At 73.9% G+C, this 57,671-nt stretch carries 44 protein-coding genes and 1 pseudogene (2 of these 45 running past the window's edge); 15 read left to right on the top strand and 30 right to left on the bottom strand.

The genetic code is table 11. The features are described 5' to 3' along the window. Nucleotides 1-318, top strand: the 3' end of a protein-coding gene (locus ACWDD9_RS18390; RefSeq protein ID WP_449812048.1) for a methyltransferase domain-containing protein. 525 nt of this gene lie to the left of the window's left edge; only the last 318 of its 843 coding nucleotides appear in the window; the start codon falls outside the window, past its left edge; its stop codon occupies nt 316-318. A 36-nt stretch (nt 319-354) separates the two neighbouring features. Here ACWDD9_RS18390 and ACWDD9_RS18385 read toward each other — a convergent pair whose 3' ends face one another. Then, nucleotides 355-621, bottom strand: a complete 267-nt coding sequence (locus ACWDD9_RS18385; RefSeq protein ID WP_053111985.1) for a hypothetical protein — start codon at nt 619-621, stop codon at nt 355-357. 213 nt (nt 622-834) lie between these two features. On the opposite strand from ACWDD9_RS18385, the gene ACWDD9_RS18380 reads away from it, so the two are divergent. Next, on the top strand, nt 835-1,797 hold the full coding sequence (locus tag ACWDD9_RS18380) for a phosphatidylinositol-specific phospholipase C (RefSeq protein WP_074004117.1): 963 nt from the start codon (nt 835-837) through the stop codon (nt 1,795-1,797). A gap of 240 nt (nt 1,798-2,037) precedes the next feature. Then, complete coding sequence (locus tag ACWDD9_RS18375) at nt 2,038-3,336, top strand: alpha/beta hydrolase family protein (protein ID WP_449812047.1); 1,299 nt, start codon at nt 2,038-2,040, stop codon at nt 3,334-3,336. Between the two features lie 58 nt (nt 3,337-3,394). Here ACWDD9_RS18375 and ACWDD9_RS18370 read toward each other — a convergent pair whose 3' ends face one another. The 6 genes from ACWDD9_RS18370 to ACWDD9_RS18345 form a co-directional block, all read right to left on the bottom strand. Beyond that, entirely contained in the window at nt 3,395-3,643 is a 249-nt protein-coding gene (locus ACWDD9_RS18370; protein ID WP_449812046.1) for a hypothetical protein, read from the bottom strand. 177 nt (nt 3,644-3,820) lie between these two features. Next, nucleotides 3,821-4,333: a hypothetical protein gene (locus ACWDD9_RS18365; protein ID WP_387966556.1), complete on the bottom strand. Its 513-nt coding sequence runs from the start codon at nt 4,331-4,333 to the stop codon at nt 3,821-3,823. 479 nt (nt 4,334-4,812) lie between these two features. Next, nucleotides 4,813-5,031: a hypothetical protein gene (locus tag ACWDD9_RS18360; protein WP_049650196.1), complete on the bottom strand. Its 219-nt coding sequence runs from the start codon at nt 5,029-5,031 to the stop codon at nt 4,813-4,815. Between the two features lie 91 nt (nt 5,032-5,122). Next, on the bottom strand, nt 5,123-5,803 hold the full coding sequence (locus tag ACWDD9_RS18355) for a hypothetical protein (RefSeq protein ID WP_387966555.1): 681 nt from the start codon (nt 5,801-5,803) through the stop codon (nt 5,123-5,125). A gap of 562 nt (nt 5,804-6,365) precedes the next feature. Then, entirely contained in the window at nt 6,366-6,797 is a 432-nt protein-coding gene (locus ACWDD9_RS18350) for a hypothetical protein (protein ID WP_049650194.1), read from the bottom strand. Between the two features lie 276 nt (nt 6,798-7,073). Beyond that, nucleotides 7,074-14,030 carry an RHS repeat-associated core domain-containing protein gene (locus ACWDD9_RS18345; protein ID WP_449812045.1) on the bottom strand — a complete coding sequence of 2,319 codons (6,957 nt, stop codon included), beginning with the start codon at nt 14,028-14,030 and terminating at the stop codon, nt 7,074-7,076. A 597-nt stretch (nt 14,031-14,627) separates the two neighbouring features. On the opposite strand from ACWDD9_RS18345, the gene ACWDD9_RS18340 reads away from it, so the two are divergent. Further along, complete coding sequence (locus tag ACWDD9_RS18340; RefSeq protein ID WP_449812044.1) at nt 14,628-18,914, top strand: LamG-like jellyroll fold domain-containing protein; 4,287 nt, start codon at nt 14,628-14,630, stop codon at nt 18,912-18,914. A gap of 97 nt (nt 18,915-19,011) precedes the next feature. On the opposite strand, the gene ACWDD9_RS18335 is transcribed toward ACWDD9_RS18340, so the two are convergent. The 4 genes from ACWDD9_RS18335 to ACWDD9_RS18320 form a co-directional block, all read right to left on the bottom strand. Then, nucleotides 19,012-19,773, bottom strand: coding sequence for a hypothetical protein (locus tag ACWDD9_RS18335; protein ID WP_449812043.1), 762 nt, complete (start codon nt 19,771-19,773; stop codon nt 19,012-19,014). Between the two features lie 91 nt (nt 19,774-19,864). After that, nucleotides 19,865-20,449 (bottom strand): PadR family transcriptional regulator, encoded by a 585-nt coding sequence (locus ACWDD9_RS18330; RefSeq protein WP_449812042.1) that lies wholly within the window; start codon nt 20,447-20,449, stop codon nt 19,865-19,867. Between the two features lie 76 nt (nt 20,450-20,525). Next, nucleotides 20,526-21,086, bottom strand: a complete 561-nt coding sequence (locus tag ACWDD9_RS18325) for a YcxB family protein (protein WP_449812041.1) — start codon at nt 21,084-21,086, stop codon at nt 20,526-20,528. Between the two features lie 181 nt (nt 21,087-21,267). Continuing rightward, the gene (locus ACWDD9_RS18320) at nt 21,268-23,310 is read right to left on the bottom strand and encodes an oxidoreductase (RefSeq protein ID WP_449812040.1); all 2,043 of its coding nucleotides are present in this window, start codon (nt 23,308-23,310) and stop codon (nt 21,268-21,270) included. A gap of 275 nt (nt 23,311-23,585) precedes the next feature. Here ACWDD9_RS18320 and ACWDD9_RS18315 point away from each other — a divergent pair, with 275 nt between their 5' ends. Next, nucleotides 23,586-24,896, top strand: coding sequence for an FAD-dependent monooxygenase (locus tag ACWDD9_RS18315; protein ID WP_449812039.1), 1,311 nt, complete (start codon nt 23,586-23,588; stop codon nt 24,894-24,896). A 77-nt stretch (nt 24,897-24,973) separates the two neighbouring features. Here ACWDD9_RS18315 and ACWDD9_RS18310 read toward each other — a convergent pair whose 3' ends face one another. Further along, nucleotides 24,974-25,549: a TerD family protein gene (locus tag ACWDD9_RS18310; protein ID WP_049650185.1), complete on the bottom strand. Its 576-nt coding sequence runs from the start codon at nt 25,547-25,549 to the stop codon at nt 24,974-24,976. 148 nt (nt 25,550-25,697) lie between these two features. Next, nucleotides 25,698-26,114: a hypothetical protein gene (locus ACWDD9_RS18305; RefSeq protein ID WP_449812038.1), complete on the bottom strand. Its 417-nt coding sequence runs from the start codon at nt 26,112-26,114 to the stop codon at nt 25,698-25,700. Nucleotides 26,115-26,242: 128 nt separating this feature from the next. Between ACWDD9_RS18305 and ACWDD9_RS18300 the strand changes: the two genes are divergently transcribed. Then, complete coding sequence (locus ACWDD9_RS18300) at nt 26,243-26,545, top strand: hypothetical protein (RefSeq protein ID WP_049650183.1); 303 nt, start codon at nt 26,243-26,245, stop codon at nt 26,543-26,545. A gap of 144 nt (nt 26,546-26,689) precedes the next feature. Here the strand turns inward: ACWDD9_RS18300 and ACWDD9_RS18295 are convergent, their stop codons facing one another. Both ACWDD9_RS18295 and ACWDD9_RS18290 read right to left on the bottom strand, forming a co-directional pair. Beyond that, nucleotides 26,690-28,336, bottom strand: a complete 1,647-nt coding sequence (locus tag ACWDD9_RS18295) for a glycerol-3-phosphate dehydrogenase/oxidase (RefSeq protein ID WP_449812037.1) — start codon at nt 28,334-28,336, stop codon at nt 26,690-26,692. Next, complete coding sequence (locus tag ACWDD9_RS18290) at nt 28,333-28,962, bottom strand: TetR/AcrR family transcriptional regulator (protein ID WP_449812036.1); 630 nt, start codon at nt 28,960-28,962, stop codon at nt 28,333-28,335. The genes ACWDD9_RS18295 and ACWDD9_RS18290 overlap by 4 nt, the downstream gene beginning before the upstream one ends. A 74-nt stretch (nt 28,963-29,036) precedes the next feature. Between ACWDD9_RS18290 and ACWDD9_RS18285 the strand changes: the two genes are divergently transcribed. Both ACWDD9_RS18285 and ACWDD9_RS18280 read left to right on the top strand, forming a co-directional pair. Beyond that, a complete protein-coding gene (locus ACWDD9_RS18285; protein WP_449812035.1) occupies nt 29,037-30,605 on the top strand; it encodes an FAD-binding oxidoreductase in 1,569 nt (522 codons plus the stop codon). Then, nucleotides 30,602-31,510, top strand: coding sequence for a diacylglycerol kinase (locus ACWDD9_RS18280; protein ID WP_380738162.1), 909 nt, complete (start codon nt 30,602-30,604; stop codon nt 31,508-31,510). Before ACWDD9_RS18285 ends, ACWDD9_RS18280 begins: the two co-directional genes overlap by 4 nt. A gap of 54 nt (nt 31,511-31,564) precedes the next feature. Here the strand turns inward: ACWDD9_RS18280 and ACWDD9_RS18275 are convergent, their stop codons facing one another. After that, on the bottom strand, nt 31,565-32,482 hold the full coding sequence (locus ACWDD9_RS18275; protein ID WP_375874523.1) for a DUF6891 domain-containing protein: 918 nt from the start codon (nt 32,480-32,482) through the stop codon (nt 31,565-31,567). Nucleotides 32,483-32,688: 206 nt separating this feature from the next. Further along, entirely contained in the window at nt 32,689-33,309 is a 621-nt protein-coding gene (locus ACWDD9_RS18270) for a hypothetical protein (protein WP_449812034.1), read from the bottom strand. A 235-nt stretch (nt 33,310-33,544) separates the two neighbouring features. On the opposite strand from ACWDD9_RS18270, the gene ACWDD9_RS18265 reads away from it, so the two are divergent. Both ACWDD9_RS18265 and ACWDD9_RS18260 read left to right on the top strand, forming a co-directional pair. Continuing rightward, on the top strand, nt 33,545-34,312 hold the full coding sequence (locus ACWDD9_RS18265; protein ID WP_449812033.1) for an alpha/beta hydrolase: 768 nt from the start codon (nt 33,545-33,547) through the stop codon (nt 34,310-34,312). Between the two features lie 322 nt (nt 34,313-34,634). Further along, a complete protein-coding gene (locus ACWDD9_RS18260; RefSeq protein ID WP_449812032.1) occupies nt 34,635-35,789 on the top strand; it encodes a Cmx/CmrA family chloramphenicol efflux MFS transporter in 1,155 nt (384 codons plus the stop codon). Nucleotides 35,790-36,126: 337 nt separating this feature from the next. On the opposite strand, the gene ACWDD9_RS18255 is transcribed toward ACWDD9_RS18260, so the two are convergent. Then, nucleotides 36,127-37,104: an NADP-dependent oxidoreductase gene (locus ACWDD9_RS18255; protein WP_449812031.1), complete on the bottom strand. Its 978-nt coding sequence runs from the start codon at nt 37,102-37,104 to the stop codon at nt 36,127-36,129. A gap of 105 nt (nt 37,105-37,209) precedes the next feature. Between ACWDD9_RS18255 and ACWDD9_RS18250 the strand changes: the two genes are divergently transcribed. Beyond that, entirely contained in the window at nt 37,210-37,779 is a 570-nt protein-coding gene (locus tag ACWDD9_RS18250) for a TetR/AcrR family transcriptional regulator (protein ID WP_117490621.1), read from the top strand. Nucleotides 37,780-37,829: 50 nt separating this feature from the next. Here the strand turns inward: ACWDD9_RS18250 and ACWDD9_RS18245 are convergent. The 7 genes and pseudogenes from ACWDD9_RS18245 to ACWDD9_RS18215 form a co-directional block, all read right to left on the bottom strand. Continuing rightward, nucleotides 37,830-39,189 (bottom strand): annotated as a pseudogene (locus ACWDD9_RS18245) (DUF2252 domain-containing protein). A 114-nt stretch (nt 39,190-39,303) separates the two neighbouring features. After that, nucleotides 39,304-40,899, bottom strand: coding sequence for a multicopper oxidase family protein (locus tag ACWDD9_RS18240; protein WP_449812030.1), 1,596 nt, complete (start codon nt 40,897-40,899; stop codon nt 39,304-39,306). Next, the gene (locus ACWDD9_RS18235; RefSeq protein WP_049658344.1) at nt 40,896-41,369 is read right to left on the bottom strand and encodes a hypothetical protein; all 474 of its coding nucleotides are present in this window, start codon (nt 41,367-41,369) and stop codon (nt 40,896-40,898) included. Before ACWDD9_RS18235 ends, ACWDD9_RS18240 begins: the two co-directional genes overlap by 4 nt. Before the next feature lie 205 nt (nt 41,370-41,574). Next, complete coding sequence (locus ACWDD9_RS18230; RefSeq protein ID WP_449812029.1) at nt 41,575-44,133, bottom strand: FtsX-like permease family protein; 2,559 nt, start codon at nt 44,131-44,133, stop codon at nt 41,575-41,577. Then, nucleotides 44,130-45,029: an ABC transporter ATP-binding protein gene (locus ACWDD9_RS18225; protein WP_079272403.1), complete on the bottom strand. Its 900-nt coding sequence runs from the start codon at nt 45,027-45,029 to the stop codon at nt 44,130-44,132. Before ACWDD9_RS18225 ends, ACWDD9_RS18230 begins: the two co-directional genes overlap by 4 nt. A 105-nt stretch (nt 45,030-45,134) precedes the next feature. Next, a complete protein-coding gene (locus tag ACWDD9_RS18220; RefSeq protein WP_117490597.1) occupies nt 45,135-45,929 on the bottom strand; it encodes an aminotransferase class IV in 795 nt (264 codons plus the stop codon). Continuing rightward, a complete protein-coding gene (locus ACWDD9_RS18215; RefSeq protein WP_159028664.1) occupies nt 45,922-46,953 on the bottom strand; it encodes a GNAT family N-acetyltransferase in 1,032 nt (343 codons plus the stop codon). Before ACWDD9_RS18215 ends, ACWDD9_RS18220 begins: the two co-directional genes overlap by 8 nt. 222 nt (nt 46,954-47,175) lie before the next feature. On the opposite strand from ACWDD9_RS18215, the gene ACWDD9_RS18210 reads away from it, so the two are divergent. Together ACWDD9_RS18210 and ACWDD9_RS18205 are read left to right on the top strand one after the other, a co-directional pair. Next, nucleotides 47,176-48,597 (top strand): glycosyltransferase 87 family protein, encoded by a 1,422-nt coding sequence (locus ACWDD9_RS18210; protein WP_449812028.1) that lies wholly within the window; start codon nt 47,176-47,178, stop codon nt 48,595-48,597. Continuing rightward, nucleotides 48,504-49,652, top strand: a complete 1,149-nt coding sequence (locus ACWDD9_RS18205; RefSeq protein WP_449812096.1) for a glycosyltransferase family 4 protein — start codon at nt 48,504-48,506, stop codon at nt 49,650-49,652. Before ACWDD9_RS18210 ends, ACWDD9_RS18205 begins: the two co-directional genes overlap by 94 nt. Here ACWDD9_RS18205 and ACWDD9_RS18200 read toward each other — a convergent pair. The 4 genes from ACWDD9_RS18200 to ACWDD9_RS18185 form a co-directional block, all read right to left on the bottom strand. Continuing rightward, the gene (locus tag ACWDD9_RS18200) at nt 49,624-49,986 is read right to left on the bottom strand and encodes a hypothetical protein (protein WP_049660617.1); all 363 of its coding nucleotides are present in this window, start codon (nt 49,984-49,986) and stop codon (nt 49,624-49,626) included. The two genes, ACWDD9_RS18205 and ACWDD9_RS18200, sit on opposite strands and share 29 nt — an antisense overlap. Nucleotides 49,987-50,057: 71 nt before the next feature. After that, nucleotides 50,058-50,714 (bottom strand): response regulator, encoded by a 657-nt coding sequence (locus tag ACWDD9_RS18195; protein ID WP_049660614.1) that lies wholly within the window; start codon nt 50,712-50,714, stop codon nt 50,058-50,060. Beyond that, nucleotides 50,699-52,012 carry a sensor histidine kinase gene (locus tag ACWDD9_RS18190; protein ID WP_375874534.1) on the bottom strand — a complete coding sequence of 438 codons (1,314 nt, stop codon included), beginning with the start codon at nt 52,010-52,012 and terminating at the stop codon, nt 50,699-50,701. Before ACWDD9_RS18190 ends, ACWDD9_RS18195 begins: the two co-directional genes overlap by 16 nt. Nucleotides 52,013-52,022: 10 nt before the next feature. Further along, nucleotides 52,023-52,934, bottom strand: a complete 912-nt coding sequence (locus tag ACWDD9_RS18185) for a DMT family transporter (RefSeq protein WP_449812027.1) — start codon at nt 52,932-52,934, stop codon at nt 52,023-52,025. 103 nt (nt 52,935-53,037) lie between these two features. Between ACWDD9_RS18185 and ACWDD9_RS18180 the strand changes: the two genes are divergently transcribed. Both ACWDD9_RS18180 and ACWDD9_RS18175 read left to right on the top strand, forming a co-directional pair. Beyond that, on the top strand, nt 53,038-53,943 hold the full coding sequence (locus tag ACWDD9_RS18180; protein ID WP_380738131.1) for a LysR family transcriptional regulator: 906 nt from the start codon (nt 53,038-53,040) through the stop codon (nt 53,941-53,943). A gap of 197 nt (nt 53,944-54,140) precedes the next feature. After that, nucleotides 54,141-55,478 (top strand): chitinase, encoded by a 1,338-nt coding sequence (locus tag ACWDD9_RS18175; protein ID WP_449812026.1) that lies wholly within the window; start codon nt 54,141-54,143, stop codon nt 55,476-55,478. A 59-nt stretch (nt 55,479-55,537) separates the two neighbouring features. Here ACWDD9_RS18175 and ACWDD9_RS18170 read toward each other — a convergent pair whose 3' ends face one another. After that, nucleotides 55,538-57,671, bottom strand: partial view of a hypothetical protein gene (locus ACWDD9_RS18170; protein WP_449812025.1) — the 3' portion only. It continues 818 nt past the right edge of the window; 2,134 of the gene's 2,952 nt are visible here — the last part of the coding sequence; its start codon lies beyond the right edge, outside the window; its stop codon occupies nt 55,538-55,540.

Here is a 57,671-nt window from a genome sequence, read left to right as displayed (position 1 = left end):
GCCCCGGACGTCCGTCCCGCGCTGGCCGCCGTCGTCCAGGGCGCCGCCGCCCAGCCGGAGGCCGGGCGCAGCCTCGCGGGCTGGCTGGTCGAGGCCGGGCTGACCGTCGACACCCTCGGCGCCGACGTCCTCCTGCACGACCCCCACACGGTCGGCGGACCGATCCTCCGCGGTCTCGGCGCGGCGGCCGTCGGCCGGGGCCTGCTCACCGAGGAGCAGTGCGAACGGCTCTACGCCGACCTCGACGCGGCCGCCGGGCACGGGGCGTTCCACCTGTCGGTGACGATGTTCGCCGCGATCGCCCACCGGCCCCGCTGACCGGCCGCTCGAATGTTCTCCTGATCCTCAGGGCCCTCAAAGCCGGTGCAGCGCCGCCTCGCAGAGCCGGCACCGCTGCTGCTCCAGCTCGGGCGGGTACCACGGCTCGCCCGGCCGGGCGGGGCGGTAGTGGGCGTGCTCCATCGGCGCGGTGTCCAGCCCACAGAGGGTGCGCGCCTGCGGGTCCTCCGGGACGTCCGGGTCCTGGCCGGCGGCGTGCACCGCGACCACGCCCGGCCCGACGCCCTCGGGGCCGAGGGCCTGGTCCGGGGCCAGTTCGAAGAGGACGACGATCGCAGCCACGGTCCCACCGTGGCGGGCGGCGGCCGTCCGCGCATTTCGATCTTCACCCCGCCGGGGCCGTCCGGCCCCGGATTGCCGGCGTCGTGAACCTGCCAAGGCAGTGGCCGCGTGCTCCAAGATGACAAGCGCACCACTCGCACGCCTCGCACGACTCGTACGACCGACCGGACCAACCGGACGACTCCGGACCGACTGGACCCAAGGAGCCGCACCATGGGCATCGCACGTCGTGAACTCCTCAGCTGGGGCGCGGGATTCGGCGCCGCCGCCCTCGGAGGCCTCGCCCTCCCGGGCAGCGCCTCGGCCTCCCCCTCCGCCGCCGCCTCGACCACCCCGCGCGGGCTGCCGACCGACAGCTGGATGAGCCGCCTGAACGGCAGCACCTCCCTCCTGGACCTCACCATCCCCGGCACCCACGACTCCTGCTGCGAGAACCCCGCCTACGGCACCGAGTGGTCGCACACCCAGAACTGGGGCCTGCCCCAGCAGTTGACCGAGGGCGTCCGCTTCCTCGACATCCGCTGCAACGGCCTCCAGGGCGCGCCCGACGAACTCGGGATCTACCACTCGGACAACTACCAGCACCTCCGGCTCCAGGACGTGCTCGACCAGTGCCGTTCCTTCCTCCGCTCGCACCCCGGCGAGACCGTCCTGATGCGCCTGCGCAACGAGCGCGCCGGCGGCCAGGCGCTCGACGACACCGAGTTCATGCGGCGGATCAACCACTACCTCGACGGGCTCGGCTACCGCGGCCTGTTCCACTTCTACGGCTGGCCGACCCTCGCCACCGCCCGGGGGAAGGTCGTCCTGATCGCCGACTTCACCAACCCGTGGGGCCTGATCGACTGGTCCAGCGGCGAGAACGGCTACTTCGACACCCAGGACCTCTGGCAGACCGGCGGCACCGACCCCCTGGGGACCAAGGGCCAGCGCATCGTCGCCCAGTTCGACAAGGCCTTCCTCAACCCGGGCTACTCGAAGATGTTCGTCAACTTCCTCTCGTACGCCGGTGGTTACTGGCCCAAGACCAGCTCTCAGACCTTGATGGACCGCAGCATCTACCCGTACCTGAACGCCCGCACCCAGCAGCGCGCCCGGTTCGGCATCGTGCCGATGGACTTCCCGGACTTCCACGTCAACGTGCTGCAGATGCTGATCGACAAGAACTTCGTCTAGGCACATCGGCAACGGCACCATCCCTCTCGGCACCATCCGCCTCGGCCCCCTCGGCCCCCTCCCGCACCCGAGGGGGCCGAGACGTCGACCGCACGCCCTCGGGGCCGCCCTTCGCGAGACCCCGCGCACGCCCGTTCCGCATCAGCCCGGGGATGTAAACCCGTGGGCCAATGCCGGGTGACAGATCATCAATCCGCAGGCCGATGCCGCCCCCGCGCCCCACGTGACAGCGTTCCGCGCATGGACACCACGCCGATGGACACGACGCCGACGGGCACCACGCCGATGGACAGCACGCCGACCGCCCGCCCCACCGGACCGAGCCGCCGCCGCATGCTCGGCGCCGCCCTCGCACTGGGCGCCGTCGCGCCGCTGGGCCTCGCCCACGCCGCCTCGGCCGCCCCCGCCTCCACCCCCACTTCCCCCACGGGCACCGGCACCGGCCCCGGCTCCCTCGGCCGCCTCACCCTGCCCGCGCCCACTGGCCCCTTCCCCGTGGGCATGGTGCCGCTACACCTGCGCGACGAGTCCCGGCTCGACCCGAACGCCCGGCCCGGAAAGTTCCGCGAGCTGATGGCCACCGTCTGGTACCCGGCCCGGGCCTCGGCCGCCGACGCGTACCCGCTCGCCCCCTGGATGACCGACGGCGCCCTGAAGGCCTTCCTCGACGACGCCGGCTTCCCCCTCCCCCTCTCACTCGCCCCGCTCACCGCCGGCCACCAGGGCGCCCCCGTCCACCGGGCCGGCCGGCCGCTGCCCGTCGTCGTCTACTCGCACGGCGCGGGCAGCCACCGCGCCGACCACACCATCGTGGTCCAGGAGTTGGCCAGCCACGGCTTCGCCGTCGTCACCGTCGACCACACCCACGACGGATTCACCGAGTTCCCCGACGGCACCGTCGTCACCCGGGACGGCGTGGCCCCGGGGCTGGCCCCCAAGGACTACGCCGCCGACCTGCTCTTCCTCCTCGACCGCGTCGTCGACCTCGCCAACGGCCGCAACCCCGACGTCGACGGCCGCACCCTGCCGACCGGCCTGCTCGGCAACCTGGACGCGCGGAACATGGGCGCCTTCGGCTGGTCCAAGGGCGGCACCGCCGTCGGCCTCGCCATGGTCGCCGACCAGCGCATCCGCGCCGGGCTCACCCTGGACGGGCGGATGGAGTCGAACCCCGCCATCACCACCGACATCGACCGGCCGTTCATGATGATGACCGCCCGCTACACCCGGGCCACCAGCCCGTTCATCGAGACCTTCTGGGGCCACCTGCGCGGCTGGCGCCTCGACGTCCAGGCCACCGGCGCCATCCACAGCTCCTACGGCGACAACATGACGCTGATCCCGCAGGCGGGCAAGCTGCTCGGCATGACCGAGCAGGAGATCCAGTCCCAGGTCGGCACCCTCGACCCCGACCGCGGCGTCCTCGTCCAGCAGGCCTACCCGCGCGCCTTCTTCGACCTCCACCTGCGGGGCCGGCACTGCGGCAACCTGCTCGACGGACCGTCGACGGCCTTCCCGGAGGTCGTCTACCACCCGTAGCCCCGGTACGGCGGGCGGCCGTCACGGGGGTACGGCCGCCCGCAAGGCCCGCAGACGCTCAACTCCCCTCCCTGATCTTCGGGTTGACCGCGCAGAAGTAGACCCGGCCAGTCTGCTTGTCGAAGGAGAAGCTCCCCGAGTACTGGGTCCGGGTGACCGACTCGTCGAAGGCCCTGCTGTGGAGCCACCTGGTCGGGTCACCCACCTCGACGGCGATCTCCTCCAGGACACCGCAACCGATGGAGACCTCCTCCCACGTCCCGTTCGCCGTGATCTCCGCCAGCGTCGCCGACTCGACCCGTGCCACCCCTTGCATACTCACGTCGGTCGGCCCGGGAACCCACGTCACGGAGTTCTGCGTCAGCACCCGACCGACCCACATCGCCGCCGACAGCGAACCCAGCTGCGGGAAACGGCGCTTCAGCAGTTCGGCGTCGGCCAGGCAGAATCCGCCCGTACAGCGGGCCCGAGGGCGGCCAGCCCCTCAGCACTGCACGACACGGCCCTTCTCGAAGCCGAGGTCGAGACGATCCTCGTCCGGCTTCCCGTCCCGCTGGACGGCCACCCGGTACTCCCCCTGGAGATTCCTCGGGATCGAGGCGGTGTAGACGGTGCGCCGGGCCCCGGCCAGGTCGACCGCGTACACCTGGCGGACCGGGAAATCCCGTCCCTGGCACGACAGACGGTCGATCGTCTCACCACTGGCCATCACCCGCACCACCCACGACGCCTCCCCGTCGCGTTCGCGCAGCCCCGGGTCCACGAAGACGCCGACGCCGGGAACCCGCCGCCCGGAGGTCTCCTCCACCGTCTCGCACCAACCCGCCATGACGCTCTCCGACGCGGCGCACAGACCCCCGGTCCGCTCCGCCTGCCAGATCAGCTCCGGCCCGTACCCGCCGTCGTACTCGACCAGCGTGAACCGATCACCCGCCGGCGCCGTCCCGTTCTCCTTCGCCGTCCGCAGGATCACCTGCTTCGAGCTCTCCGCAAACACCGGCCGGACCACGGGCGCCGACGTGACACCCTTGCCCGCCACCCCTCCGGCCCCACCCCCGCTGCACGCACTGGCAGCACACACCAGACCCACGAGAACAGCGCTCACCCTCATGGAACGTCCCACCACGTGACTCATCCCCCCATACGCATTGCTCAAGACTTCGCCATGGCACCGCCGACCGGACGGCCCCAGTCTTCTCGGCCTGCCGGATCAGCGCCGGGCGAACTACGCTCTGACGATCAGCAGGAGGCCCGCCAGCAGGACAACCCCCTCCCGCGACTTCGGGAAGCCCCTCACAGCACGGTCACCTGTTCCTCCCCCGGCGGCCCGGGCCGGGACCGGCACCGCTTCGCCTCCGGATGAACGCCGTGGGCGTCCCACCCGATCATCGGATGGGACGCTCACGGATGACCCACCGTTCCACGTCAGCGGCCCGGAACGCACCCGGGATCGCCTCCGCGGCGGAACTCAGCGGCTCACTTGTTGAAGAAGAGCGACACGAGTATGCGTATGACCATGACGCTCGAGAGGACGGTGAACCCCCACCCCACGACCAGGTGGATGCCGGCTGGCCCGTCCTTGGAGGACCTCCCGGAGGGCTGCGTGAACCACTTCGAGAAACCTCGGTAGTCCGTGACCATGGCCACTCCGAGGAACAGGGGGATCAGGAACGCCAGAGCAACGAGGATGCGCACAAGGATCTCCCGGACGGTCCAGGGCGGTAGCGGCGGCAGGAACCCGACCCGCGGACCCTACCAAGCCCAGTCCGCTGCCTCGCCCGCCCGGTCAGCACCGCGCCGGGCCGGCGACCCGATCCATGTTGAGCGTCACGCGGTCCTCGGCCGGCTGCCCGTCCCGTCGGACGGCCACCCGGTACTCGCCCTGGAGTCCGCGCGGTATCGACACCGTGTAGACGGTGTGGAGCACGCCGTCGACCGTGACCTCGTACGCCCTCCGTGCCGGAAAGCTCCGCCCCTGGCACATGACCCGATCGACCGTCTCACCGCTGGACAGCAGCATGACCGACCACTTCCCCTCGTGGAGGGCGGCGCCGATGAAGGTTCCGACCCCCGGGTTCGGCCTCGCGGCGATGTCCGCGAGCGGAATACAGGGACCCGAGCTACGCGACGATCCCGAACAGACCGCGCCGGTCCCCTTCGCCCGCCAGATCAGCTCCGGGCCGTACCCGCTGTCGTACCGAACCTCCGTGGCCTCGCCACCGGCCGGAGCCCAGCCGTTCTCCGCGGCCGATCGCAGGATCCGCCGCCTCTCGACCTCCGAGAGCGTCGCCCCTTCCTCACCGAGCGGCCACGCGACCTCGGCCGCCACCCCACCGGACACGGCGCCCGCCGACGCCCCGCCGTGCCCACCGGACGCCCCAGTGCACGCACTGGCGCCACACAACAGCCCCACCAGAACCACCCGGAACACCATCGAATGCCCTATCACGCGAATCGCCTCCCCCACCGAAGACCGGTCTCCCGCTCATCCCACCGCGCGCGTCAGGATCCCGCCACGCGAGCCACCTCCCCTCCAGAAGCCAGGTCCTCGTGCCCATCAATCGTCACCAACCCCCTTCCGCCCCTGAACAAGTACGCAGGGACGCCCCACGCGACGAACGGATGGGAAGATTCCCGGAGACCGGTTCGACGCAGCTTCGTGATCCTCGGGCTATTGCCGATAGGACGGCCCTTGGCGGGCACCCATATCGACCAGCCTTAGCACGTCCCGACAAGCCCCGTCGCGGAGACCATCACGAGGGCGCCCAAGGCGTAGGGGATCGGCCAGCCCATCCCTGGTCCCGGAGTGACCGTCGCGACCCCGGCCAGCCAGGCCGGAAGTCCCCCGTGACACCGTCGTACAAGACGCCGATATCGGTAGGGCTGCGACCCGAGTCCCAGCCATCGCTCCAATACAGGGTTCGAAGGTCCCTCACAGACTCCGCCAGCTCAAGGGCCTCACCAAACACCGGTGGCGGGACAGCCCCGAAGGCCGCCCCGCCACCGTCACACATACCGACTACGTCGGCTCAGCACTGAACGGCGTAGCCCTTCTCCAGACCGAGGTCGAGCCGTTCTTCTTCCGACTGCCCGTCTCGCTGGACGGCCACCCGGTACTCACCTTGAAGACTCCTTGGGATGATGGCGGTGTAGACGGTGCGCTGGGCGCCGGCCAGGCTGATCGAGTACACCTGACGCACCGGGAAGTTCCTTCCCTGGCAGGAGAGATGGTCGATCGTCTCACCGCTGGCCATCACCTGCACTGCCCACCATGGATCCTCCTCGCGGTTGAACAGCCCGGAGTCTCCGAAGATGCCGACTCCGGGAACCCGTTCCTCGGCAATCTGCTTCTCAGTCTTGCATCTCCCGGACGCGACGACCTCCGATGCGATGCAGAGACCACCGGTCTCCTCCGGCTGCCAGATCAGCTGCGGGTCGTACCCGCCGTCGAACTCGATCACCGTAAACCGGTCACCCGCTGGTGCCGTCCCGTCCGCCTTCGCGGTACGAAGGATCAGCTTCTTGTAGCTCTCCGGGAAGGTGTGCTGAGCCGTAGCCGTCGATGCGGTCCCACCAGTGGCGACCGACCCGTCGCCTCCGGACGCCCCGGTGCACGCACTTACACCGCACAACAGACCTGCGAGGACAACACAGAATATCGCCGAACGTCCCGTCACATCACTCACCTCCCGTGGGCGAAAATTTGCGCCTGCTCGAACCGGAGACTCCATGGCCCATCAATTCCTACCTAGGACCAGCTCGGGCGAGGAGTCGAAGGTGACGCGGTTCCAGTTGAGCATCTCGTAGGTTGCCCAATCCTTCGTTGTCACACTGCCGTCCGAATGATAGTAGGTCGTCCGGTAGCTCCATTTCCGGAAAGACGGCGCGAACCCGTATTGTTGCCCCTTCTTGACCATCAGGTTCCGTGACTCGGTGGTCGTGTCCGCGTCGGTCGTCGCCTCGGACGTCTGGGTACTATCCTCCGTGCTGTCGTTCCAGTTGATTTCGCCGTCGACCTTGAGGACGCCATAGAAATCCGCCGATCCGGCGATCTTGCGCCCCTCCGACTTGCTCACCTTGCTCGCAAGCTGCTTGGTCCACTGCTTGGTCTTCGTTCTGCTGTCAACGAGCGCGAGCGGCCCGTCCGCATCCGCGGTCCGGATATCAGCCCCGACGTTCTTGTCAATGTAGTCCTCGTAGGTACTCTTCGTCGAGGTTGCGAGGACATCAGTGCCACCATCGGGCCGGTTCTTGCTCACGTCATAGGCACGGTCAGGCTTCGGCTTCTTGTTGTTCCTAGGCGAACCCAACGGCGGCGGGCTGTTGAGGTACTCTTCCAACCCCTGCTGCCGGTAGGCCTCTCCAGCCTTGTTGTCCGCAACAATCTTGTCGTAGTTCGGGCCCTGCCACTGCGTCTCCTCAGTGAGCTTGGTGCCCATGTTGGTGCACTTGGCGAAGCCGCTCGCGCACTCCTCCAACGCCATGCCGGTGGGGTCGGTCTTGTTGACCGGACTGTTGTTGCTGTAGGCGTAGGCGTTCCACTGCTGCGGGTCCTCGGGGAGGAGTAGCGGGTCGGGGTTGAGGAAGCGGCCGGTGCCCGGCTGGTACTGGCGGGCGCCGAGGTTGGTGAAGCCAGTGGTGTCGTCCTTGAGTCCGCCGACGTAGCCCTTGTCGCCGGCCCAGGAGTTGGCCGCGCCGGAGCCGCGCAGGACGCCGAACGGGTCGGTCCAGCGGCGGGTCTCGGCACTGGTGGCCGAGTCGATGGAGAGCGTGCCGGTGTTGTGGTGGTCGGTGAACTGGTAGGTGAGCTTGGTCGGGCCCTGGCGGACCAGGGTGACGCCGCCGGGCATGGTGTAGTAGCGGGTGCCGGTGCTGGTCTTGCTGCCGGTGTCGTAGACGAGTTCGTCTCCGCCGCCGAGGTTGACCGTGATCTTGCCCGGGTTGCGGCGGATCAGCTGGTTGCCGTCCGCGTCGTAGAGGTAGCCGGTGGTGGAGGTGCCCTGCTTCATCGAGGCGAGCTTGCCCTCGGCGTCCCAGGTCAGTTCCGTGCCGTTGGCCGCGTCCACGGCGTTCCAGGTGGAGGTGCCCCACTTGGACACCCAGCCCGGCGCGTAGACGATGAACTTGCCGTCGTCCTGGACGACCGCGAAGTACTTGCTGTTCGCCCCGATCCAGGTCTGCGAGGACCACAGCGGCACGCGCTGCGGGTCGTAGACCACGAAGTTGCCGTCGTCCTGCATGGTCGCCCAGGCACCCGGGTGGTTCTGGGTGTTGGTCGACCAGGTCACCAGGCCGGTGCGCAGCGAGGTCAGCACGAGGTTGCCGTCGGTCTGCATGGTCAGCTGAGTGGAGTTGGAGCGCACCGACTCACCGGAGTTGAGCACGAAGCCCGCGCCCAGCGTCTTGGTGGCGGCCGGGTTGGCGATCTTCGTGGTGTTCCCGGCCGCGTCGTACTGGTTGCTCCCGGGGGTGCTGCCGTTGTTCGGGAAGGTGGACTTCACCGTCGTCGGCGCGTGCGGACCGCCGGTGCCGCCGCCCGTGCCGGCCGCGGTGGTCGGCGTGTTGCGGGTGCCCGGGGCCGGGAAGGCCTGGTCGATCGTCAGGTCCTTCGAGACGTCGCCGGTCGGGTTGTGCATGACCAGCTTGGTCCGGTTGCCGACCGCGTCGTAGGTGTAGTCCTGCCAGTACGCCGCACTCCCGCCCACCGTGGTCTTCGCCGGAGCGACCGCACCATTGGTCGGCGTCGCGTTGGCGCACGCGCCCTGCCCGGCGAGCGACGGCGTCGGCTGGTTCAGCTTTCCCGTGTCCGACCAGGCCGAGGTCAGCCGGCCCAGGTAGTCGTGGGTGAAGCACTGGAGGTCGGTCGCGGCCGGAGTGTTGTTCGGGATCGTCCGGATCGCGGTGATCTGACCCGCCGGGTCGTACGCGTAGGTGGTGTTCTGGACGGTACCGGTGGTGGCGGTCTGCTTGTCGACGTACTGGGTCAGCACGCGCCCGGTCGGCTCGTCGTACGTGTTCGTCGCGACGATCTGCGTGCCCCACGGGTTCATCGTGGTACGGATGTTACGCCCGTAGGCATCCCAGTCCGCCTGCCGCAGATAGGTGTAACCGGCCCCACTGATGTCGTTGAGCTCGCCATAGGACTCGTAGTTGTAGTTGATCGACTCCTGCGCCAGGTCACCCGCCGCGGCGCGCCCGTCAGCGATGATGGAGCCACTGACAGGGTTGTACGCCGCCGTGTAGTCGAACGTCACCTGCCCGGTCTTGCCGACCTCGCTGCCCGGGATGGCGACGGTGGTCTTCGTCGGACGGTAGGCAGCGTCGAACTCGCCAACGGACTTGGTGTAAGCCGCGCCCCCGGCACCACCGACGTAGCGGGTCGAGGAACTGGCCTGCCCCTTGGCCATGGTGTCGTAGGTGAAGCCGGTCAGCTGGTTCGCCGGGTCCGTCGTGCCACTGAACGTACCCGTCTTGCGGCCGAGCAGGTCGTACGTCATCGCGATCGTCTGCCCACGCGCGTCCGTCGTGGTCGCGACCCGTCCGCCCGCGTCATACGTACGTGTCGACACACCGGAGTCCGGGTCGTCGTTCTTCACCAGGCGGCCGCGCTGGTCGTAGGCGAGGCTCCAGGTGTTGCCTGCGGCGTCCACCCGGGTCGCCGGCTGGCCGTTCGCGTTGTAGGTGTACGTGGTGACGTCGGCGTCGGCCGGGTTGCCGGTCGCCGTCGGTGTCCGGTACTGCCACAGCTGCGCGGTGCGGCCACGGGCGTCGGTCACGGTGCTGGTCGCGGTCGCGCCACTCGGCGGCGACACGTCGACCCGGTCCGCCCCCGGGTACGCCGTGGTGTTCGTGGTCTGCAGCGTGCCCAGCGCCACGAACTGCGTGCTCACCGCTCGCCCCAGGCCGTCGAACTGGATCACGCTCGCGCTCGGCACCTTCGCGCCTTCGGGGATCCACCGGGTGGTGTTCGGAGTGGTGGTGTCCTCGTAGTAGTTGTTGTACTTCCGGTTGACGCGCCCCTGCGAGTCGTAGAACGTGTCCGTGATCAGGCGGCCGTGGTAGGAGGAGACCGCGGGATCGCCCTGGGTCTGCACCAGGCGGCCCAGACCGTCCAGGATCTGCACCGACTTCCCGTACGTCTTGCCGTCCGGACGCAGCGAGTTCGTCGTTGTGGTGGACGGTGACGACGTGCCGTTGACGGCGTAGTCGTAGGTGGCGTTGGCGTTGCTCGCCGTGTCCTGTCCCGGAGCCCAGGCCGCCTTCAGTCGGCCCAGCCCGTCATAGGTCTTGGTCACGGTCCGGCCGTTGGGGTCGCTCGTGGTGAGCGCCAGACCGCGGGCCGGGTTCAACGTGACCGTGGTCGTGCGGGGCGTGCCCGCGTCGGGTGCACCGGCCGGGGCCGGGCTACCGGTGACCACCTTGGTGGGCAATTCGCCCGGACTCGCCGAACTGTACGCGGTCGTCACGGTCGCGCCGCCGGGGTTGGCCTTGTCGGTGACCGTCGGGTCCGTGGCGGCCGTGGTGCGGCCGTATGTGTCGTAGCCGGCCGTGGCCTTGAGGACGTACTGGGCCGCACCGTTGGCGTCGTAGTGGTCCAGTACCTGGGTTCCGGTGGCCTCGCCCTTGGCTCCGGCAGTGCCGAAGTCCTGGCCGTCGTAGAGCGTGCGGGTGTCGGAGATCGTGTTGGCCGGCGACGCGTTGACGGTGCAGGCGTTGGCGCCGGAGATCACGAAGACCTCGGAGACCAGACCGGTCATCTGCCGGTTCGCCGCAGCCGCGTAGCGGTAGCGGGTGCACACATCCGACGTGCCGTCGGCCGTGCTCAGCGAGGTGGTGACCCGGTTGTTGCTATCGGGGTCAGTGGTGGTCGCGGTCGAGGTGGTGCGAGTACCAGTCGTGGTCACTGCCGTGGTGGTCGAGGTGACCTTGGTCGCCTGGTACCGGGCCACCAGGTCCGGCAGTCCGGCCCGCGTGCGCGTGGCCTTCGCCACGGGGGCCTCATACGTGTTCACCGTGTACGAGAGCGGCGAAGCCGGGTCGGCGGACGCGTCCGCGTAGCTGTCCGTCTCCAGGATCTGACCGAACAGCCAGTCGGAGTCGGCCCGTCCGCCACTCTTCACGCCCGCGACGGAAGCGGCCTTGGCCTTGCCGTCCGCCTTGTAGTCGCCGTCCATGCCCTGGTAGTAGCTGGTCGTCGACTTCGACCGCGGCCCGTCCTTGCCGGAGCCGGTCACCGTGGTGACGCTGGCGTAGCCGCGGAACTGGTCCCAGGATCGGTAGTCCGATTCGACGAGCGCACTGTCGTTGCGGTGCCACGCGGCGGGACCGTACACGTAGGAGGTCGTCGTCGCCACCGCGCCGGTGATCAGCTTGGCGTTCGGGTCGGCGGTGACCGTCTCCACCGGGTACCGCAGGAACCAGTCGTCCACCGTCGTCTGCACTCCGGTGTCGAACCACTTCACCGGGAAGCAGCTCTTGTCGTTGCCGTCCGCCGAAGCCGGCATCCTCCCGGTCGTGCGCGAGCAGGACTCCTTGGCGTACGACACCAGGATCGTGCCGCCGGTCTCGGTGGTGATGACCGCCAGACGCGGGCGGTAGTACCGCGGACGCGCGGGCACAAGGCCGTCGACCCGGTTGGGCAGCAGCTCGTCGGCGAAGGTCATCTCCGGCAGCGCCTGCTCGGACTGGCCGTTGGCGGTGTCCTTGCCCGTGCGCTTCACCGACTGCAGCCAGGCGATCGGCGCGTTGTCCGTCGCGTTCGCCGGCGTCTTGAACACGTGCTTCAGGTCGTAGTGGTCCACCGGTCGGTACGTGCCGCCCGAACGGATCGTCGTCGTGATCCCGTTCAGCCACTTCGTCGACCAGTACGTCGGAAGGAAGTTGGTGCACGTCCCGGTGTCCTGGCACTGCTTGTCCAGCGGGGCGTCCGGCCAGTTCGCCGCGTTCGCCGCCGTGCGCTGCGAAGGGTCGCAGGCCTTGGCGTCGGCCAGGCAGCGCTCCCCCGACTCGAAGTCGATCTTCGCAGCCGCCTGGTACGTGCCCCCGGCGGCGAGCTGGTCGGACAACAGCTGCCCGTAGGCGATCGACAGGAGCACACCACCGCGGGTGTACGACGTGTTCGTGCCCTTCCCGCTGTTCTGGGCGCCGCCGCGCGCATACACGTTGGTCTCGGGCGTGTACGAGTAGGTGGTCAGGTTGCCGTGCGGGTCGACCACGTAGTCCAGGTTCCAGCGCCACGCCGTCTGGCACCAGGAGCCCTTGCCCTTCGCCGCGTCGTAGCACGGGTCACCGGCGTTCGGCGAGTACACCGGCGTCGTCCACGCGGACTTGCTCTCCGGGCCCACCTTGCTCGGCGAACCGTCGGCCGCCGGAAGCTGGTTGAGACCGAAGTAGTAGACCACTCCCGAGGTGTCCGTCACCTTCAGGTACGAGCCGTTCCAGGTGCCGTTGTTGGCGCCGGTCAGGAACTCGATCTTCGTCCCGTCGTCATTCTTCAGGTGCCAGGTGCACTTCGACTGCTCATCGACACCGTTACCGGCCGTGCAGGAGGGCTCCGGAACGAGCTCACCGGAGTGGCCGCCCAGCGACAGCGTCAGGTTCGCACCGCCCCAGCACTGGTCACCCGAGCCGGGGATGCCGGCCTTGTCGCACGTCCGGTAGCCCCGCTCGACGAATCCGGAACTCAGGTCCCAGCCGTCACCGATCCACGACGCCTGCGCGTTCGTCGATGCCGTCTTCCCGTCCACCGACGCCGAGTCGTAACCCAGCGCCAACGTGGGAGCGGCACCTCCGAGAGTCGACGGGGTCACGATCGGGTAGCTGTAGGTGAACGACCCCGAGCCGCTGCCCGCCGCCCACGCCTGGCTCGGCGACAGCGACGTCGCGCTGTAGGTGCCGGTCCCGCTGGAAGGAGCGGCGGTGAGTGCCAGCACCACCTGCGCGGGAGCGGCGGCCAGTGCCGGCGCACCCGCGGACTTGGCCTGAGCGCGCTGCCCCTCGGCCGAGCCGGTCGTGGTGGCGGGCAGGTCGATGTCCGCCACGAGTCGCTTGGCCTGCTCGTCGTAGTGCGAGGCGACCGGCGTACGCGCCTGGCAGCCGTCGGCGTCCGGCGTCGTCAACGCACACTCCGGCAGAACCGCCAACCCGGCCCTGTGCGCGAAGTCGCCACCGGAACCCAACGATCCCAGGTCGAGCCCGATCCGGACCTTCCCCGGCTGGGCCCCGTCGCCGCTCCGCGACAGCGCCACCAGTGTCGTCGGCGCACCCGCGTCCGGACCGGAGCCCGGCGCGGCCGCGAGCTTCACCTGCACGGGCGCGGCAGCAGCGGCGTCGCCGGCGCGGGCGACCGGAGCCACCCAGACCGGCAGGTCGCCCGCCTGCTTCGACGCGCCGACGACAGACTCCCGCCCGTCCGCCGCGCCGGCGTCCCGGTCGGTCGGCGTGTCCAGGGCGACCACCGCCGTGCCGTGCTTCGGCTGCGGCACGCTCTTCGGTGGCACCCAGTCCGGCGAGCCGGTGTTCGGCGAGGAAGCCTTGGACTTGTCCGTCGTCCCGGGCACCGAGGCCGTCCGCTGGAGCGGCGTGTTCGGCGGCGACCAGACCTTGCCCTTGCCCCCATCCGCGGGGGCCGCGACTGCGGTACCGAGCGGCGCGGCCAGCATGCTCAACACGGCGAAGGAACCCAGAATTGCCATTCGAGGCTTGCGCCACCGTGACGGGGAATCACCCCATCCGGATTCACCGGGTGGTCTTTCTACTTCGGAAGACACTTTTACCCCCCCAAGAAGAGTCCGCACCGCTGGTCGATGCGGACGGGATCTCGCAGGAGGGTAGGGGACAAACCATCCAATGGTCGAGCAAATTGAGGAAAGGCTGAGGATGTGATCGATATCACATTCGAGAAAATTGGCGGACGACCCACCAAATCGGACACGTCTGCAGAAATAAGAAGTTGACGATCCTTTGACCGGCAGCGGTAGTTTGCTGGGCGCCTCTGCACACATCCTCTGCAGAGTCAGATCCCGCCTGGTCAGGCTAGATCAGGACATCTCACGTGGGGGGACTTCACCATGCCTGCCGCTCCGCTCGGAGCCACCTCCGAAGCGCGCCGTTCCAGATATCCGTCACGGACCGCTGTCGCCACCGCAGTCGGCCTCGCCCTGGCGCTGACCTCGATCACACCGTTCGCCTTCGCTGACGGTCCATCGGCCACTGCCACCACCCCGGCCGACGCTCCGGCCGGGAGCCCCGCCGCCAGCCCCTCGGCCATCCCGCCGGAGCTCGCCGCGCAGATGGCCACGGTCGACGCCGAGCGCGCCGGCAACAAGCCGCTGCTCAGCCCGACCGACAAGGCCATCGCCGAGGCGCAGAAGTCCGGCAAGCCCGTCCCGATCCCGGAGTTGACGGACGAGGTCAGCGAGACCGTCGCGACCCCGGCCGGCCACCTCAAGCGCACCGAGCACGTCGAGCCGCAGCGGGTGAATCAGAACGGCGCCTGGGCGACGCTTGACGGCGCTCTCGTCCCGGACGGGCAGGGTGGCTACCGGCCGAAGACCGCGCTGTCGGGGTTGCGCCTGTCCGGCGGTGGCCAGGGCCCGCTCGCCACCCTGACCAGCGCCGCCGGCGAGACGCTCACCATCGACTCGCCGTTCCCGCTCACCAAGCCGGCGATCGACCCGAGCGGGGACGCGCTGATCTACCCCGAGGTTGCCCCCGGCGTCGACCTCAAGGTGACCGCCTCCAAGTTCGGCGGGCTCTCCACCGTCCTGATCGTCAAGACCGCGGAGGCGGCGAAGAACCCGGCGCTGAAGAAGGTCCGCTTCGGTACCCAGGGCAAGGGCGTCACCGTCCGGGCCGACGAGGCCGGCAACCTCACCGCCGCGGCCGCCGACGGTACGTCCCGCTGGCACGCCCCCAGCCCGCAGATGTGGGACAGCTCTGCCGCCGCCCCGGTGGCGGCCGCCAAGTCGGCCCCCGCCCTGAGCGCTTCGGCCGGAGACGCCCCGCAGGCGAAGTCCGAGGCGCGCAGCACCGCCGAGGGCCCGGGCTACGGCGCGAAGGTCGCCACCATGTCGACCACCGTCACGGCCGACGCCGTCGAGCTGACCACCGACGACGCGGTGCTCGGCAAGGGCCAGGGCCCGTGGTTCATCGACCCGGCCTGGATCCCCGACCGTAACGTGGCCAACAACTGGACCTGGACCCAGGCCGCCTACCCCGGCAAGGCCAACATCGGGCGGACCACCGGCAGCGGGGACCAGTACGCGCGGCCCGGTGTCGGTTACCAGGGCTACCGGGTCGACAAGGGCATCGAGCGCTCCTACTTCCAGTTCGACACCCACTGGTACCGCGGCGCGATCATCAACCGCGCGACCATGTCGGTGTGGGAGCACGAGTCCTCGGACTTCTCCTGCACCAACAAGTACACCCTGGACCTCTACCTCACCAGCCCGATCAGCGACCAGACCAGCTGGAGCAATCCGCCCACGAACCAGGGCGGCCGACTCGGCGAGGCCTCGGTCCCCGGCGCGGGTCAGCCCGGCTGCGGCGGCGAGTACCAGTTCAACTACGACGTGACCGGGGTCTACCAGAACTTCGGTACCAGCCGCGACACCCTCACCTTCGGTGTGTTCGCCCGCGACGAGTCCAACATGTCGGCGTTCAAGCGGCTCGGCTACAGCCCCGCTGTCGAGATCGAGTACGACCGCGTCCCCAACGTCCCGACCGGCACGTACGCCTCCCCCGCTCCCACCACGGCCGTGCCGTGGGCAGACAACCAGGGCTGCACCGGCGGCACGATGGGCTGGATGAACTCCGCGTCCGGTTTCAACGGCGCCGTCACCCTCAACGCGACGGTCAGCAGCCCGGTCCAGCAGTCGCTCTACGGCTGGATGGGCATCTGGGACTACGCCGACACCAACCGGGCCGACAGCGGCCAGACCCCCGAGGTCGCCAACGGCGGCACGGCCGCGTTCCAGGTCAAGCAGGGCCTGCTCCAGGACGGCCACGTGTACGGCTGGGACGTCATGGCCACCGACGGGCTGGTCCAGCGGTCCGGCGGGAGCCCGGCCTGCCGCTTCGGCGTCGACCTGACCCCGCCGACCCTCTCCGTCCCGGACGCCAACACCCTGCTGCCGGAGGCCGAGCTCGACTACAAGCTCCCGCCGTCCGGCAACGGCCAGGTGACCAGGAAGCACGTGGGCCAGGAGGGCCTGGTGCCGTACACCGCGGCCGACCCGGCCCCGGGCGGCAACGCCTCCGGTGTGGTCTGCGCGCGCTGGTCCTGGGACCCGCAGTTCGCCGGGGACGGCTGGTACTGCGGTGGCGGCATCAGCAACGGGTTCCCCGTCACGCTCTCCCGCTGGGGCACCAACATCCTGTACATGCAGGTGATGGACAACGCGCGCAACGTCTCGCCGGTCGCGCAGTACTCCTTCTACGTGCCGTGGAACCCAGACGGCCCGCCGCCCGTCTTCGGTGACGTCACCGGTGACGGCGCCCCGGACATCCTGCAGCCCGACCAGGCCGGCTACCTGCGCGCCTACAACGCCCCGGGCAACTCGAAGGTCCGCTCCCCGGCCGTGGCGGCCGTCGCCACCCCGGCCGACGCGCCCGGCGGCAAGGGCTGGAACACCATCCAGATCGCCCACCGCGGCACGCTCACCGGTGGCAACAACATCGACGACGTGTTCGCCCATGCTCCCGGTGACCCGCTGCTGCGGCTCTACCAGAACCCCGGGAACACCGGCGCCTACGGCCGGATCGACAAGTCGGTGCCGATCGCCAAGCCGAAGTGCGTCCCGACCGCGTCCGAGGACTGCGCCTGGCTGAAGGCCGCTGGGTACAACGCCGCCGACTGGTCCGGCACGCTGCGGATCGCCGCCCTCGGCGACCCGGTCAGCACCGACCTCGACCCCAAGCTGGGCTTCAAGAACAAGACCGGTCTACTCACCGTCGAGAGCACCAACAACGGTGCCGACGCGGCTCTCTGGTACTACCCGGCCACCAACGCCAACACCCTGGGCAAGCCTGTCCAGCTGGCCGCGTCCGGGTGGAAGGACAAGGAGCTGATCACCCCCGGCGACTGGGCCAAGCAGGGCCGCCCGGGCCTGTGGGCCCGCAACCTCGCGGCCGCCGCCGACGGACCCAAGGACGACCTCCTCGCCTACACCTTCACCACCGGGACCGTCACCGCGACCGACAGCCTGGGCGCGCCCGTCATCGACAGCAACGGCAAGCCGCTGCTCGTGCCGACGCTGACCCAGATGGCGCCGGTCGGCACCCGGATCGGCTGGGTCTCCACCGACACCTACCCGACCGTCGGCTCGGACGGCGACCTCACCGGCAACGGCAACCCCGGCCTCTGGGCCCGGAAGGCCGACGGTTCCCTGGAGATCTGGTGGGGCCAGCCCACCACCCCCGGCAACCCCTCGGCCGGCTTCGGCTGGCTGGCCGGTCCCAGCCCGATCGGGAACACCTCGGTCTCCCCCCAGTGGTGGGCGCTCGACGGCACCGGTGACAGCAGCGGCACCAACACGCTGTACAGGAACGGCGGCGACCCCAAGGCCACCTACCCGGCCGGGGCCGCACTCACCACCGACCACAACCGTGCGGCGAACAAGGCGACCGCCTTCGACGGCACGACGGTCTACCGCACCACCGCGCCGGTCAACTCCGGTTCCAACACCCCGGGGCTGGACACCACCCAGAGCTACAGCGTCTCAGCCTGGGTGAAGATCAACAACACCGACGGCTACCACACCGCGGTCTCGCTCACCGGCAACGAGGCCAGCCCGTTCTATCTGCAGTACTCGAAGTCCCTCAAGAACTGGGCCTTCGTCCTGCCGAGCAACGACAGCTTCAACGCGAGTGCCTGGTACACCGCGTACGACCAGAGCGGCCGCACCACGGCCACGGTCGGCCAGTGGACCCACCTGACCGGCACCTACAACGCCACGAACGGCATGGCCACCCTGTACGTCAACGGCCTGGCCGTCGGCTCCACCAAGGTGGGAACCACGTGGAAGCCGCCGGCGGGCAGCCTCAACATCGGCGGCGCCGCGTACAACAAGGACGTCCCCGCCGACCTCGTCAACGGCGCGATCAGCGACGTCCGGGTCTACCCGTACGCGCTGACCGACCCCCAGGTGAACACCGTCGCCACGTCGCAGTCCATCGTCCACATCCGCAGTGCGGTCGACAAGCACAAGTGCCTGGACAACTGGGGCAGCACCGCGGGCTCGCCGGTGGTGATCTACGACTGCTGGAACGGTGACAAGCAGCACTTCACCGCTACCCGGGACAACCAGCTCAAGACCGTACCGAACGGGCTCTGCATCGGCACCCGGGACGCCAACGTCATCGACGGCACCCCGGTGGTCTCGCAGGCGTGCGACAACTCCGGGGCCCAGACCTGGATCCGCCGCTACGACGGCACGCTCTTCAACCCGGCGTCGAACAGGTGCCTGGACCTGCCCGCGTCCAACACGCAGAACACCACCGCACTGGCCGTCTGGCCATGCGGAAACCAGGCGAACCAGCACTGGCTCTTCGACAACCAGACCCTCGCGGGCGTGTAGCCCCCGTCGGTCGTCGTCAGGCCACCACCGCGGCCCCTCGCCGAGCGCCTCGTGCGTTCGGTGGGGGGCCGCGGTGGTGTTCGGAGGGCGGGGCGGGTCAGACGCGGCGGCCCTCGGTGGGGGTGGCGGGGACGGCCGTGGGGGCGGTGGTGCTGCCGGCCTTGGTGCCGAGGGTGCGTTCGACCTTGGCGACGGCGGTGCGGTACTCCATGGAGGCGGCCTGTTCGTTGCTGCCCTGGCGTTCGAAGTAGCCGAAGGCCATGGCCACCGTGCCGAAGCGTTCGATGCCGACGTAGCCGTTGAGTCGGACGCCGGCCAGGGTGCCGTCGAGGTGGACGGCGGGGGCGTCCTTGCGGTCGCCGAGGGTGACCGGGCTGACGGTGAAGGTCACGGTGTCGCTGGGGCCGGCGTTGAAGGTGATGGTGTGGCAGGTCTTCAGAGCGTCGGCGGCGGAGTTGAAGTCGGTGGCGAGTTGGTCGGACGGCTCGGCCGCGAGGGCCTGGGTGACCATCGGGTTGCCGTTCGGGCCGTCGAGTTCGGTCTCGGCGCGCGGGATCGCCGCGCCCGGCCGGGTGACGTACATGTTGATCAGGGCGCTGAGCGCGTCGCATCCGGTCACCGGGTTCGACGGGCTCGCGCTGGGGCTCGCGCCGGCGCTGGGGCTGGGGCTCTGGGTCACCGGGGGCTCGGTCCAGCCGGGGCCGAGGTCGGCCGCGGTCAGCAGGGCCGACTTCAGCTGGTCGGCGGAGGGCAGTGGCTGGGCGGTTGCGGCGGACGCCGGGAGGGCGGCCGGGCCCAGGGCGACCGCCACGACGACGGCCGCGGCGGTGAGGGCGTGGAAGGGCCTGGTCAGAGACATACGGGTCCCCCGGTCGAGAGTTCGGGAAGGGACAGGCCACCAGTGTCCCACCGGGGGCTGGGCCGGGCGCGCGGGCGGGGATCGGCGCAGGTCAGGGCCGGTCGGAGGCCGCGGAAGCGTCGGAGGGGCGGGCCGGGCGGGAGGGCTCGGCCGGCAGGGTGTCGAGGGTCTCGGCGAGCCACTGCACCCAGAAGCTCTCCAGTCCGATGCCGGCCCGCAGCACCGCGTGCTGGAGCCGGTTCTCCTCGTCCGCCCGCTCGACCGGGAAGTCGCGCCGCTCGATCTCCCGGTAGTCGGCCAACTGCTCGCGGTGCAGGGCGAGATGGCGTTCCAGCTCGGCCGCCAGGCCGTCCGTGCCGACCACCGCGGCCGCCCGCAGCCGCAGCAGCAGGGGCTCCCGGACGGCGCGCGGAGCGGCGCCCTCGGCGGTCCAGCGGGCCAGTTCGGCGCGGCCCTCCGGGAGCACCTCGTACTCCTTCTTCTGCCCGCGCACCGGCGCCTCCGGCCGGAGGGCCCGGATCTGTCCGGAGGCCTCCAGCCGGCCCAGTTCGCGGTAGATCTGCTGGTGGGTGGCGGGCCAGAAGAAGCCGATCGACCGGTCGAACCGCCTGGTCAGCTCCAGCCCCGAGGACGGTTTCTCCAACAGGGCGGTGAGGATGGCGTGCGGCAGCGACATGCCGTCGATCGTACGGGGAGCGGGCAGGGGACGAACGGGGCGAAGGCGGGGTACGGGCGCGCGGGACGGGCCGGGCTCAGCCCCGGGCGGGCGCGGGGGCGTGCCGGTCGAGCACGGCGCGCAGCCGGTCGGGGTCGGCGGTGCCGCGCTTGGGCAGGACGGCCAGGCAGGAGTTGTTCTTGTCGTTGCTCAGCAGGACGAACAGCCCCGGGGTCTCCACGTGGTGCGGGACCGCCTGCCAGCTCAGGGTGCTGGTGGAGTGGCGGTTGGTGATGGTCACGCCGGACGCCGCCACGGTGGCGGTGAACTCGCCCTTGTCGGCGGTCAACTTGTGGAACTGGCCGGCCTGCAGCCGGGGCAGCCAGAGGAGCAGGGCCAGCGCGGCGAGCACCATGAACACCGGCGGGAAGCCGATGCCCTTGCCGGTGGAGAGGTCGAGCGCGGCGATGAGCGGGCCGCAGACGACGAGCAGGTACAGGAACGCCCGCTGGCGCCGGCCCGCGCGCGTCGCCCGGGACCGGGCGGCCAGGGCCTCCCGGAAGTCCGCCACCGTGGGCGTGTACGCCAACTCGACCCGCTCGTCCGCCGCCCGCTCGTCCGCCATCGGCGCGTACGCCGTCTCGCCCTGCTCGTCCATCGGCCTGCTCTCCCCTGTGATCCGCTCCACGCCCCGCGCGCCGTGATCCGCGCTGCGACCTGCGGATACTAGCAACGGCCCCCGGGCGGACGGCGAGTGGTTTTCGGTCGGCGCCCCCGCTCGCGGCGGGGGCGCCGACCGTGCGGGACGCGGGGGCACCGACCGTACGGAACGCGAGGGCTCAGAGCGCCGCGGCGAGCTCGGTGCCCTGCTTGATGGCGCGCTTGGCGTCCAGTTCGGCGGCCACGTCGGCGCCGCCGATCAGGTGCACGGGCAGGCCGCGCTCGCGCAGCGCCTCGTACAGGTCGCGGCGCGGCTCCTGGCCGGTGCAGAGCACGACGGTGTCCACGGGCAGCAGTTGGCGCTCGCCGTCCACCGTGATGTGCAGACCGGCGTCGTCGATCAGGTCGTAGGTGACGCCGGGGACCATCACCACGCCGCGGTGCTTGAGCTCGGTGCGGTGGATCCAGCCGGTGGTCTTGCCGAGGCCGGCGCCGACCTTGCTGGTCCTGCGCTGGAGCAGGTGGACGCTGCGCGGGGGCTTCGGCCGCTCCGGGGCGCGCAGGCCGCCGCGCTCGCGGTACTCCGGGTCGATGCCCCACTTCGCCTGGAACACCGGCGGGTTGAGGCTCGCCGCGTCGCCCGGGTCGGTGAGGAACTCGGCCACGTCGAAGCCGATGCCGCCGGCGCCGAGGATGGCGACCCGCTCGCCGACCGGCGCGCCGTCGCGCAGCACGTCGAGGTAGCCGAGCACGCTGGGGTGGTCGATTCCCGGGATGTCGGCGGGAGTTCGCGGGGTGACGCCGGTGGCGAGGACGAGCTCGTCGTGGCCCTGCCCGACCAGCTGCTCGGCGGTGACGGTCGCGCCGAGCCGCAGCGTGACGTCCAACTCGGCCAGCCGGGTGCGGAAGTAGCGCAGCGTCTCGTCGAACTCCTCCTTGCCGGGGATGCGCCGGGCGATGTTCAGCTGCCCGCCGATCGCCTCGGCGGCGTCGTACAGGGTGACGTCGTGGCCGCGCTCGGCGGCGGAGACGGCGAAGGCGAGGCCGGCCGGGCCCGCCCCGACGACGCCGATCCGCTTGCGCGACTTCGTTGCCCCGAGGATGAGTTCGGTCTCGTGGCAGGCGCGCGGGTTGACCAGGCAGGAGGTGATCTGGAGGTTGAAGGTGTGGTCGAGGCAGGCCTGGTTGCAGCCGATGCAGGTGTTGATGGCCTCGGCGCGGTCGTCCCGGGCCTTGGCGACGAAGTCGGCGTCGGCGAGCAGCGGGCGGGCCATCGAGACCAGGTCCGCGCTGCCCTCGGCGAGCAACTGCTCGGCGATCTCGGGGGTGTTGATGCGATTGGTGGTGACCAGCGGGATGCCGACCTTGCCCATCACCTTCTTCGTCACCCAGCCGAAGGCGCCGCGCGGCACGGAGGTGGCGATGGTGGGGATGCGGGCCTCGTGCCAGCCGATGCCGGTGTTGATGATGGTCGCCCCGGCGGCCTCGACGGCCTGGGCGAGCCGCACGACCTCGTCGAGGGTGGAGCCGCCGGGCACCAGGTCGAGCATGGAGAGGCGGTAGACGATGATGAAGTCCTCGCCGACCCGCTCGCGGACCCGGCGGACGATCTCCACCGGGAAGCGCATCCGCCGCTCGTACGTGCCGCCCCACTCGTCCTCGCGGTGATTGGTCGCGGCGACGATGAACTCGTTGACCAGGTAGCCCTCGGAGCCCATGATCTCGACGCCGTCGTACCCGGCGCGGCGGGCGAGTTCGGCGCAGCGGGCGAAGTCCTCGACGGTCTGCTCGACCTGCTCGGCGGTGAGCGCGTTGGGCGTGAAGGGGCTGATCGGGGCCTGAATCGCGCTGGGGGCGACCAGGTCCCGGTGGTAGGCGTAGCGGCCGAAGTGCAGGATCTGGAGGGCGATCCTGCCGCCGGCGGCGTGCACCGCGTCGGTGGCCACGCGGTGCTTGTCGGCCTCCTCCTCGGTGGTCAGCATCGCGCCGCCCTCCCAGGGGCGCCCGGCCTCGTTGGGGGCGATGCCGCCGGTGACGATCAGGCCGACGCCGCCGCGGGCCCGCTCGGCGTAGAAGGCGGCCATCCGCTCGTAGCCGCCGGGGGCCTCCTCCAGGCCGACGTGCATCGAGCCCATGATCACGCGGTTGGGCAGGGTGGTGAAGCCGAGGTCGAGCGGGCTGAGCAGGTGCGGGTAGCGGTTGCTGCCGGGGTGGGCGCTCATCGACGTCTCCTGGGGCGCGGGCGGGGAGTGGACCGGGGCGTTGTGGACCGGGGGCGTTGTTACCGCAGGGTAGGGGACGGGCGGCGGGGTATGCAACTAGTTGCATAAGGCTCTCCCGGGTCGCCGGGAGGGCCCTCCGGATGGCTCGAACACGGCGCCGGGGACCGACCGGACGCGTATCGTCGTGTCCCGGACATCGCGGGGGCGTCGCGGGGGGACATCGCATCGCGGGGACGCCGCGGACTCGAAGCTCGGGACTCAGGAGAGGAGCGACCGTGCGCGGTGGCTCGGTGGCCGTGGTCGGGGGCAGCATCGCCGGGAGCGCCTTCGCCGGCGCGGCCGCCCGGCTCGGCGCGGAACGGGTGGTGGTGCTGGAACGCAGCCCCGGGCACCTGGAGGACCGCGGCGTGGGCCTGTGCACCCACAACGACCGCTTCGACGAACTGGTCCGGGCCGGACACCTCGACGCGGACACCCGCCGCCACCGCCTCACCGTCCGCCGCTGGGTCGCCCGGGGCGCGGCCGGCGAGGGCGACGGGCCGGACGGCTGCGGGCGACTGCTCTGGGCCCAGCCCTTCCCGTTCCACTCGCACCACTGGGGCGTGCTCTGGCAGGCCCTGCGCGAACGGATGCCCGAGCAGGTCGAGTTCCGGCTGGGTGCCACCGTGACGGCCGTCGGCAACGAGCCGGACGGGGGCGAACCGGACGGCAGCGGGTCGGAGGGCCCCCAGGCTGAGCCGGACGGCACCCGGGCCGAGGCGGGCGGAGCCTGGGTCGAGACGGACGGCGGCCGCGAGACGTACGACCTGGTGATCGGCGCCGACGGCTACCGCTCGGTGGTCCGCGAGGCCGTCTGCCCGCAGGCCGAGCCCGAGTACGCCGGGTACGTGTGCTGGCGCGGCAGCTACGACGCCGCCCTGCTGGCCGAGCTGCCCGGCGGCGCGGCGCCCTGGCCGGAGGAGCAGTGCATCACCGCCTGCTACCCCGGCGGCCAGGTGGTGATCTACCGCATCCCCGGGGTCGCGCCCGGCCGCACCCAGGTGAACTGGGTCTTCTACGCCCCCACCCCCGCCTGGCTGCGACTGGACGGCCCGACCAGCATCCCGGCGGGCAGCCTCACCGACCCGCAGGTGGACGAGCTGCGCCGGCTCGCCGAGCGGTACCTGCCGCCGTACTGGGCCGGCCTGGTCACCCTGACCCCGCGCGAACGGACCTTCCTCCAGCCGGTCTACGACCTGGCGGCCCCGGCCCGGACGGCCGGACGGCTGCTGATCGGCGGGGACGCGGCCACCGTGGTGCGCCCGCACAACACCAGCGGCGCGGTGAAGGCGATCCAGGACGCCCACGCCTTCGAGCTGGCGGGGCGGGAGGCCGGCTCCTGGGCAGCTCTGCTGGCTGCCTACGACCGCGAACGGACGGCGGCCGGGCGGGAGTTGGTGGAACTGGGCCGCACCCTGGGCCGGGCCCAGGTCACCGCGGCGCCGGACTGGTCGGGGATGGACGAACCGGCCATGACCGCCTGGTGGCACCACCAGTTCACCGGCGGCGGGGGCTTCGGCGGCCACGCGCTCGGCCGTACCGACTGAGCGCGTGGCCGTGACTGCCGGACCCCGGTCGACCCGCTTCGGGCGAACGGGCGTCGACCGCTACCGGCTGGCGACGGTCAGACGTTGACGCCGTAGTCGGTCGCGATGCCGCGCAGGCCGGAGGCGTAGCCCTGGCCGATGGCGCGGAACTTCCACTCGTTGCCGTTGCGGTACAGCTCGCCGAAGACCATCGCGGTCTCGGTCGAGGCGTCCTCGGTCAGGTCGTAGCGCGCGATCTCCAGGCCGTTGGCCTGGTTGACGATCCGGATGAACGCGTTGCGCACCTGGCCGAAGTTCTGCAGCCGGGCGTCGGCGTCGTAGATCGACACCGGGAAGACCACCTTGGCCACGTCGGCCGGGACGCGGTCCAGGTCGACCTTGATCTGCTCGTCGTCCCCGTCTCCGCCGCCGGTCAGGTTGTCGCCGCTGTGCTCGACCGAACCCTCGGGGCTGCGGAGGTTGTTGAAGAAGACGAAGTGCTGGTCCGAGACCACCTTGCCCAGCGCGTTGCACAGCAGCGCACTGGCGTCCAGGTCGTAGTCGGCCCCGGTGGTGGTGCGCACGTCCCAGCCGAGACCGACGATCACGGCGCTCAGACCGGGCGCCTCCTTGCTCAGCGAGACGTTGCCGCCCTTGGCCAGCGAAACTCCCACAATGCCCTCCTCTGATCTCTCCCTGTGGACGAATCTACAACACTGTAGAGATCACGAGAATCCGTCTGCAGGCGGGCCCACCCCGGGAATTTCTCCGGGTCGCACACGGGAACCCTGCGCGGGAACCGCCGCCGGCCCGGCCAGGGCGTCACCGCACGGCGTCGATCTCGATCCGCAGCGCACCGTTCTCGGCCGTCGCCCTGCGGCCCCAGCCCAGCAGCAGGCCCAGCACCTCGCGCTCGGCGGCCGGGAGCCGGGCCAGGTCCACCTGCTCGATCTCCCGGACCAGCGCGGCCATCGACGGCTGCCGGATCCGGCTGCTGAAGTCGAGGTCCGGCTCGTGGCGGGCGAGGGTGGGCAGGGTCCGCGTACCCAGACGGCGCAGGACGGCCCACAGGGCGCCGCCGTCGACCCAGGCCTCCAGCCGCCCGGGCTGCGGCGCCGGGCCGGCCCCGCGCCCCGTCCTCGCCTTGACCGGCACCCGGTACAGGCCGAGGACGTACTCGTCCTCGGCCACCTCCTCGTCCGGCCCGTACGGCCGCAGGCCGCCCGCTGTGCTCCGCATGCCGAGCACCCTAGCGACCTCCCGCCCTAGACTGGCAGTGGATTTCCCCTCGTCCACTCTTCCCCCGTTCCCCCTCGTCGGCTCGCCGCCGTCTCCCCTCGTCGCAGGCCCGGTCGCCGGAGGTCCCGATGCGCCAGCGGTACAGCTTCCACCTCGACCAGGGCGGGCACTCGGTGACCGTCAACGTCCGGTCCGGCTGGATCACCGAGACCGAGCTGCTGGTCGACGGCAAGGAGTGCGACTTCCACCGGGTCCACGGGCACGGCGACTATCCGCTGACCCTCACCGCCCAGGTCGCCGAGGAGCCACCGACGCCGCCAAGGCCGCTCGCGGTGCGGCTGGACCGCACCGGCCGGGCCGAGCACCCGCTCTCCTGCGTCCTGGAGCTGTCCGGCGCCCAGCACCCGATGCCCGAGCGCACGGCGCGCTGATTCCGCTTCCTCCCCCCGCGAATTCCGCCTCCTCCGCACGGCCGCGCCCATCCACGGCTGCCGCGCCAAGGCGTGGAGCCGCAGGAACGGAGCGGACACGTGCCGGTACGGCGCTCAGCCGGGCCGGCCCCACGCGCTGCCGCGCTACCGCGCCTCCTCGACGATCTCCTCGACCGCCTTCCTTGCCCGCTCGGCGTCCTCCGCGACCAGCCCGATCCTGGTGCGGCGGTCGAGCACGTCGGCCGCGTCCAGCGCGCCCTCGTGGCTGACGGCGTAGGCGATCTCGGCGCGGGTCACGTCCAGGCCCTCGGCGATCGGCGTCAACTCTCCGGCCGCCAGCACCTCGTGGGCCGCGCCGCCGTGGCGGGCGAGCAGTGAGGCGGGCACCCGCCCGGCGGTTCCGCCCTCCGGGACCCCGGCGGGCAGCGGGCGGCTGTCCCCGTGGCCGGGGGCGCCGACCAGCGGCAGCCGGGCCGTCCAGCAGGCGCGGGCGGGCAGGCCGCGCAGCCGGACGGCGGTGTCCACCGCGTCCTCGGCCATCCGGCGGTAGGTGGTGAGCTTGCCGCCGACCACGGTGATCACCCCGGACGGGCTCTCCAGCACCGCGTGCTCGCGGGAGATGTCGGCGGTGCTGCCGTCCCCGGTGTCGATCAGCGGGCGCAGCCCGGCGTAGGCGCCGATCACGTCCGCCCTGGTCAGGGCGGTGGCGAGGGCGGCGTTGACGGTGTCGAGGAGGAAGGAGCGCTCGGCCTCGGTGGGCTGCGGCTCGTCCGGGATCGGGCCCGGGGCGTCCTCGTCGGTCAGGCCGATCGCGACCCGGCCGAGCTGCTGCGGGAGGGCGAAGACGAAGCGGCTGGTGGAGCCGGGCACCGGCACGGTGAGGGCGGCGGTCGGGTTGCCGAGGGCCTTCGCGTCCACCAGCAGGTGGGTGCCCCGGCTGGGCCGGAGCCGGATCGAGGTGTCCACCTCGCCCGCCCAGACGCCGGTGGCGTTGACCACCGCGCCGGCCCGGACGGCGAGTTCCCGCCCGGTCAGGATGTCGACCAGCCGGGCCGAGGTGCCGGTGACCTGCTCGGCGCGCACCCTGGTCAGCACGCTGGCACCGTACTGCGCGGCGGTCCGGGCCAGTGCGACCACCAGCCGGGCGTCGTCCACGAGTTGGCCGTCGTGGGCGACCAGCGCGCCGCGCAGCCCGTCCGTCCGCACGCCCGGCACCAGCCGGCGGGTCCGGTCGGCGTCGATCCGGCGCACCCGGGGCAGCAGCGCGCCCGGGGTGCCGGCCGTCAGGCGCAGCGCGTCCCCGGCGTGGAAGCCGGTACGGATCAGCGCGGCCTGGCCGGGGCGCAGCAGGTCCGGGAGCAGCGGCACCAGTTGGGGCAGTGCGCGGATCAGGTGCGGGGCGGTGCGGGTCATCAGCACACCGCGCTCCACCGCGCTCTCCCGGGCCACCTTGATCCGCCCTGAGGCGAGGTAGCGCAGGCCGCCGTGCACCAGCTTGGAACTCCAGCGGCTCGTCCCGAAGGCGAGGTCCCGGGCCTCGACCAGCACCGTGCGCAGGCCGCGCGAGGCCGCGTCCAGGGCCACTCCGGCACCCGTGACGCCGCCGCCGATGACCAGGAGGTCGATCCGGGCGTCGTCGCCGAGCGCCTCCAGCTCCGCCGCCCTTCGGACGGCGTTGAGCCGGGAGGTCCCGGCGTACGGACCGGCGTACGGGCCCGCGTGCGAACCGGAGGACGGACCGGCGTGCGAGCTGGAGTGCGGACCGGCGTGCGGGCCTGCGGTGGGGGTCATGGCGCGAGGTATCCGTTCAGTGCTCTGGCCAGTTCGCACCGCCAGGCCGCCTCGGGCAGCAGGGAGGCGACCATGCGGTGCGACTGGACGGTGGACTGGGCTGTCAGCAGGACCATGGCGGCCAGTTCGAGCGGCTCGCCCTCCCGGATCGAGCCGTGCGCCTGGCCCTGCTCGATGCCGGTGCGCAGTGCCTCCAGCAGGCCGCGCTGGCTGGCGCCGAGCCGCTCGACGACGTACTCGAGCAGCAGGTCGGAGTCGTCGGAGCGCAGCAGCGCGCCGATCACCGGGTGGTCGCGCAGCCGGACGGCGATCTCCACGGTCCGCTCGACGAAGGCCTCCCGGTCCCGGCCGGTCGGCACGGCGGCCTCCAGGGTGGCCAGGATCTCCCGGGTGAGCAGCGCGCCGATCACCGCCCGGACGTCCGGCCAGCGGCGGTAGACGGTCGGCCGGCTGACCCCGGCACGGCGGGCGATCTCGGCGAGCTGGGTGCGGCGCACGCCGAGGTGGACCATCAGGTCGGCGGCGGCGTCCAGGATCGCGTCGTCGGTGCTGCGGGCCCCCGGGACCTGGCCGGTGCCCCCGTGGGTCTGGCCCGGCGTCTCGGGCTCGTCGTTACTACTTGACATGATGTGTGAAACTGTAACGCATGGCACCTGAGACGCAAGCGGGACCGGCCGGCGCCGCACTTCCGCTCCCCCCGATGAAGTGGGACGCCTGGGGCGACCCGGCCCTGGCCAAGGAGCTGTCCGCCGACATCAAGGGACTGCTCGCCGCCGCCCTCGGCGTCACCGGCGACGCCGCCCCCGGGCCGAGCGCCGACGAGGTCGTCCTGCACCCGTCCCGGCTCTCCGCCGAGGACCTCGACGCGCTGGCCGGCGCGGTCGGCAAGGAGCACGTCAGCGCCGCCGACGCCGACCGGCTGCCGCGCGCCGGCGGCAAGTCCACCCCGGACCTGCTGCGCCGCCGCAGCCGCGAGGCGCAGGACGCCCCCGACGCCGTCGTGCTGCCCGGCAGCGAGCAGGAGGTCGCCGCCGTCCTCGCGGTGTGCGCCGAACGCCGCATCGCCGTCGTCCCGTTCGGCGGCGGCACCAGCGTGGTCGGCGGCCTCGACCCCGAGCGCGGCGGCCTCACCGCCGTCGTCTCCCTCGACCTGCGCCGCTTCGACCAGCTGCTCGACCTGGACGAGACCTCCGGCGAGGCCGTCCTCGGCGCCGGCCTCACCGGCCCGGCCGCGGAGGAGCTGCTCGCCGAGCGCGGCTGGGAGCTCGGCCACTACCCGCAGAGCTTCCGCTACGCCACCATCGGCGGCTTCGCGGCCACCCGCTCCTCCGGCCAGGACTCCGCCGGGTACGGGCGCTTCGACGAGATGGTGCGCGGGCTGCGCGTCGTCACCCCGGCCGGGGTGCTCGACCTCGGCCGCGCCCCCGCCTCCGCCGCCGGCCCCGACCTGCGCCAGCTCTTCCTCGGCTCCGAGGGCACCCTCGGCGTGATCACCGCCGTCCGGCTGCGCGTCCACCCGCTGCCCGCCGTCAAGGCGTACGAGGCGTGGAGCTTCCCCGACTTCGCCACCGGCACGGCCGCGCTGCGCGCCGTCGAGCAGCAGGGCACCGGCCCGACCGTGATCCGGCTCTCCGACGAGGCCGAGACCATGATCAACCTGGCCATGACCGAGCAGATCGGCGGCGCCCCGGCGGTCAGCGGCTGCCTGGCCGTCACCGTCTTCGAGGGCGGCGCCACCCAGGTCGCCGCCCGACAGCAGCTCACCCGCGACGCCCTGCTCGCCGCCGGCGGCACCTCGCTCGGCGAGGGCCCCGCCCGGGCCTGGGAGCACGGCCGGTTCAGCGCCCCCTACCTGCGCGACTCGCTGCTCGCCGCGGGCGCGCTGTGCGAGACCCTGGAGACCGCGGCCTCCTGGAGCCGGCTGCCGGCCCTGCGGGCCGCCGTCACCGAGGCGCTCACCGGCGCCCTGCCCGGCTCCCTGGTGCTCTGCCACGTCTCGCACGTCTACCCGACCGGCGCCTCGCTCTACTTCACCGTCGTCGCCGCCCTCGGCGAGGACCCGCTCACCCGCTGGGGCGCCGCCAAGCGCGCCGCCGGGGACGCCATCCTCCGCGCCGGCGGCACCATCAGCCACCACCACGCCGTCGGCGCCGACCACCGGCCCTGGATGACCGAGGAGATCGGCGACCTCGGCGTGCGCATCCTGCGCGCCGTCAAGGCCGAACTCGACCCGGCGGGCATCCTCAACCCGGGCAAGCTGATCCCGTGAACGACGTGAGAACCGTCCGCAGGGTCGCCGTTCTCACCAACCCGGCGGCGGGCATCGGCCACGCCGAGCCCGCCGCCCACCGGGCCACCGCCCGGCTGCGGGCCCTCGGCGTCGACGTCGAACCGCGGGCCGGGCGCTCCCCCGAGGACGCCGTCAGGCTCGCCCGCGAGGCGGCGGCCGACGGCGTGGACGCGGTGGCCGTGGTCGGCGGCGACGGCATGATCAACCTCGCCCTCCAGGCCCTGGCCGGCACGCCCGTCCCGCTCGGCGTGATACCGGCCGGCACCGGCAACGACCACGCCCGCGAGTACGGCCTGCCGCTCGGCGCCCCCGAGGCCGCCGCCGACGTCATCGCCGCCGGGCGCACCCGCGGCGTCGACCTCGGCCGGATCACCGGCCCGGACGGCGCGGTGCGCTGGTACGGCTCCGTCCTCGCCACCGGCTTCGACTCCCTGGTCAGCGACCGCGCCAACCGGCTGCGCTGGCCGCGCGGCCGGATGCGCTACAACCTCGCCATCGCCGCCGAGTTCGCCAACCTCCGCCCGCTGCCGTTCCGCATCACCCTCGCCGACGGCACCGTCATCGAACGCGACCTCACCCTGGCCGCCGTCGGCAACACCCGCAGCTACGGCGGCGGCATGCTGATGTGCCCCGCCGCCCTGCCCGACGACGGACTGCTCGACCTCACCCTCGTCGACGCCATGCCCCGGCTGCGCATCGCCCGCTTCTTCCCCACGCTCTTCAAGGGCACCCACATCACCTATCCGGAGGTCACCACGCTGCGCACCGAAGCCCTGCGGATCGAGTCCCCCGGCATCACCGCCTACGCCGACGGCGAGTTCATCGCCGCGCTCCCGGTGGACGTCGCGGTGGCACGGGACGCCCTGCGGGTGCTGGTGCCGTGAGGGGCTGACGCCGCCGTCCGGCCGTCGGGGTGCCGCCGGACCGCGGTGCCGGTCTCACCCTGCCAGGCGGCGGCGCCACAGCAGCGGGCGTATCTCGACGGCCTGGGACGGGTCGCCGTTCCAGACCGTCGGCAGGCCGGCCTCCGCCAGGGCGGCGACCACCTCCTTCCCGACCGCGGCGGTGGCCGCCGGGGAGCCGTCGAAGCCGCCGTACAGCAGGGACAGTCCGTGGCCGAGGGCGGCGGATTCGGTGCCCTGGGCGTGGAAGTAGACGAAGCCGCGGGCGTCGGCCTCGCCGGCCTCGGCGATCTCGGCGTCGCCGCAGGAGCGGCAGCAGCCGAAGTCCTCCCGGGCCGTGATGCCGCCCGCCTCCAGGGCGGCGAAGGCCCGGGCCAGGCGCTCCGGATCCGTCTCGCCGATCCAGCCGGTCTGCTCGCCGACCCGCTCCAGCCAGAGCCGGTCGGCTAGTTGCTCGGCCTGGGGGCGCGAGAGCGGGCGGCGGTCGCCCGCGACCAGGTGCTCCTCGGCCTGCTCGGCGAGCCGGGCGCGGTCGGTGTAGCCGCAGGCCAGCGTCAGCCGCAGCCGGTCCTCCAACTCCCGCCGCTCGCCCGCCTCCAGGTCGATCGGCGGCACCGGCGCCGGCGCCGGGCCCAGGTCGAGCGGCTGCCAGTCCAGCCCCTCGTCCCAGCCCGCCGCGCCGCGCGCCCAGCCCGTCATCGCCGCGACCACCGGCTCGGGCCCGTCCAGCCGCACCTCGAAGTGCCGCTCGGCGGAGCCGTCCCGGTGCTCCAGCGTGTACTCCTCGCCGTCGGCGTGCCACACCTGCACGTACACGTCCGGCAGGTCCGGTATCCGCTCCACGACGAGGAAGCGGTCGTCCGGCGCACCGATGCGCCGGACCATCCCCGCGAGGTCGTCCGCGGACACCCTCAGGTGCCGCGTCTCGTTCGTCTGCACCGTGATCGCCAGCATGACGTCACCGTTGCACACGGCACTGACAATCCCCGTGGCCGATCCCCGGCGGCCGATCCCCGCAACAGATCCCGCGGTTCAGGCCCGCCACGCCCGTACCCGGCCGGCCAGCAGCACGCGGTTCTCCCGCCCCGGCCCCTCCACCACCGTGAACCCGTCGTCCCAGGCCGCGGCGGCCTCGGCGGCGAACGTCCCGTCGTCCGTGCTCAGGCCTCGTGGACGAGGGACTTCAGCTCGCCGACGCTCTCGGTGAGGGTCGGTTCGCCGGAGCCCGGGTCGACGGTGAAGACGCGGTAGCCGGCGTCGGTGGTGACCCTGACCCGGCCGGACCCGGCCCATTCCGCCGCGACGAACTCCCCCTGGCCCCGGAAGCCGCCCGTGTGGAGGGCGAGGACGTCCCAGCGGCGGGTCGCCAGGCCGGTGCCGGTCTCCAGCCGGACGAAGTAGCGCCCGTTGTAGCCCTCCGGATCGTCGTGGTGGGCCACCGTCAGGACGTGGTCCGCCCGCTCCGGGGACGCGGTGCGGCTCACCCCCTGGACCTTCGGTCCGAACATCTGCAGGACGTGGCCGCCACCCGACAGCAGCAGCCCGAACACCGCGAACGCCGACGCCAGCCCGCCGACGACGTCCCACCGGCCGCGGACCACGACCGCGGCCAGCAGCAGGACGGCGGCCAGGCCGAGCATCGCCCACGGCCGGTTCAGGACGTCGGCCACCACCGCCCGCCCACCGTTCCCGGACTCCATCCGCCCCACCGCCCACAGCGCCGGCGGCAGCAGCAGCGCGGTGGCGGCCACGATGCCGCCGGCTCTCCCACGGTTCGCCATCGAACCCCCTCCTCGGTTTCCGGGCATCCTAGGGCGCTGCCCGCCCCCGGCCCGACCGAGACGTTCTCCGGTGCCCCGGTACCGCCGGTCTGCTAGCCTCCTGGAGGCCGTGCGAGAGAACGAGGAGGTGGTACCCGTGAACGTTTCGACATGGGTGCTCTCCTCCGGGGTCACGGTCGGGCGATAGGTCGTCGTCCGGGAGCGCCGTTCCAGTGCACTCCCGAAAGGCACGACCATGCGTTTCACTTCCGAACAGCACCTCGATGACGGCGTCCTCGAGCGTGGGTTCACCCTCGGCGAGATCCCCGGCATCCTGTGGACGCCCGCATCCGCCTCCCCGTCCGAGCCGGTCCCGCTGGTCCTGCTCGGCCACCCCCCGCTCGGACTGCGCAGGATGCACCCCCGGCTGGTCGCCCGGGCCCGACGCTGCGCGGCGGACGGCTTCGCCGCGGCCACCATCGAGCTCCCCGGCAGCGGGGACCGGCCCCGCTGGGCCGCCCTCGAGCAGGCCCGCGCCGACCTGCGCCGGGCCATGGAGGCCGGCGAGCCGGTCGGCGAGGAGATCGTCGACGCCCTCGTCCTCCCGCTCGTCGACAAGTCCGTCCCGGAATGGCAGGCCGCCCTCGACGCCCTCCTCGCCCTGCCCGGGATCGGCGGCCCGGTCGGGTACTCGGGGGGAGTCATCTCCATCGGCGTCCGGCTGGCGGTGGTCGAGCCGCGCATCGTGGCCGCCGGCCTCTTCGCCGGGAGCCTCGTTCCCCGCGCCGTGTTCGAGGAGGCCCGCCGGGTCACCATTCCGCTGCACGTCCTGCTGCAGTGGGACGACGAGGGCAACGACCGGCAGGCGTCCCTGGACCTGTTCGACGCCTTCGGCTCCCGGGAGAAGACGCTGCACGCCAACATGGGCGGGCACACGGGCGTCCCGCGGTTCGCGGGCGAGGACGCGGCCGGGTTCTTCGCCCGGCACCTGCGCCAGCCGCAGGCCGGTCCCGGTAGGCAGTAGGCCGGTGCCGGCCGGCCGTCGCGATCGAGGAGGGCGCGGGCCCTCCTCGATTCGCGGCGCGCCGGCCGGTGACTCCCGGCCCGGCCGCCGGGAAAACCGGGTGACCCGGCGGCAGGGGGTCGGGTAGCGTGCCGGGCATGTCGAGCCCTGAGGCATCCAGGGTGGGGGCTTTCGGTCACGCGCCGTCAGCCCCCTGAAACCCCGGAGATCCTGAACCACTGAGGTCCGAGCGAGCGCCACGCCTGCGCCGCCCGGGGGTTGAGCGTGCGGTGACGAGACGTCCGTCCTCCTCGTTCCCACCGCCCCGCTTCGGAGCCTCTCGATGCCCCTTCCGCTCTATCTGCTCGCCCTGGCCGTGTTCGCCATGGGCACCTCGGAGTTCATGCTCGCCGGGCTGCTGCCCGGACTCGCCGCCGATCTCGGCGTCACCGTCGGTACGGCCGGCGGGCTGACCTCGGCCTTCGCGGTCGGGATGGCGGTCGGCGCGCCGCTGATGGCCGGGCTCGCCCGCGGCCGGTCGGGGCGCGGCAGCCTGCTCGGGTTCGTCCTGGTGTTCGCGGCGGCGCACGCCGTCGGGGCGGTGACGACGAGCTTCCCGGTGCTGGTGGCCACCCGGGTGGTCGCCGCGCTCGCCAACGCCGGGTTCCTGGCGGTGGCACTGACCACCGCCGCCGCGCTCGTCCCGGCGGACCGCAAGGGGCGGGCGCTCGCCGTGCTGCTGTCGGGGACGACGGTGGCGACGGTCGCCGGCGTCCCGGGCGGGGCGGTGCTGGGCGCGCTGTTCGGGTGGCGCGCCGCGTTCTGGGCCGTCGCGCTGCTCTGCCTGCCGGCCGCCCTCGGCATCGCCAAGGGCCTTCCGCCCGTTGCCCCGTCGAGCGACCAGGCCGCGGCCACGGACCCGGCCCTGCGCGCGGAGCTCGGCGAGCTGCGCCGCCCCCCGCTGCTCCGCGCGATGCTGCTCGCCGCACTGGTGAACGCGGCGACCTTCGGCGGCTTCACCTTCCTCTCCCCCCTGGTGACCGGCCCGGCCGGGCTGGGCGACCTGTGGGTGCCGGTCGCGCTGGTGCTGTTCGGGGCCGGGTCGTTCGCCGGGGTCACCGTCGCCGGGCGGCTCGCGGACCGGCGCCCCGGCCTGGTCCTCGCCGTCAGCGGCCCGCTGCTGCTGGCGGGCTGGCCCGCCCTGGCCGTCCTGGCGGACGCGCCTGGCGCGCTGCTGCCGCTGGTGTTCCTGCTGGGCGGGCTGTCCTTCGCGGTCGGCGGCACGCTGATCACCCGGGTGCTGTACGAGGCGGCCGGCGCCCCCGCGCTGGCCGGCGCCTACGCGACCGCCGCCCTCAACCTCGGCGCCACGGCCGGCCCGCTGCTGGCCGCCACTTCCCTCGGCACGGCGGCCGGTGACCTCGGCCCGTTCTACGCGGGCGGCCTGCTGGTCGCCGCCGCACTGCTGGTCGCGGCGGTGCGGCCGCGGCTCGACTGAGCCCTGCCGGAGCCGGCTGCGGGCTGCGGCGGAAGCGGGCCGCCGCCCGCGGCGCGGTGGGCCGCTCCTGGTCCGGCGTGTCGACCGGCACCCGGACGTGCACGCCGGTCGGCACCTGTCGATCACCCGGGCGGCGGGGCCGGGCCCGGCACCCAGGAGACCGGCCCCGACGGTGCAACTCCGCTGCCCACGGCGGCCGGTGGCCCGGTGATGCCCCGCCGAGGACCGGCCCTGACAGCGGACTCCCCCACCCGCGACGACCCGCGCCGCAGCCCGACGCAGGATGGCTGCCTGCCGGGACCGACCCCCGTACGGCCCCGGCACGCCCCCTCCCCCGCTACCCGACCACCCGCAGCACGATCTTGCCCTGGATGTGCCCCCGCTCCGCCCGGCGGTGGGCGGCGACGGCCTCCCACAACGGGTAGACGCCGTCCACGGCCACCCGGACCCGGCCGTCCGCCAGCAGCAGGGCGAGTTCGGCGAGGTCGCCGCCGCTGGAACGGACCTGCCACAGGCCCTCGTTCAGGGCCACCCCGAGTTCCGCGGCCCGCTCGGGCCGGTAGTCGCCGAGGAAGCAGGACACCAGTCGGCCCCCGCGCCGCAGGGCGCCCAGCAGGCGGTGGGCCTCGGGGCCGCCGACGGTGTCGACCAGCAGGTCGGCGCCCTGGACGGCCTCGGCGGCCGGGGTGCGGGTGTAGTCCACGAAACGGTCGGCGCCGAGGCCGCGCAGGAACTCCTCGTGCCGCCCGGAGGCGACCGCGACGACCTCCTCCGCCCCGGCCAGGCGCAGGAGTTGGACCGCGAGGTGTCCGATCCCGCCGGCCGCGCCGACCACCACGGCCGATCCGCCCCCGGCGTAGCCGAGGCGCTTGTACAGGAACTGGAAGGCGGTCAGCCCGGCCATCGGGACGGCGGCGGCCTCGACGTGCCCGAGGGCGGCCGGTTTGCGCGCCAGGTCGGCGGCCGACGCGACGACGTACTCGGCGTAGCCGGACGGGCGGCCGGGGAAGCCGAGGAGTCCGAAGACCTCGTCGCCGACGTTCCAGCCGGTGTCGGGGCCGCCGAGTTCCGCGACCACGCCGGAGACGTCGGTGCCGAGGGTCAGCGGCAGCGGCCAGTCGGGCCGCCGTTCGGCCGGGATGGTGGTGAAGCCGCTCCGGACGTACCAGTCGGGCGGGTTGACGCCCGCCGCGTGGACGCGGACCAGCACTTCTCCGGGCCCTGGGACGGGCCTCGGCACCTCCTCGTACCGCAGCACCTCGGGTCCGCCGTAGGCGTGCAGCCGGACGGCTTTCATCGTGTTCTCCGTGGCCATGTGTTCTCCCCCGACGCAGGACGGACGGGCTCCGACTAGAATCCGGAGCGCCGCTCCGGAAAGCTAACCGGAGCAGTGCTCCAGTTGTCAATGGCGAGGAACCCCATGCCCCTTGAACCGCAGACGGCGCCCCGCGCCGACGCCCAGCGCAACCGCGACCGGATCCTGGCCGAGGCGGCCGCCCTGATGGCCGACGAGGGCACCCAGGCCTCCCTGCGCGACGTCGCCCGCCGCGCCGGGGTCGGCCTCGGCACGCTCTACCGGCACTTCCCCACCCGCGAGGACCTGCTGGCGGCCCTGCTCGGCCGCCGCTTCGAACTCCTCACCGCCCGCGCCGACACCCTCGCCGCCGCCGAACCGGCCGGCCCCGCCCTGACCACCTGGCTCCACGAGTTCCTCGACGCCGCCGCCTACCGGGGCCTGCCCGCCACCCTGATGGCCACCCTGCAGGACCCGGAGTCCGCCCTGCACGCGAGCTGCCTGCGGATGCGCCAGGCGGGCGGGCGGCTGCTCGCCGCCGCCCAGCAGGAGGGACTGATCCGCCCGGACGTCACGGCGCTCGACGTCTTCGTCCTCGTCAACGCCCTGAGCTGGACCGCCGACCAGGGGCCTACCCTCGCCGAGCGCCGCGACCACCTCTTCGGGCTGGTCCTGGACGGCCTGCGGCCCCGCTGACCCCACCGGCGCCGAAGGCCGCGCCGAACTCGCCGTCCCCCGGCCCCGGTTCATACCCCCGGGGTCGCCGCCACCCGCCCGTCGGCGATCGCCGCGACCAGCTCGCCGTGGTCGGCCGCCGTCCGGTCGGCGTAGCGCAGCGCGAAGTCGGCGACCGCCTCGGCGAAGGTGTCGGCGCTGCCGAGGTAGCCGGCGATGGCGAGGCGGTCGCCGGTGCGGGCGTGGGCGCGGGCGAGGGTGCGGCCGCAGAGGTCGGCGTAGGCGCGCAGGCCGGAGGGCCGGAAGTCGGCGATGTCCGCCGAGCCCTTCATGTCGCGCAGTTGGCGGCCGTAGAAGTGGCGCCCGGCGGGGCCGGTGGTCCAGCCGAGGAAGATGTCGCTGGCGGCCTGCATCAGGTGCTGGCCGGTGACGACCCCGGCGGCCGCCGTGGTGGGCGAGCACCTCGGCGTCCGCCCGCAGCGGCGGCAGGTGGTCCTCCAGCACCGACCGGCCGGCCTCCTTGAGCTGGAGGAACAGCGGGTCGTGCCCGTTCCCGCCCTCCAGCAGCACGATGTAGCAGCGGGTGCCGACGCTGCCCACGCCGACCACCTTGGTGGCCGCCTCGACGAACCGGTAGCGGTCCAGCAGCACCCGGCGGTCCTCCGCGAGGGTGGCCCGGTAGTCGCTGAACACCTTGCCGATGCCGCGCAGTTCGGACTTCCTCAGCGGTTCGATCAGCGGCGGCGCGCTGGTGATCCGGCGCCGCCCGTCGCGTTCCTCGGTGAGCTTGCCGAAGGCCTGGAGGCTGGTGCGGCGCCGGGCGCGCGCGAACTCGGCCTCGGCCCGCCTGCGCTGCCGGGGCTTGGCGAGCAGCGGCAGCAGCTGCGCGGTGTCCACCCGGGCGTACCAGACGTCGAGTTCACCCCGGCCCGCCAGCCGCCGCATCGCGGTCGCGTACCCCTGGGCGGCGGCGAGCGCGGCCCGGCGCGCCCGCCGATCGTCCTGGCCGTTGTCGCGGGCGGCGACGGCGACGCTGGCGGCGAGCCGTTTGACGTCCCACTCGAAGGGGCCGGGGAAGGTCTCGTCGAAGTCGTTGACGTCGAAGAGCAGCGCGCGCTCCGGCGAGGCGTACAGGCCGAAGTTCAACAGGTGGGCGTCGCCGCAGAGTTGGACGGTGAGTCCGGTGTCGGGGAGGGCGCCGAGGTCGGCGGCCAGGACGGCGGCGGCGCCGCGCAGGTAGGCGAACGGGCTCTCCGCCATCCGCCCGTGGCGGATCGGCAGCAGCCGGGCGACCCGGTCCGCGCCCTGCCGTTCCAGCACGCCGAGCGGGTCGGGCCGGTCGGCGGCGGGGATCCACCGGCCGTGGGCGGAGCGGGAGACCCGCTCCCGGGCGGCCCGGCCGTGCCGGCGGCGTTCGGCGGGGGTGGTCATGGCGCGGCTCCGGGCGTCGGCGGGTCCCCTCCTCCCCGCGAGGCTAGGACACGGGTGCCGGAGGGCGCAGCGCGCACCCTCCGGCGGTCGGCCGTCCGGGTGAACCCCGGCGGCTCAGCGCACCGTGAAGTCCGCCATCATCGCCATGTCCTCGTGCTCCAGGTTGTGGCAGTGCAGCATGTACGCCCCCGCGTAGTCGGTGAAGCGCACCAGCACCTCCACCGCCTCGGCCGGGCGCAGGTCCACGGTGTCCTTCCATCCCGCGTCGTACGGGCCCGGGTCGGCGCCGTTGCGGCCGATCACCTGGAAGTGGTCGAGGTGGACGTGCACCGGGTGGTGCAGGTCGGTGGAGAAGCGCCAGAGCTCGACCGTGCCGAGGGCGGGCGTGGCGATGGACTCCCCCGGCTTGTACGGGCGGCCGTTGATGGTCCAGCCATCGCCGCGGCTGCGCCGGAAGGTGAAGTCGCGGGTGGCGACGGCGGCGGAGGCGTCCAGGGCCTCGACGGCGGCGAGCCGGTCGGGCACCGTCGCGTCGTCGGCCGGCTGCTTCGCGGTGACGTCGAAGCGCATCACCTCGGACGTCCGGCCGCTGCCGAAGCGGTTGACCAGCCGGACCTGGGTGCCGGGCTGGTAGCGGGAGAAGTCGACCACGACGTCGAAGCGTTCGGCGGGCGCGATCTCGATGCCGTCGTGCCGGACCGGGGCGGCGAGCAGGCCGCCGTCGGAGCCGATCTGGACCAGGGCGTCGCCGCCGGGCGGCTGCGGGTCGAGTTCGAGCCGGTAGAGCCGGGCGTTGGAGGCGTTGAGCAGCCGCAGCCGGTAGCGGACCCGGTCGACGTCCAGCCGGGGCCAGGGCGCGCCGTTGACCAGGATGACGTCGCCGAGCACGCCGTTGGCGTAGGCGTCGGTGACGCCCGGCTCGGCGAGCTGCGGGTCGACGGCGGGGTAGCGGAAGGAGCCGTCGGCGGCGAAGGAGCGGTCGGTGATCATCAGCGGCAGGTCCCGCTCGCCGCGCGGCAGCGGCAGCGCGTCCTCCTCGTCGTCGTGCACGAGGTGGAAGCCGGCCAGTCCGCGCCAGACGCCGGGGCCGGTGAAGCCCATCCGGTGGTCGTGGTACCAGAGGGTGGCGGCGCGCTGCTTGCCCGGATAGGTGTAGCTGCGCTCGCCGACGGCGGTGCGGGCGGCGGCATGGTCCGTCCCTGACATCCCGGCCATCCCCGCCATCCCGGCCATGCCGCCCGCCTGCTGGGCGGCGTCCGGCGAGGACCCCACCGGCAGCAGCAGGTCCACCGGGTAGCCGTCGCTGTCCGCCGGGGTGTGCCCGCCGTGCAGGTGGGTCACCGAGGGCACCGGCAGCTCGTTGCGGTGCTTGACCACCGCCGTCCGCCCGGAGCGGGTGACCACGGTCGGCCCGGGGAAGCCGCCGCCGTACGTCCAGGCCTCGGTCCGCACCCCGGGCAGGATCTCCAGCCGGGCGACCTGCTGGGTGATCTCGTAGTGGTCGGCGGTCGCGTCGGTGCGCACCGGTTGCAGCACGGTCGGCACCGGCAGCGCGGCCCGGAAGGCCTCCGGCAGGTCGAGTTCGCTGCTCAGCAGCTGCCCGGGGCGGCCCTCGGCGAGCAGCCGGGCAACGGAGGGGCCGGCCACGGAGACCAGGGCGCCCGCGCCGAGCACGGAGGCGCCGACGCGCAGGAACCGGCGCCGGTTCACTTGACCACCTCGACCGGTCCGCCGGGGCGCGGCAGCCGCCCGGTGCCGTCCGGACCGCCGACGACCCGCGCCTCCCGGGCCGGCAGCGGCAGCCGCCAGGCGCCGACCAGGCCGAACAGCACGCCGCTGACCAGCAGCACGCCGAGCGTGACGTGCACGCCGAGCGCCCGGGCGTAGCCGGCGGTGATCTGGCCGATGACGGCGACGGTGAGCAGGGCGGTGGTCCACAGCGGCCAGAGCGGGCCCCGGCCGGGCCACCGGACGGCGACGGCCACCGCGAGCTGGAGCACCACCACGGTGGCCAGCATCATCGCGTTGCCCTCGTGGTCCTTCAGGGAGTCGTAGGTGCCGTTCAGGAAGCTGCCGGCCAGCATGACCTGGAGCAGTGCCAGCAGGGCGAGCAGGGTGGTGGAGGTACGCAGCAGGATCAGCGGCCAGCGGGGCGCGGGGGCGGCAGGAGGACTGCTCATGGTCGGGCTACTCTCTGCGTCGACGGTCTGGCGGGGCGGGCGCGAGCGTAACTGATGCGACGTCACGATCAGCTCTTGAAAAGGTCATCGGACCGTCATGTGGTCCCCATGACCGCCCGCTCGGGGCCGTCGTTCTCACCCGAAGGAAGGGGGTGCCCTTGAGTCGTCCTCAAGGGCACCCCCTTCCTCGCCTCCCGCGGGCCCGCTACTGGCGCGCCGCGCCCAGCCCCGCCGGCCGGGTCCGCAGCAGCGCCCGGACCGGCACCCCGGTCGCCGCGAGGCAGAGCAGCACGGCTCCGGCGGCCAGCGGCAGGGCCAGCATCGGCGGGACGTACGGGGCGGAGTTGGCCACGCCCCGGGCGACCGGCACCAGGGTGACCGCGGCGATCACCGCGCCGACCGCCAGCCCGGTCGAGGCCACCAGCAGCGCCTCCCAGCGCATCATGCCGCGCACCTGGCGCCGGGTGGTGCCGGCCAGCCGCAGCAGCGCGACCTCGCGGCGCCGGTCCAGCACCGTCATCACCAGGGTGTTGGCGGCGCTGACGGCGGCGAACCCGCCGAGCACGGCGGCCATCACGGTGTTGGCCCAGCCGTTGACCTCCATCGCCTTGTCGGACTGGGCGACGAACCCGGCCCGGTCGGTCACCGCGGCCCCGGCCAGCCCGCCCAGCCCGGCGGCCACCGCCGCCCGGTCGGCGCCCGGCGCGTCGGCGACCAGCACCTGGCTGTCGTACCCGGCGGTGACGTGCGCGGCCACCGCGGCCCGGGGCAGCAGCGCCTGGCCGACGCCGAGCCCGCGGTCGTACACCGCGACCACGGCGGGCCGGACGGCGGTGCCGTCGCCGAGCCAGAGCGGGACCCGGTCACCGACCTCGGCGCCGAACGCCTCGGCCAGGGTGGAGCTCAGCGCGACGGTGTCGGGGGCGCGGCCGAGGTCGGCGAGGGCACCGCTGCGCACGCCCAGGTCGAGCACCTTCGGCAGCCGGGCCGGGTCGCCGTCGACGCCGAGCACGGGGACGGAGCTCAGCTGGTCGCCGTTCCGGTAGACGACGCCGGTGCGCAGCACGCCGACGGCGGTGTCCACGCCGGGCACCCGGCCCGCCCGCTCGGCCGTCCCGGCGGGCAGGCCGGGGCCGGTGGCGCCGACCACGTGGTCGGCGGTGACGCCGGCCCGGACGTTCTCGCCGCTGGTGTGGCGCACGGTGCTCTGGATGATCAGCAGGGTGCCGCAGAAGGCGGTGACCAGGACGATCGGGGTGATCGCGGAGGCCAGGCGGCGGGCGTTGGCGCGGGTGTTGTCGGCGGCCAGCGAGCCGGGCGCGCCGCCGGCCCGCAGCGGGGCGCCGAGCACCGCGGCGGCGACCCGGGCCAGCCAGGGGCCGAGCAGGGCGACGGCCATCATGAAGCACATCACCACGCCGAGCGCGGTCTGGGCGGCCTTGGCGCCGTCCAGGGAGGTGGCGATGGCCGCGGCCGCGATGCCGCCGGCGGCGAAGACCAGTCCGAGGACGGTGCGCACCGCGCCCGGGCGGGGCGCTTCGACGGCGGCCTCGCCGAGCGCCTGGGCGGCCCGCATCCGGGACGGCCGGCGGGCGGCCAGGAACCCGGCGGTCAGCGCGGCGAGGGTGCAGGCGAGGACGGCGGCGAGCATCGGCAGCGGGCCGACGTCCAGGCGGACGTCCGCGGGGACGGCACCGCGCTCGACCAGCTGGTCGAACCACCAGCGGGCGAGGGCGATTCCGGGCAGGATGCCGAGCGCCGCGGCGAGCGGCGCGACCAGCATCGCCTCGGCGGCGATGGTGCGGCGGATCTGGCGCGGGGTGGCGCCGATGGCGCGCAGCAGGGCGAACTCGCGGGCGCGCTGGCCGGTGGCGAGGGCGACGGTGCTCATCACCACGAAGACCGCGGTCATGGTGGCGTAGCCGCCGAAGCTGCCGCCGAGGGCCATCAGCAGGGTGCGGGCTCCGCCGAGGTCGGGGTGCTCGACGGCGCCCCGGTCGTCCCCGGTGAGGACCTTGACGGCACCGGCTCCGGCAGCGGCTCCGGCACCGGCGTCGCCGCCGACGGCCTGGCGGACCTGGGCGGCGAGCGCGGCGGTGGTCACGCCCGCGCGGGGCTGGACGGCGATGGCGTCGATCCGGCCGGGGTGGCCGGAGAGGCGGTCGGCGGTGGCGTCGGCGAACCAGGCGGTGGGGCCGGCCTGCTGGGCGGCGGCCAGGCCGGAGACCCGGTAGTCCGCGGTGCCGCCGGGCGCGGTGAGCGTGAGGTTCGCGCCGGGCGCGATGTGGGCAGCGCGCGCCGTGTCGGCGTCCAGCACCACCTCGTTCGCGCCGGGGGCCCGGCCCTCGACCAGGGTGTCGCCCGGCCCGGCGATGCCGAGCGCGGCGAAGCCCCGGCCGGTCAGGGCCGGCGCCCGGCCGGAGGCGGGCAGCGGGAAGGCGCTGTCCGGGCGGGCCGCCGCGACCCCGGGCAGCGCGGCCAGCCGGCCGGCCAGCGCGGCGTCCGTCCGGGCCCGCTCCGGGGTGGCCTCCTCCGTCGTCTCGGTGTCCGTGCCGACCTTCCGCTGGATCTTCACCGCCTGGTCGGCCGCGACCACCACCGGGGTGTCCGCGTACCGGGCCGGCTTGAGGTTCGCGGTCAGACCGGTCTGCAGCAGCACGCCGCAGGCCACCACCACGGCGGCGCCCAGCAGCAGGGCGACCAGGGTGCCCGCGAAGGACGCGGGCCGGAAGCGCACCGAGGAGCGCGCGAGTCCGTTCGTCATGCCGCGGCTCCCACCGGGCGGGCGGTCAGCGCGACCATCCGGTCCGCGACGGTCTGCGGGCTCGGGTGCGGCAGGTCGTCGACGATCGCGCCGCCGGCCAGGAACAGCACCCGGTCGGCGAAGGAGGCCGCCACCGGGTCGTGGGTCACCATCACCACCGTCGCGCCGAGCGAGTCCACGGCCTGCCGCAGCAGGGCCAGCACCTCGTGCGCGGTGCGGGTGTCCAGCGCGCCGGTCGGCTCGTCGGCGAAGACCACGTCCGGGCGGGTGATCAGCGCGCGGGCGATCGCCACCCGCTGCTGCTGGCCGCCGGAGAGCTGGCCGGGCCGCCGCTTGGCGTGCTCGCCCAGGCCCACCCGGGCCAGCAGCTCCCGTGCCCGGGCCCGGTCCTGGCGCTCCCCGGCGAGGCGCTGCGGGAGCAGCACGTTCTGCTCGACGGTCAGCGAGGGCAGCAGGTTGAAGGCCTGGAAGACGAAGCCGATCCGGCTGCGGCGCAGCTTGGTCAGCCGGTTCTCGCTCAGCGCGGTGATGTCCTCGCCGCCGAGCCGGACCTGCCCGGAGTCTGGGCGGTCCAGGCCCGCCGCGCACTGGAGGAAGGTGGACTTGCCGGAGCCGGACGGGCCCATCACCGCGGTGAAGCTGCCGTGGGCGAGCGCCAGGTCGACCCCGCGCAGCGCGTGCACCGTCGCCTCGCCGCGGCCGTAGGTGCGGCGCACCCCGCGCAGCTCGATCGCGGGGGCCGCCTGCGGGGCCGGGGCGTACCCGCCGTGACCGTCGGCGCCGTAGCCCTCGCGGCCGTATCCGTCGGGGCCGTACCCCTCGGCAGCGTGGCCGCCGGGGCCGTACTGATCCGTCCCGAACTCGTCGGTCCTGCGGCGGTCTTGGCGGCGTGCCATGGGTGGGCCTTCCTTCGGTTCTGCGTCGCTCGTCGTCAACGTGCTCCAACCTAGGGACGACGGGCTCCGCGAACCATGCAGGCCACCGGCGGAACGGCGGTGGGGTTATCCCCCCACCGCTTCGGCGGGAATCCCCAGGTAGGCGGCGCGCAGGACGGCGAGCGCCGGGTGCGCGGGGTCGAAGGCGGTGCCGTCCACGGCCGCCAGCGGGCGCACCCCGACCCCCGCGTTCACCGCGAAGGCGGCGGTGAAGCGGTCCAGCCCGTCGGCGGGCAGCGGCTCGCGGGACTGCGGGCCCCGGTACGCGCCGGACAGCAGCGCCTCCGTCACCCCGGGCAGGCTCGGGCCCTGCGGCCAGACCAGCCGCTCCCCGGCCAGGAAGCCGACGTTCCAGGTCGCGCCCTCGACCACCAGGCCGTCCTCGCCGACCAGCAGCACGTCGTCGTAGCCCGCCAGTTGGGCCTGCCGACGGTGGTGTACCAGGCCGAACAGGCCGACGTGCTTCACCTCCGGCAGCTCCCGCCGGTACGCCGCGGTGCGGACCCGCAGCGGGGCGGGCTCGGCCGCCGCGGCCGGGCGGGTGGTCACCAGCAGGGCGGGCGCGGCCGGGGCGGCGGGGCGCTCCAGGCCGAGCGCCGGGTCGTACACCGTGACCCGGACGATCACCGGCGCACCGTCGGCGGGCAGCACCGCGCCGATCCGCTCCCGCACCGCCGCCCGGTCCAGCTCGGCGCCGAACAGCGCCCGGCAGTCCCGGACCAGCCGGTCCAGGTGCAGGGCCAGACCGCGCACCCGGCCCGCCTCGGCGCGCAGGGTGGTGAAGTGCCCGTAGTTGAGCAGCCCCAGCGCGGCCAGCCGCGCCGGGTCGGCGGGGGCGCCGTCGATCTCGATCTCAGCCATCCCCCGAGTCTGCCAGCTGCGGGGACCCGGGCCGCGGCGCGGAGCCCGGCAGCGCGGACCGCGGGGGCACTGACTGCGGCGGGACGGACTCCGGCGACGCGCCCTCCGGCAATGCGCTCTCCGGCAGCGGCACCGGGCGGTACGGGCTCACCACCCGCCGGCCCGCCGCCCGGGCCACCCGCTCGAACTCCTCTATCCGGTACGCCAGGCCCTCCGGCTCCCCGGCGTCCGACCAGCGCCACGCCTCCGCCCACCACTGCGGGCCGCGCACCAGCGGCCGGCCCGCCAGCGCCAGGTACAGGGCCAGCGTGGAGCGGGCGTACTCGTGCACCCAGCCGTCGCAGCCCCGGTAGTCGGCCGTCTCGTCCAGCCGCAGCCAGCGGCCCTCCTGCCCGGCGGCCAGTATCGGCACCCAGCCGCGCAGCCGGTCGGCGACCAGCAGGAGCAGCCGGCCGTCCTCCTCCCGCACCCGGTGCAGGGGGAGTTGGGGCATCCGGGCGAAGGACAGCGAGTGCTTCCAGCCCACCACCCACAGGCCCCGGCGCAGGTAGTAGCGGACCGCCGGCTGCCAGGTCCAGTGCGCCTCCAGCCGGAACCCCGGCAGGCCCTCGGCGGTGGCCGCCGCGTACACCTCGTCCAGCGCGGCGGCGGCCAGGCCCCGCCCGCGCGCGGCCGGGGTCACGTAGAGGGAGGAGACGGCGAGCTGGCTCGGGCCCTTGGTCCAGTTGTCCACGGCGACGGTGCCCACCACGGCGCCGTCGTCGTCCTGGATCCAGTAGCGCCGCCGGTACAGCTCACCGCCCGGCCACTCCCGCCCGCTCTCCCCCAGCCGCTCCCGCCAGGCGCGCTCCGCCGGCGGCGCCAGCCCGTCCGGGTCCACCAGCTCGCCCAGCCCACCCTCCACCAGGGACGCCAAGTCCCAGAGCGCGAACCGCCGTTCGTCCCCCGGCCCGGCCGCCCGAAGCCGCGGCCCCGCCGCCAGCCGGTCCTGCGCCCGCTCCACCGCCGCATCCCACGACCTCACCACAGGGCGAGGATAGCGGCGCGGCGGGGACGATCAGTAATCCGGCCGCCACCGAATGTCAGTGCGGGGAGCGGGAGGTGGCGCCAACCCGCACCGCCGCCGGGCCGGCCCCGAGGACGGCGCCCGCCACCGGCGGCCGTCGGGGCGGGGTAGGGAAAACCCGACCACGAGACTCGACCTGGCCGTGATGACCCCGCCGAGCTGCGGCGATGCAATGAAGCGGTGACGAAACGGGCGTGGTGGTGGTGCGGCGGGTGGCTGGTCGCGGCGGGGTGGGCGGGGGCGTTCCCGGTGGTGTCCGGGCTCGGTCCGCACCGGAGTTGGGGGGCCTGGGCGGTCTGCGGGTACCTGCTGGCGGCGCTCGCCGTGGTGCTGGTGCGGCGGCGCGGACGTGAGGTCTCGGTGGCGGTCGCGGCCCTCGGGGCGGTGCTGGTGCCGCTGCTCCTGCTGGTCCTGGACGGGCGGGGGCAGAGCGAGGTCGGGGTGATCGAGCGCTCCGGGTCGCTGCTGCTGCACACCGGCACGCCGTACCTGGCCGAGCCGCGGACCGTCGAGGAGTACACCCCGTACCTCCCCGGGATGGCCCTGCTGGGTCTGCCCCGGGCGCTGCTGGACGGCACCCCGCTGGGCGGCTCGCCGCTGGGCGACGCCCGGCTGTGGTGCGCGGCGGTGTTCCTGGTCTGCGTGCTGCGGACGGTGCCCGCCGGGCGCCGGCTCGGCGCCGCCGCGCTCACCGCCTCGCCGGTGGTCGCGCTGCCGCTCTGCGTCAGCGGGGTGGACCTGCCGCTCACCGGCCTCTGCTGGCTCGCCCTGGTCCGCGCCGCCGAACGGCGGCCGGTGGCGGCCGGGTTGGCGCTGGCCGCCGCCTGCGCGCTGAAGTGGACGGCCTGGCCGGCGCTGGCCGTGGTGGCGGCCCTGCTGGCGGGCACCGCCGGACGGCGCGCGGCGCTGCGCGGAACGGCGGTCGCGGTGGGGGCGGCGGCGTTGGCGGTGCTGCCGGTGGCGCTGCGCGCGCCGGGGCCGCTGGTGGAGCAGGTGTTCGCCTTCCCCACCGGGCGCGGCGGCCTGCCGACACCGGCCGCGAGCCCGCTGCCCGGGCGGCTGCTGGCCGACCTCGGCCCGGCCGGCTGGTGCGCCGCCGTCGGACTGCTGCTGCTCGCCGGGCTCGCCGTCGGGGCGTCCCTGGCCGTCCGGCCGCCCCGCACCGCGCCCGCCGCGGTGCACCGGCTGGCCCTCGGGCTGACCGCGGCCTTCCTGCTGGCGCCCGCCGGGCGGTTCGGCTACCTCGCGCTGCCGCTCGTCCTGGTCCTGCTCTCCCTCTCGTCCTCCGTCTCGCCCTCCCTCCCGTCCTCCGTTCCGCCCTCCCTCCCGTCCTCCGTCTCGCCCTCCCTCCCGTCCTCCGTTCCGCTCTCCCTCCCGTCCTCCGTTCCGCTCTCCCTCCCGTCCTCCGTTCCGCTCCCCGTTCCGAAAGGCCTGCCATGGGCACCACCCTCGTCGTCACCAACGACTTCCCGCCGCGCCAGGGCGGCATCGAAACCTTCGTCAAGGCCATGGCCGACCGCGCCCCCGGTCACGACGTCGTGGTCTACACCTCGGCCGAACCGGGTGCGGAGCAGCACGACGCCGCTCTCCCCTACCCGGTGATCCGCGACCGCGCCCGCACCCTGCTGCCGACCCCGCGGGCCACCCGCCGGGCCGCCGAGATAGCCCGGGCGCACGGCTGCGACCGGGTCTGGTTCGGCGCCGCCGCGCCGCTCGCCGCGATGACGCCCGGCCTGCGGCGGCTGGCGCCCGGCATCCGCCGCACCGTCGCCACCACCCACGGCCACGAGATCTGGTGGGCCCGCACCCCGGGCGCCCGCGGCCTGCTGCGCCGGATCGGCCGCGGCACGGACGTGGTCACCTACCTCGGCGCCTACACCCGCGCCCGGATCGCGCCCGCGCTCGGACCGGACGCCCGGCTGGCGCGCCTGGTGCCGGGGGTCGACCCGGCGGTCTTCCGACCGGCCTCCGAGGACTCCGTCGGGGAGGCGTCCGCCGCCCCGGTGGTCCTCTGCGTGGCGCGGCTGGTCCCGCGCAAGGGCCAGGACGTGCTGATCCGCGCGCTGCCCGCGATCCGCCGGGCCGTGCCCGGGACGACCCTGGTGCTGGTCGGCCGGGGCCCGGACGAGGACCGGCTGCGGGGCCTCGCCCTCCGCCTCGCCGAGCCGGGCAGCGTGGTGTTCACCGGCGGCCTCGACCACGCCGCGACGGCCGTCCACTACTCGGGGGCGGACGTCTTCGCGATGCCGTGCCGCACCCGCCGGCTGGGCCTGGAGGCCGAGGGCCTCGGCATCGTCTTCCTGGAGGCGGCCGCGGCCGGCCTCCCGGTGGTGGTCGGCCGCTCCGGCGGCGCCCCGGACACCGTCCTGGACGGCGTCACCGGCGCGGTCGTCGACGGCCGCGCGCCCGCCGAAGTGGCCGCCGCCCTGACCCGGATCCTGCTCGCCCCGCCCGCCGAGCGCGCCCGGATGGGGGCGGCGGGGCGGCGCTGGGCGGAGGAGCACTGGACCTGGGAGGCCTCGGCGCGGCGGCTCACCGAGCTGCTCGACCCCGCCGTGCCCCTGCCGGACCCGGCCGACCCGGCCACCGCGGTCAATCCCGCCACCGCGGTCGATCCGGCCGCCGCGGTCACTCCGGCTGCCCCCGCAGGTGCCTGACCAGCCGGGCGATCGCGGGCGCCCCGCCGTTGGCGCCGACCGCCGTCACCCAGTTCCGCGCCTGGCCCGGCAGGTCCTCCCGGCTCGGGCAGGAGAAGCTGAAGAGCCAGACGTGGGCGGACAGGTCGCGTTCCGGAAGTGCTCGCCACTCCTCGCCCCCGGCGGCCGTCAGCACGTCCTGGCAGGCCGCCAGCGCCTGGTCCCCGTCCCCGGCCCACTCCTGCCGCAGCCACAGCAGGAAGTTGGTCTGGGCCGTCGTGGTGTCGTCCCTGGTCGCCTCGCCCTTGAGCATCCGGTTGACGATCGCGCTCTGCGGTTCCCGTGTCCTCGCCATGCCGCCATCGTTCCGGCACCGCGGCCGCCCTGACAAGGGCGTCACTCAAAAGCCGTACGGCGCCCGCCCGTTCACTCCCCGCGCAGGTGGGCCAGCACCGCGAGGACCCGCCGGTTGCCCTCCGTCGGGTCCAGGTCCAGCTTCATGAAGATGTTCCCGCAGTGCTTCACCACCGAGGCCTCGGTGATGCTCAACCGGCCTGCCACGGCCTGGTTGTTGAGGCCCTCGGCCATCAGCGCGAGCACCTCGCGCTCGCGCGGGGTGAGCCGGGCCAGCGGGCGGTCGGCGGACCGGCCGCGCAGCAGCACCCGGACCACCTCGGGGTCGATCAGCGTCTCCCCGTCGGCGACCCGCCGCAGCGCGTCCAGGAAGTCCGCGACGTCGCCGACCCGGTCCTTCAACAGGTAGCCCAGACCGGCCGGTTGGGCGCCGGCGGCGGCGAGCAGCCGGGTCGCGTACGGGGTGGCCACGTACTGGGAGAGGACCAGGACGGGCAGGCCCGGGTGGCGCTCGCGCAGGGCGAGGGCGGCGCGCAGGCCCTCGTCGGTGTGGTCGGGGGGCATCCGGACGTCGGTGACCACGATGTCCGGCCGCTCGGCGTCGACGGCCGCGGCCAGCGCCTCCGCGTCGCCGACGGCGGCGGTCACCCGGTGGCCGCCGAGGGTGAGGAGTTCGACCAGCCCGGCGCGCAGCAGCACCGCGTCCTCGGCGATCACGACCCGGAGCACGGGACCTCCAGCCGCAGCGTCGTCGGGCCGCCCGTCGGGCTCGTCACCATCAACCGTCCTCTCAGCAGTGCCACCCGGTCGGCGAGTCCCGCCAGCCCGGCCCCGGCGGCCGGGTCCGCCCCGCCCCGGCCGTCGTCGGTCACCTGGACGACCAGCCGGCCGCCCGCGAGCCGCCCGTGGACGGTGATCGCGGTGGCGCCGCTGTGCTTGGCGGCGTTGGTGAGCGCCTCGGTGACGGTGAAGTAGGCGGTGGTCTCCACCGGGGCGGGCAGCCGCTCCGGGAGCTCGATGTCGGTGGCCACCGGGATCGGGTGGCGCTGCGCGACCTCGTCGACGGCGGCGGCGAGCCCGTGGTCGGTGAGCACCTGCGGGTGGATGCCGCGCACCAGCCCGCGCAGCTGCTCCAGCGCCTGCCGGGCCTCGCCGCGCGCCCGGGTGACGAGCTCCGCCGCCCGGCCGTCCCGGTCGCGCAGCTCGTACTCGGCGAGCCCGAGGGTCATGCTGAGCGCGACCAGCTGCTGCTGCGCGCCGTCGTGCAGGTCGCGCTCGATCCGGCGCCGCTCGGCCTCGAAGGCGTCGGCCAACCGGGCCCGGGAGCGGGTGAGTTCGAGCACCTGGTGGCCGAGGTCGTCCTCCCGGGGCCCGAGCAGGAAGCGGGCCAGCGCGACCTCGGCCCGGACCAGCAGCGCCCCGGCGTACGCGCAGAGCAGCAGGCCGGCCAGTCCGGCGGCGGTGAACGGCAGGGCGGCGAACGGCCCGGCGACGGCGCGCCCGGGGACGAGCATCACGGTCTCCGGGGCGAGCGCCCAGACCACCAGCGGGGAGACCGTGAACGCGCCGGAGATCACCAGCAGCGCGGTGAAGCCCAGCGAGGCGGCGGCCAGCACGGTCGAGGTGAGCCCGGCGTGGGCGAGTTCGCGCCAGGTGGCCCGCTCGCGCAGCCGGGTGCGGACGCGGGCCCGGCGGCCCGCCCCGGGCAGGCTGCGGTGCGGGTCGGGCGGCGGGACCGGCTCGACCAGCCGCAGCCGCCACCGGGCCACACCGGCGGCGGGGATGCCCGCGAGCGCCAGGGCGAGCAGCACCGGCAGTCCGAGGCCGACCACCGACAGGCCCGCGCCGACCACCAGCAGCACCGCGAGGACCACCAGCAGCACCGGCCCGAACAGCGCCCCGCCGAGCAGGTACGCCCAGCAGCGCGGCACCCAGCGGGTGAACGGGAAGCGCAGCGGGTGCGCCCGCAGCGCCTCGCGGACGGACGTCGGCCGCCGCTCCCCGTCCGTCACCGACCCCTCGTTCACCCGGTCCACCCTAACCGACCGGCTGACGGTCCTTCGGGGCCCGGGCGCGGGCCGCGCGCGGCCTGGTCAGCGCGACGGCGGCGACCACCAGCGCGCCGCCGGCCAGGGCGTTCCAGCCGACCGGCTCGGCGAGGAAGGCCGCGCCGAGCGCGGTGGACCACAGCGGCGTCACGTACGTCACGGCCGAGGCCACCGTCGCCCCGGCGCCGCGGACCAGCGCCAGGTTGAGCAGGTACGCCACGCCCGTACCGAGCGCGCCGAGCACCAGCAGCGCGCCGGCCGCGGCGGCGCCCGGCCAGCGCGGGAGGCCCGCGGCGAACGGCGCCACCAGGGCCAACTCCACCGTGGCGCAGGTGATCTGGAGCGTGGAGAGGGTGGTCACCGACTCCGGGCGGCCGGACAGGAAGCGGCGCAGGTAGGCGAAGCCCGCGCCGTAGCAGCAGGCGGCGGCCAGGCAGGCCAGCGCACCGGCGGTCGCACCGGCGCCCAGGCCGCGCCAGACCCCGAGCACGGTGAGCACACCGACGAAGCCGAGCCCGAGACCGGCCAGCCGGCGGGTGCCCGGGCGGCGCTCCTCGGGGACGGTCAGCACCGCGAACAGCAGGGTGAACAGCGGGGTGGTCGCGTTCATCACCCCGGCGAGCACCGAGCTGACCCTGGTCTCCCCGAAGGAGAAGAGGGTGAACGGCACGCTGTTGAGCAGCACCGCGACCATCGCCGAGTGCCCCCACAGCGCCCGGTCGCGCGGGGCCCGCTCGCCGCGCAGCAGCAGCACCGCCCACAGCGTGGTGGCGCCGAGCAGGCAGCGCCACAGCGCCAGCCACAGCGGCGGCACGCCCGCCTCGACCGCCACCTTGATCAGGGCGAAGCTCGCGCCCCAGATCGCCGACAGTGCCACGAAGCCCGGCAACCAGCGCCTCATCCCGACCACCTCCGTCCTCCCGTCGCGTCTTCTGGACAGAGCGTGGCCCGGCGGCGCAGCATGAGTCCAACAAGTGGCAGTGCACTCGTGATGAGGAAGTCTCATGACCCCGGATGTCAACCTGGCCCAGCTCAGGGCACTGGTCGCGGTCGCCGACACCGGCGGCTTCAGCGCGGCCGCCGACGAGCTCGGCATCAGCCAGTCCGCGGTCTCGCACGCCGTCGCCGCGCTGGAGCGCAGCCTCGGCGCGCCCGTGCTGTGGCGCGGCAGCCCGTGCCGGCCCACCCCGCTGGGCGAGCAGGTCCTGCCGCACGCCCGGACCGCCGTCGCCTCGGCCGCCGCCGTCCGCGCGATCGCCACCCGGCACTCCGGCGGCCCGACCGGCACCGTACGGCTGGCGGCGCCGACCACCGTCTGCCAGGCGCTGCTGCCCGGGCTGCTCAAGGACTGGCGGGCGGCCTACCCGCAGGTGACCGTCCGGGTCTTCGAGGGCGAGGACGACGAGCTGGCGGCCTGGCTGGAGGCGGGCACGGTGGACGCCGCCGTCCTGGTGGACGCCGGGCCGCTGCCACCCGGGGCGGTCTCGCTCGGCGCCGACTCGATGCACGCGCTGCTCCGCCGCGACCACCCGCTCGCCGGCCAACCGACAGTCCACGTGGCCGAGTTGGAGGACGACGACTTCCTGCTCTCGGAGGGCGGCTGCGAGCGCCACATCCGCGAGGCCTACCGGCGGGCCGGCACCCGCTTCACGCCCCGGCACCGGATCCGCGACCTGAACAGCCTGATCGGCATGGTGCACGCGGGCGTCGGGGTCTCGGTGATGCCCGCGCTGGCGCTGACCATGCTCCCGGCCGACTGCGTGCTGGTCCCGATCCGGCCCGCCGTCCACCGGACGCTGTCGCTGACCGGGCCGACCGGCCGCCCGTGGTCCCCGGCGGTCGGCTCGCTGCTGGCGGGGATGGCACCGGGAGTGGCGGCCGGGGCGGCGGCCGGAGTTCCGTCCCGGTGAGCCGACTCCAGGGCCCGTCGGCCGACCGGTGCGCCTTGACCTCTTTGGGGTTGACCACCCTTCCCTGACAGGTCTATACCAGTGAGGACCTTCGGCAACCACCCTCCGCCGACGGCCCGTTCGGCCGCCACGCCACCCCCGCACCCGGCGTGAGCAGGCCCGCCTCCCCCCACTGCCGTGTCCTGGAAAGGCTTCCGATGGAGCGCGCTCTTCCCCCACAGCACACCGCACGTCCCCCCTTCAGGCGCCGCGCCGTACTCGCCGCGGCCGCCGCGCTCGGCCTGGTCGCCGGCGGCGTCGCCGCCCTGGCCGGCACCGGCTCCGCCGCCGCGGACACCACCGGCACCACCGGCACCGGGGCCGCCGGGGCCGCCGGGGCCGCCGGGGCCGCCGGAGGGCTCGGCAGCAACTGGTACGCCTCGGCGCCGTACCTGATGCCCGAGGACAACAGCCCGCCGGACGCCGCCGCCGTCATGGACGCCACCGGCCAGAAGGCCTTCCAGCTGGCGTTCATCCTGGCCCAGGGCACCAGCTGTTCGCCCGCCTGGGGCGGCACCTCCCCGATCGACACCGACACCACCATGCCGAGCGTCATCCAGACCGTCCGCGGCAAGGGCGGGGACGTCTCGGTGTCGGTCGGCGGGTACGGCGGCACCAAGCTGGGCCAGGTCTGCGGCACCCCCGAGGCGACCGCCGCCGGGTACCAGAAGGTGATCACCAAGTACGGCCTCAAGGCGATCGACTTCGACCTGGAGGAGCCGGAGTACGAGAACACCGCGGCCATCCACAACGAGATCGGCGCGGCGCGGATCCTCCAGCAGAACAACCCCGGCCTGTACGTCTCGATCACCACCGCCGGCACCAACGCGGGCACCGGCTGGTTCGGCACCCAGATGCTCAACGAGGCCAAGTCGCAGGGCTTCACGCCCGACAACTACTCGATCATGCCGTTCGACGGCGGCTTCAGCGGCGCCGCGGCGCAGACCGACGCGCTGGTGAAGTTCAACCAGATCCTGCAGACCACCTTCGGCTGGAACGAGGCCACCGCCTACGCCCACGAGGGCGTGTCGATGATGAACGGCCGCACCGACGCCGCCGAGTACTTCCACCAGTCCGACTTCCAGACCGTGCTGGACTTCGCCACCGCGCACGGCCTGGCCCGGTACACCTACTGGTCGGTCAACCGGGACCGCCAGTGCGCGGGCAACGTCGACCCGGGGCTGTCCGGCTCCTGCTCCAGCGTGGTGCAGAACGACTGGGACTTCACCAGGTTCACGGTGAAGTTCGCCGGGGCGACCCCGCCCACCACCCCGCCCACCACGCCGCCCACCACCCCGCCGACGACTCCCCCGACCACGCCGCCCACCACCCCGGGCAGCTGCGCCGCCCCGGCGTGGAGCGCGAGCACCACGTACAACGGCGGCGCCAAGGTCTCGTACAACGGGCACGCCTACCACGCCAAGTGGTGGACGCTGAACGAGGTGCCGAGCGCCAGTGGCCAGTGGGGCGTCTGGGCCGACGACGGGCCCTGCTGACGGCCGTACCGGCGACCACCGGTGGGGGGCGGGCGCCATGAACGCCCGCCCCCCGCCGGTCAGTTCGCGAACCGCTCCCGCAGCTCCGCCAGCACCTCCGCCGCCTCCGGCAGCCCGGCCGCCTCGCAGCGCGCGATGCCGGCGGCCAGCCGGGCCACCGCCGCGTCGGTACGCCCCAGGTCGCTGCCCTCGATCAGCGCGGCCAGCCGGACGGCCTCCGCCCGCGGGGACTCGGCCCGCACCCCGCCCGCCTCGTACTCCGCGATGGCCCGTTCGACCTCGGCCAGCGCCTCCTCGTGCCGCCCGGCGACGGCCAGCGAACGCGCCCGCTCGTAGTGCGAACCACCGCGCAGGTACCAGGAGTTGTACTCCTCACCGGACCGCTCGGCCGCCTCGCCGACCGCGTCCGCCTCGGCCAGCAGGGCGAGCGCGGCCGCCAGCCCCTCCTCGCCCTTCTCCCGCGTCGTCAGCCGGGCCAGCTCCCGCAGGGTGGCGGCCAGCTGGTCCACCTGCGGGGCCTTGCCGTGCGCCTCCCGGGCGCGGGCCAGCGCCGCCTCGGCGGCGTCCCAGCGCTCGGCCCGGGCGAGCGCCAGGGTGGCCTCGCAGGCGACCATGGTGTGGGTCTCCTGGTCCTCCCACCCGGCCACCAGGTCGGCGAGCCGCAGGTACTCCTCGGCGGCGTCCCGGTGCTCCTCCAGGTCGGACAGGCCCCGGGCGAGGTCCAGCCGGCCCTGGGCGAGCATCCGGACGTCCAGCCGCGCCGCCGACGCGTCCAGCAGCACCGACTCCAGGACGGCCACCGCGTCCGCCGCCCGGCCGGCGTCACGCAGCACGTCGGCCAGCTGCAGGCGCACCCGGGCGGCCTCCTCGACCGCCTCGGCGCCCTTGCGGTCGTAGCGCGCGGCCGCCTCCGACAGCGCGCGGACCGCGCCGCCGAGGTCGCCCACCTGGAGGCAGGAGTGGCCGAGCATCATGTACGTCGGCGCGTACGGGTAGGAGTCGTCGCCCCAGCGCACGGCCTCGGCCAGCGCCCGGTGGAAGACCTCGACCGCCTGGCCCGGCTCGTGGCCCTGCAGCAGCACCTGGCCCAGCAGGCCGAGCACCCGCGGGGTGTGCCAGGGCAGCTCGGCCGCGTCCAACTGGGCCAGCACCTCGCGCAGTTCGGCCTCCGCCTCGGCCAGCCGGCCCTGCCGGGCGGCGATGTCGGCGGTGTACTGCCGGGAGGTGGCGGCCCGCCGCTCGGAGCCCAGCTCCACGGCGGCCCGCCGGTAGCCGCCGACCGCCGCCTCGAAGCGCCCGGTCACCTCGGCGGCGGGCTCGGGCAGCGCCTCGGAGAGGTCGTGGTGGGCGGCGTAGGCGCGGGTCTGCAGCACGATCAGGTAGTCGTCGTCGGTCAGTTCGCCGCCGGCGCGCAGCTCCTCGGCCCGGGCCAGCGCCGCGTCGAGCGCCGCCCAGTCGGCCCGCCGGCCGCCGCGCCCGGCGCCCTCGCCGTCCGCAGCGCCCTCGTCGCTCTCGTCGCCCTCGTCGAGGTCCGCGATCAGCGTCCGGGCCCGGCACATCAGCGCCGGCCCGGCCAGCCCCGCCTGCTCGAACAGCTCGGCGGCGGCCAGCAGCCCGGCCTTGCCCTCCTCGCACGCGTCCCGCTGGAGCGCCTCGTGGGCCCGCTGCTCGGCGAGTTCGGCGCGCAGCCGCTCGGGGCCGCCCAGCTCGGCGCTCTCCGGGTGGACGAAGTCCGCGGCCTCCGCGCGCTCGGCGACCCGCTTCCACAGCCGGTCGGCGTCCGGGTGGCCGAGCACCTCCAGCTCGCGGGCCCGCAGCACCAGGGCGGTGAAGTCCTCCGGCTCCGCCTCGACCGTCCGGCGCGGCGCGGGCGCGGCCGCCGGGGCGGCCGACAGCCCGGAAGCGGCGGCGGCCCGCACGCCCAGTGCCAGCGGTTCGGCGAGCAGCGGCTCCACGGCCAACCGGGCGCGCCGCCCGGCGCCGACCGCGTCGGTGCCGTTGCGGGCGTCGAAGCGGGCGGCCAGCGCGTCGCCCTCGGCGCGCAGGTGGGCGAGCAGGGAGTCCACCGTCCAGGCGGTGCCGGCCGGGCCGCTGACCGCGAGCTCGCCGTGGCCGGCCCGGGCGAGCTGGGCGACCAGCACCTCGGCACCGGTCAGGAAGTCCAGCCGGGCGGCCGGATCGCCGGTGACCGCG

The organism is Kitasatospora sp. NPDC001119, from assembly GCF_053598475.1.
The sequence above is the reverse complement of the archived record's forward strand: the minus strand, read 5'-3'. Positions and strand labels throughout refer to the sequence as shown.

Excerpts from the sequence above, each read along its gene's own strand:
- ACWDD9_RS18290 (WP_449812036.1), bottom strand. The coding sequence starts at position 28,962 with ATGTCAAGTAGTAACGACGAGCCCGAGACGCCGGGCCAGACCCACGGG.
- ACWDD9_RS18255 (WP_449812031.1), bottom strand. The coding sequence starts at position 37,104 with ATGGCCACGGAGAACACGATGAAAGCCGTCCGGCTGCACGCCTACGGC.
- ACWDD9_RS18220 (WP_117490597.1), bottom strand. The coding sequence starts at position 45,929 with ATGGCTGAGATCGAGATCGACGGCGCCCCCGCCGACCCGGCGCGGCTG.
- ACWDD9_RS18320 (WP_449812040.1), bottom strand. The coding sequence starts at position 23,310 with ATGAGCGCCCACCCCGGCAGCAACCGCTACCCGCACCTGCTCAGCCCG.
- ACWDD9_RS18225 (WP_079272403.1), bottom strand. The coding sequence starts at position 45,029 with ATGGCACGCCGCCAAGACCGCCGCAGGACCGACGAGTTCGGGACGGAT.
- ACWDD9_RS18335 (WP_449812043.1), bottom strand. The coding sequence starts at position 19,773 with ATGTCTCTGACCAGGCCCTTCCACGCCCTCACCGCCGCGGCCGTCGTC.
- ACWDD9_RS18375 (WP_449812047.1), top strand. The coding sequence starts at position 2,038 with ATGGACACCACGCCGATGGACACGACGCCGACGGGCACCACGCCGATG.
- ACWDD9_RS18185 (WP_449812027.1), bottom strand. The coding sequence starts at position 52,934 with ATGAGGCGCTGGTTGCCGGGCTTCGTGGCACTGTCGGCGATCTGGGGC.
- ACWDD9_RS18235 (WP_049658344.1), bottom strand. The coding sequence starts at position 41,369 with ATGAGCAGTCCTCCTGCCGCCCCCGCGCCCCGCTGGCCGCTGATCCTG.
- ACWDD9_RS18275 (WP_375874523.1), bottom strand. The coding sequence starts at position 32,482 with ATGCTGGCGATCACGGTGCAGACGAACGAGACGCGGCACCTGAGGGTG.
- ACWDD9_RS18300 (WP_049650183.1), top strand. The coding sequence starts at position 26,243 with ATGCGCCAGCGGTACAGCTTCCACCTCGACCAGGGCGGGCACTCGGTG.
- ACWDD9_RS18250 (WP_117490621.1), top strand. The coding sequence starts at position 37,210 with ATGCCCCTTGAACCGCAGACGGCGCCCCGCGCCGACGCCCAGCGCAAC.
- ACWDD9_RS18270 (WP_449812034.1), bottom strand. The coding sequence starts at position 33,309 with ATGGCGAACCGTGGGAGAGCCGGCGGCATCGTGGCCGCCACCGCGCTG.
- ACWDD9_RS18180 (WP_380738131.1), top strand. The coding sequence starts at position 53,038 with ATGACCCCGGATGTCAACCTGGCCCAGCTCAGGGCACTGGTCGCGGTC.
- ACWDD9_RS18340 (WP_449812044.1), top strand. The coding sequence starts at position 14,628 with ATGGCCACGGTCGACGCCGAGCGCGCCGGCAACAAGCCGCTGCTCAGC.
- ACWDD9_RS18230 (WP_449812029.1), bottom strand. The coding sequence starts at position 44,133 with ATGACGAACGGACTCGCGCGCTCCTCGGTGCGCTTCCGGCCCGCGTCC.
- ACWDD9_RS18175 (WP_449812026.1), top strand. The coding sequence starts at position 54,141 with ATGGAGCGCGCTCTTCCCCCACAGCACACCGCACGTCCCCCCTTCAGG.
- ACWDD9_RS18285 (WP_449812035.1), top strand. The coding sequence starts at position 29,037 with ATGAAGTGGGACGCCTGGGGCGACCCGGCCCTGGCCAAGGAGCTGTCC.
- ACWDD9_RS18295 (WP_449812037.1), bottom strand. The coding sequence starts at position 28,336 with ATGACCCCCACCGCAGGCCCGCACGCCGGTCCGCACTCCAGCTCGCAC.
- ACWDD9_RS18260 (WP_449812032.1), top strand. The coding sequence starts at position 34,635 with ATGCCCCTTCCGCTCTATCTGCTCGCCCTGGCCGTGTTCGCCATGGGC.
- ACWDD9_RS18205 (WP_449812096.1), top strand. The coding sequence starts at position 48,504 with ATGGCCGACCGCGCCCCCGGTCACGACGTCGTGGTCTACACCTCGGCC.
- ACWDD9_RS18345 (WP_449812045.1), bottom strand. The coding sequence starts at position 14,030 with ATGGCAATTCTGGGTTCCTTCGCCGTGTTGAGCATGCTGGCCGCGCCG.
- ACWDD9_RS18380 (WP_074004117.1), top strand. The coding sequence starts at position 835 with ATGGGCATCGCACGTCGTGAACTCCTCAGCTGGGGCGCGGGATTCGGC.
- ACWDD9_RS18325 (WP_449812041.1), bottom strand. The coding sequence starts at position 21,086 with ATGGACGAGCAGGGCGAGACGGCGTACGCGCCGATGGCGGACGAGCGG.
- ACWDD9_RS18200 (WP_049660617.1), bottom strand. The coding sequence starts at position 49,986 with ATGGCGAGGACACGGGAACCGCAGAGCGCGATCGTCAACCGGATGCTC.
- ACWDD9_RS18305 (WP_449812038.1), bottom strand. The coding sequence starts at position 26,114 with ATGCGGAGCACAGCGGGCGGCCTGCGGCCGTACGGGCCGGACGAGGAG.
- ACWDD9_RS18265 (WP_449812033.1), top strand. The coding sequence starts at position 33,545 with ATGCGTTTCACTTCCGAACAGCACCTCGATGACGGCGTCCTCGAGCGT.
- ACWDD9_RS18330 (WP_449812042.1), bottom strand. The coding sequence starts at position 20,449 with ATGTCGCTGCCGCACGCCATCCTCACCGCCCTGTTGGAGAAACCGTCC.